This is a genomic window from Enterobacter sp. UPMP701 (assembly GCF_053709515.1).
In genome coordinates this window covers 1-56,673 of the sequence record NZ_JBSKJN010000019.1, presented here as the reverse complement: position 1 = coordinate 56,673, position 56,673 = coordinate 1, and the positions used below count along the sequence as shown (strand labels likewise).

The window sequence follows — 56,673 nt, the reverse complement described above, 5'->3', positions numbered from 1 at the left end:
CGTGGGGGAAGCCGGAATGCGTGACGAAGAGCGTAATAATAACCTGCTCAGGAGCATGCGGATGCATATTGCTTACTGGGAGGCTGGTCGGCCCACTCCGGCAGCAAGCAGGTGCATGTTCCTGGGGGTTGCCATCTTTCTCGGTGTTGGGGGGCCGGTTCTTTCGTACTACCTCTCACTGTGGGCGCTGGTTTTCCTGATTGTCTGGCTATTTCTGACTCAATGGATATGCAGGCGAATTGTCCCCCGCTACAACGAAAGCTGGGCGGAGGTGTTCGACAGGATGCTTTCTGAGTATGAACCCTTAAATCTTCCCGCCTGGGAACACCTTAAGCACCAGGCCGAAACGGAGGGGCTGACGGTCAGCATTGTCAGCAACTGGTATCAGGAAGAAGTGAGGACCGTCTGGCCAGAAAAGAAACCTGACCTGAAGTTCCTCCATAGAGTCACTGACGGTAACGAGAAAATCGGAGAGGAATGAAGCGTACCAGAGCCATTGCACTACTTGTAATAACAGCCGGAGCGACCGGTGTTTCTGTTTACAACCATACTGGAGGGCTCATTGTGTTACTCACCCTGGTGACCATAGGCGCACTTGCTCATGTCATCAGCGTCTTCCTGTAATTCATTTCACTGGAGTGTTTATGTCTGCCAACATGGCACGCTATCCATTACTCAAAATCCTGCACAACTATCGCTATATCCTGATTCCAGCACTGGTATTCACTATCGAACTGACTGTGTGGGCAGTGCTCAATCTTAAAGGCGTGGGTGATATGGGTTGGGTCTCCTGGCGAGTGCCCCTGCTCTTAAGCGTGTTCCTCGTATACTTTAGCGGCTCTGCCTTTAACAAACGCGATGAAGGGGTCTTTATGTATGGCTCAGTCGTTCCGTGGTGCGGAATGCTGATACTGGCGAGTATTTTTGGTTTTATCCAGATGAACCTGAACTTTCTGACGCTGGACATGTTTTATGCCGGCGTGTTTGGAAGCCTTGCTGTGCAGCTGGTTTTCACTGTGATTCAGTGCAACTGCAAATAATCGAAATTGAGTATTACCCCTCCCTGAATACCCCTTAAATTACAACCGGAGTTACCCCATGAAAAAACTACTGGGCGCTGCACTGCTGTGCAGCGCACTGACCGGCTGCGCCGGTCTCAATTCTGATTTCGACTGCAACAAGACCGCGACCGACCAGTGCCTGACCACTGGTGAGGCCAACAAGCTGGCCGCTCAGGGTAAAAGTCTGGATGACCTGACGGCTGAAAAAACCGCAAAAAAGCCTGCGGGTGAAACCCTGCCGGCACTGCGCAATTCGGCACCGGTCGTGAATCCGTTCCGTCCTGTCTCCGTCACAGCAACCGGAACCACCGCCGCCAGGCCTCTGACCACTGCGCCCGCGAAAACATCCGGCTCACTGGTCACGCCGCTGGTCACGCCGAGTCATGCGACCCCCGTGCCGGTTAACACGGCGGGCCGCGTTCCGGTTCAGCGTATTCCTGACGCCACGCAGCGCCTGTGGATTGCCCCCTGGGTGGACACGGACGACAACTTTCATCAGCCGGCTGTGGTTGAGTTCGTGAAAAACAAATCCCACTGGGATGAGAGCTACCGCGTTATCGGGGAGGGCGGGGAATGAGCAGCCATTACGTTACCGGCAAGAACGGCATCGATCACCTGGCGAAATCGTTAGTCCATTCACGGAAAGGAACGACGCAAATCACCGCCACACAGTCAGTCGATACCGACGATGAAACGCTGGCCGTTCTGAGCGTGAGCTGTGACTGGCAGATTAAAACTGCCGGTGATGCACCGCACACCGGGCAAATGAACGAAGAGAAGCTGCGTCGCCTGGAGTTAATCCGGGCCGCTGCGGAGGGTCGAAAATGAGTTTTGTCGACAACCTGATGGATATGCTGAAAAACGGGAAAGAGGAAGACGGTGCCGCCACGGCCCGCGAGAATCTTTCCCAGACGTGGGGCTACCCGTCCCTGGTTGCGGCACTGCCGTACCGGTATTACGACGACATCAATGAGATTTTCGTCAACGCCGGCTCTGCAGGCTTCATCATGGAAGCCGCCCCGCTGCCTGGCGCGAACGAACAGGTGATGGCCGCGCTTGATGACATGCTGCGCAAAAAACTGCCCCGCCAGACTCCCGTCACCGTCATCATGCTCGCCAGCAAGTGTGTCGGGGAACGTATCGATCGCGGTGTGAGTAACGACATGTGGAAAGGAGGGATGGCCGATCACCTCAATAAAATTACCCGCGCGTTCTGGCAGCGCTCTGCGCTGCACGGTCTGGCCAACGAACGCGATTACCCGCTTTACCTGCGTAACTACCGTATCTTTCTTTTCTATGGTCAGCCGCTGAAGCGCGCTTCCCAGACACAACGGGTGATTGATGACCTGATTCAGATCCGCAACACCATCCGCGTCTCCCTGGGCGCTGCGCGCATCGACAGCGTGAACGTCGATGTGAACGGCTTCCTGTCTGCGGTACGCGAACAGATGAACTACCGCCAGGAACAGGTGCTGACGTCCTCCGGCGACTACAACGAGGATGAAAAGCTGAACCGCCAGGTGGTTGATCAGGGGATAGGGCTTGATGTCTATCCGTCGCATCTCCGGATGACGTTGCCCGAGACCATCGACGCGCGCGGGACACGGCTGCCGGCATCGGCATGCCGCATCATCAACATGCAGCTTGCTAAAACGCCTAAACGCTTCGCCCTGTGGCAGGGGGCTGACAATCTGCAGAACCTGCGCTTTCCTGACCTCGGAATACCCTGTCCCTTTATGCTGACCTGGACGACGGAGCTGGAGGAGCAGACCAAAAGCCAGAGTGAGGCATTTCGTAAAGATACCGATTTGTCCAAAAAGGCCAACTCAGCCTACGCCGCACTTTTTCCCGGCACCAAAAGGGCCGCAGAAGAATGGCGACGTACCCGTGAGCAACTGAACAATAACGAAATTGCACTCTGCAACACGTACTTTAACCTGACCCTGTTCGCGCCGGACAACAATACAGATGCGCAGGCCTGTGAGCTGGCCGCCGTGAACGTGTTCCGCAAGAACGAGCTGGAGATGGTAACGATACAGTACCAGCAGATGCGTAACTGGCTGGCCGGCTTCCCGTTCGTCATGCAGGAAGGGATGTGGGAAGACCTGAAAACAACAGGCGCGACGCTGCGCGCCAAGTCATGGAACGCAGTGAGCCTGATGCCGGTCGTGGCCGAACGCCAGCTGTCGAATGTAGGTATGCCGTTGCCGACTTACCGTAACCAGGTCGCATTCTACGACATGTTTGGCGAGGAGAACGGCAGTACCAACTTCAACATCGCGGTTACCGGGACGTCCGGGGCAGGGAAATCGTTTCTGATACAGGGGGTGCTGCGCGATGTACTAAACGCCGGTGGTTACGGCTGGGTTATCGACATGGGTGACAGTTATAAGAACTACTGTCATCAGGCCGGTGGGGTGTATCTCGATGGCTCTAAACTGCGATTTAACCCGTTCGCCAACGTCAAAGACATCAAGCACTCTGCTGAAGGGATTGTGCGCCTGCTGACGGTACTCGCCAGCCCGACGCAGCCGCTTGATGGCGTCTGCGAGGCGATCCTGCAAAAAGCGGTAATGGATGCGTGGGAGAAGAAGGCAAACAAAGCCCGTATCGACGACGTCCATAATTACCTGACTAACGAGGATGTGAATCAGGCGTTTGCAGACAAGCCAACCATCATCTCGCGCCTTGCTGAGCTGGCCATGCTGCTCGATACCTACTGCACCTGGGGGCCGGACGGAGAATACTTCAACGCCGACACCCCGACACTCGATGGTGAAACCCGCTTCGCGGTGCTGGAGCTGCTGAGTCTGGAAGACAAGCCGAAGCTGCTTTCATCTATCCTGTTCTCGCTCATTCTGGCGATTCAGGAAAAGATGTACCACAGCCCGCGCGACCTCAAAAAGGTCTGCATCATCGACGAGGCCTGGCGTCTTCTTGGCGGCTCCAACCCGCACGCGGCACGGTTTATCGAAACCGGCTACCGAACCGTGCGTCGTCACCGTGGCGCGTTTATCACTATCACCCAGGGCATCAAGGACTTCAGCGCCAGTAAGGAAGCGGAAGCCGCCTGGAACAACAGCTCCACCAAAATCACCCTGCTGCAGGATGCTAAGGCGTTTAAACAGTACCTTGCCGATAACCCGGATCAGTTCTCGGACATGGAAAAAGAAGTTATCCGTGGCTTCCAGCCAGCCCTGCAGACCGGCTACAGCTCCCTGCTGATAAACGCCGGCGAATACAGCTCCTTCCACCGTCTGTTCGTCGATCCCGTCACACGCGCCATGTTCAGCTCGCGTGGTGAGGACTTTGCCTTCATGCAGAAATTGCAGAGAGAAGCCGGTGCCACTGCGGAAGAAGCTGCATATCTGCTGGCGGAGAAGAAATTCGGCAATGAACTTCGTGAACTTGAAGAATGGGTGAAAGCAGCATGAGTGAACAACAGGACAAGCCGTATGACGGCGATACCTTCAACGATGGTGCAACGATCGCCAGCAAAACATCCCGCTGGGTTAAAGCCAGCATGCTGTGGCTGGCAGGATTGCTGGCCATGACAGGCGTGGCATATGTGACGGCGAAAGCCGTCACCCCGGAGGTGGTGGTCTTCGATATGAAGGGAACAGTTGATCTGTTTATGCAGCAGTCCGCGCAGCTGCAGCTTGATGAGGACAAAGCCCGGGTTCTGACAACGCGTTTCAATACCGCGCTGTCAGCCAGTCTCGGTGAATGGCAGGCCTCACATAACGCCATCATTCTGGTTAAACCAGCGGTGATGAGTCCGCAGCGGGATATCACGAACGAGATCCGTGCCGACATTGCGCGCCGCACTCAGGGGGGCCAGTGAAAAGACCACTAAAGCTGATGGGTATGATGCTGCTGATGCTCTCCGCCGGCAGCGGGGCGAAAGATCTCGGAACCTGGGGCAACGTCTTCGAGCCTGCAGAGCAGGACATGCTGGCGTTTATCCAGAATCGCCTGAAGGGAATGGAGCAGACGGGCGAACTTGACCGCCTGCGCAAAGAGGCAACGGAAAGAGTGAAGGAGCATGCGGTACGTCCGACGCCGGTGGAAGGGCTCACGAAAGCGAAGGAATACCGCAGCTTTGCCTGGGACCCGACATTTACCGTGAAGGAAACGATCACTGACATGCAGGGCAACGTGATCGCCCGCAAGGGCGATACGGTCAATCCTCTGGATAAGGTGCCTTTCAACCAGGTGCTCTTTTTTATCGACGGCGATGATAAGGAGCAGGTGAACTGGACCCGACAGCAGCTCGCCGGTCAGACCAGCGTAAAGGTCATCCTGGTGAACGGCAACATCAAAGAAACCAGTGATGCGCTTAATGAACGTATCTACTTCGACCAGTCTGGCGTACTGACCCGTAAATTCGGTTTTGAACACATCCCCGTGCGGATATCGCGCGATGGCCGCGTGATGAAAGTGGAAGAAATTCCGGTATCAGGAGCGAAAAAATGAGTGCAACAACGTTAGGTGACCTGTTTCCCGAAATGCGTCAGGCGGTCACATCCCATCACCGTTACGCCAGAAAACCGCGTAAACCCGCTGAGATAACGCCGCGCATGGGAACAGCAGAACGGCTGAAGACGCTCTACCCCGAAATTGACTCCTGGCATCCGGTACTGGTGACCAAAGCCTGGCTCCACTGGTGTGAGCAGAACCAGCAGGACAGCCGGGAGCCGTCGAAGCGTGATGAACGTTTCCCGGACTACATCATTCACCTCTTACTGGAGAACATGCGGGCCGAGGACAGCGCGAAACGTAAAAAGGGCCAGACGCTGTCACTTTCCGGGCGTCTCGACAGGTTGTTTGCAGGCGAAGGGCAGGAGAACGCCGAATGTCACTGAGACACAATCCCGCTGTGCCGTCTGTGTCTCAGCACATGACAGGTCACAATGCTGATACCAAAGGCAGTGAAGAGGAAGTGAATCGCCTCTGTCAGCTGTACCCTGAAATCGCATCATGGCAACCGGCGCTGATCGCCGGTGCCTGGCATCAATGGTGCGCCAGGAACCCGCATCTTCCCGCGATGCCGGAAAAACGTGACGAGGCATTTCCCCTGTACCTCGTCAGGCTTATTCGCAACAGAATGGAGGAGATGAACGCATGGCGTTAATCAGCTGCTTCACCGGCCCTCAGGGACTGCAGGGAATGCTCACCTGTTTACGCGATACTGAGGGCATGATCGGTATTCTGGTCGTGGTTGCGCTACTCGCTGGCTGGATTGTGGTTCAGTACCTTGCAGATGCACGCCGTGAAAGACGGGCGCGGGAGAGCAGGCCGGGAATACCCGTCCCCCTCGCACAATTTGGCGGTGCCCGACATGCCGATGCGGTTCACGCCTTTGCTAACCGGGAATACTACCAGGTATTACTCGCAGAGCTGGAAAAAGGCCTGACTGAGGCGGGCTATGCACTAACACGCGATGAATCACTGCGCGTGACGATCCCAGAGGCCGACCGGCAACAAATCAGCCGCCGGATTTTCCGGGCGCGCCAGAGCTATACGTCGCCGAGAGTCTCTGAAGAGGCGATGCAGGACAACGAAGATGCAGCAGTGAACGATGGGTATGCCGGCTCGTGGCTCAGCTTACTCATACGTGGCAGTGAGCGCATTGGCTGGTACATCACCAGACCGGAAAACAGCCAGTAATCAACCGCGCTGCCCTTCAGGATGTTCGGTGCTCACTACGTTGCGCTCCGCCTCAGCCTGAATGTCATCCCGGTTTCCGATTAACCCCCCGACCAGGTAACGCCATGAAAAAAGACCCTGATACTGAAAAGGGCCGGAATGTCACCATCTCGTCAGTACGTCACGATGAGGGTTCGGCCCGACAGCTGGATGAAATCCTCAACGATAATCCGCTGTACAAACCCTCGCACGTGCTGCGCGGAGCCATTCTTGCCCTGTACGAAATGAGCCAGGAACAACGTCTGGCCATCATCATGAAAGCGGCTGATAAAGCCAAAAACCACTAACCATTTCTTAAGCCCTCCCGCCGTCCGGTGGCTGCGGCACTCCCGGAGATACCCCATGACTCACCCTGAATCTGTCAGGCCGGTGACGGTTACCCGTGACCGCAATGGCTTCTGGACGCACCCTCATTATTTTTCACCTGCCAGTGATGAGGCCACGCAGACTGAATTTGGCGACTGGATGCGCCTGCACAACCTGACCTGTGCCACCCGCTGGATGGAAAACGACGCGCCTCCCCAGGTGATCGCCGACTGGGAAAAGGGCGTACAGAACATCAGTGACTGGCTCCCTTCCGCGCCTGAGGGCGAGGGCTGGTTCATTGGCTCTATTCATGACACTGAGGACGGCCCGGTCTGTGTATGGCTGCGGGAGGTGAAATGAAGCACTTTTCATGGCTGGCCGGCGTGTTGCTGGTTCTTATTTCCTGGATGCCTGCTCAGGCAACGGCCGCAGCCAGCAACGCGGGTGATGGTCGCTGGGTTAACCCGATAAGCGATGTCTGCTGGAAGTGCCTGTTTCCTATGACGCTCGGGAATATTCAGCTGGCTGCCGGACCGCAAAAGGATACCAACAACCCGGCTTCGCCGATCCAGATTTGCCCATATGGTGTGTTTTACCGCCTCGGTCTTGCGATCGGGTTCTGGGAGCCAATGGCGATGGTGGATGTAACCCGTGAGCCGGGCGTCATGGTCAACATGGGCGGCTTCAAGATCGATCTCGGGCGAACGGGAACGGGCACCGCAGGGCAGAGTGACAGGCCTGCTGCCGGCACGTTCTACCATGTCCACTGGTACAAATACCCGCTGATTTACTGGCTCAACATCATCGCCACAATGGGGTGTATGCAGACCGGGGATATGGATATCGCCTATCTCTCTGAGGTCGATCCCCTCTGGAATGACAGTACGCTCTCTATGCTGATTAATCCCGAAGCGGCGCTGTTCGGCAACCTGATAGCCCAGGGCGCCTGTGCCGCTGACGCCGTCGCGTCTTCTGCAGGTCTGCCGCTATCCCCGCTGTTCTGGTGTGCGGGCAGTCAGGGGTCGATATACCCTCTGACGGGCTTTACCAGCGGTGAGTTTTCTCCGCTGGAGGCGTCACTGCTTGTTGGGGAGCGAATGGCCTTCAAGCTGCACCGAGAGGGGCTGGTCTGGAACTCCGTGGGCGTGGATGTCGCAGTCTGTAACCAGTACCCGTCGCCCATCATTCCTAAGGAGCGATGGCGGTATCAGATGGTGAACATGTACCCCGAGACCAGTAACTGCCATCCGTTCGGGGCGAGCACGCAGCTCTGGGGCACAACACACAATTCACCCTCGTCGAAAAAGAACTTCGGCTATCTCTTCTGGCGCAAACGTAACTGCGTCTATCTGTAAGGAAATGACGATGAAAACTGCATTGTTTCGGGCGCTGATCTTCAGCGTTCTCGCAGGTTTATTGCCTCAGGCGCTGGCCAGCGCACAGACCGGCATTTCTGTCAGCGACCGGGACTGGATGAAGGGGCAACAGGACTCGCTGGAAGCTCTGAAAGGGAGCCTGAATAACCCGTCAGACGGTATGTCCGTATTACCGCCAGCACAGCAGGAATTGATTAACCGCCTGCAGGGTAATATTGCGGCACAAACTACCACTATGGGGGAAAAAGACACGTTCCCGGCCATCTATTTTGTGAGTCTCGGTATCCCGCGTGAAGGTCTGCTGCCCATGCTGAAGGATGCCCGGCGCTTTAATATCCCACCGACACTGCGGGGGCTGCTTAACAATGATATGCGCCAGACCGCTTCCGCCATGTTTGAGCTGAGCAAGGAAGACAAGGATGCCGGTGTACAAATCGATCCAACCCTGTTCACTCAGTACAACATCAGTGTGGTTCCGGCCCTGGTAGTGACCTGTCCGGGGCACTTTGATGTTATCCGGGGAAGCCTGCCGCTGCAGCAGGCGCTGGAGAAAGTGGCTCAGGGCGGTGACTGTGCAGCAACGGCGCGCCATATACTGGAGGCTGCCAAATGAAAAAATTACTTTCAACGGTGCTGATGCTTTTCCCGCTTCTGGCTGGCGCAGCCGATCCTGCCTTTGAGGCGGGAGCGAGCTTTGGTAAAGGCAATGCTTCCGCCGGGACGGGAGCCCTGAAAAACCCGGATACCGTCACAGGAGCAATACCAGGCTATACCGCTAATCCACCGGAGAAAGGGTATTACGGCGGTGTGGATGGCGGAGACGGCGGGCTGGCCAACAAAGGGCAGGCCGCGCTGCAGGGTAATGACGCAGCACAGTCGGTTATCAACTCCGGAAAAACGAACCCGACTCCCGCCATTGACCCGCAGGCCCCTTTCATCACTATCGGTAAAAATGCGGAAGCCGGCGCAGACGGTGTGCTTAACGGAACCGCGAACCAGTGTAAGGAGGTGACAGTATCGAAAACCACCTTTGAAAATTACACCTGCGACAAGGATGTGGCCTCAGTGGAAGCCTGCTCACGAACTGCAACACCTGGCGGACATACTTCCACCACGAGAGTGCAGAAAACGTTCACACTGACGGCGGCCAATGGCGATGTTGTATTTACGAATAACGGTACCTCCTTCAGTTTTAGTTTTATAGCGCCGGCATCAGGACCGGTGATCAGCGCCCATTTTTACTGGGCAGACCGTGTAGTTAATGCAGGGAAAATCTCCTGGTGGGGTGTCAGTCAGTCAATGGTCGGGAAAGCCTTTAACTGGGAGATGCCAGGCGCACCCGCGACCCCCTTGTCTAAAGGTGGCTCCTTACCCGCTGGCTCTTATACCAGTACAGGGTGTACCAGCGGGAACAAGGACCGTTGCGAAAAGCATATACGGGAACAGATTGCTGATTTTCAGTCCGGCGTGTCAGGCTTCACGCTGGTCCTCGTCATGAATGCAGTTGAGACAACCTTTACCCCCGCAGTGAACTGGTCTTCATCCTGCGGCCTGGATATGTCGAAGGCGCAGAAAACCACGTCAACCTGCACCTCTCCTGGCGGTAACAAAACCATTGTTAACAATGGTCAGAGCTATGACGTCTACAGCGACTGCTGGGAGTACACCGATAACTATGTCGTTCCGTCAGACTCCACGGGAACCTGCGGAACGCTGATGACGAACCCCTCCTGTACGGCGGCAGGCAACACCTGCACTGAATCGACCGACGGGCAGTGTACCCATATGAGCTACACCTACCAGTGTCAGACCACGCATCAGTCTGGCGGCCTGGTCTGCGGTGGCAATTACATCTGTAAGTCAGGTGAGTGTGATGAGACCAATGGTGCGGGAAGCAACGGTTTTGATACGGCGGTGGCCAAACTGGCAGGTCTTGCCTCGGCAGCTGAAGATGCAAAAGGTGCCAGCAGCGCCATTGATGTAAAAGTCTTCACGGGTAAAGCCATGCGGTGCCGTAAGGCCTTTGCAGGGTTCTCTAACTGCTGCAAAGACTCTGGCTGGGGACAAAGCGCCGGACTGGCCGCATGTGATGATGAAGAACAGGCTATAGGGAAGGCGAAGGCGAAGAAAATCACCGTCAGCGTCGGCGAGCGGTGTGACCGCCAGGTGCTGGGCGCCTGTATCCAGAAAAGTCAGGTCTACTGCGTCTTTGACGGCAAGCTTGCCCGCATCATTCAGGAGCAGGGGCGTCGCGACCAGCTGGGTGTGAAGTTCGGCAGCGGAGACAGTCCGAACTGCCGGGGTATGACAGAAAAGGAATTGGAGAAAATCGACTTCGACAAAATCAACTTCTCTGACTTTTATGAGGATTTAATAAAAAACCAGAAAGTGCCGGACACAAGTACCCAGATTCAGCTTATAAAAGATCGTATCGCCGCGCAGGTGAACCAGCAGGGAGGTGGTAAATGAAGCGTGTCCTCTGTGGCCTGCTTATAGCGCTGGCGGGCCATACGGTGCTGGCCGAGGAAATTGTGACGCCGGCAGAACCGTTCACAGGCTGGTCCTGGTACAACGAACCGAAAAAGCCGCCGGAGCAGTCAAGAAAGCCACAACAGCCTGCACCGCAGGCCATTCCGGATCTCAGCAAAATGTCCCCGATGGAGCAGGCCCGCGTTCTGAAAGGGTACACACAGGAGGCGCTTAACCGCGCCATCCTCTTCCCCTCACGGGAAAATACGGCGACGTTCCTGCGCTGGCAGAAGTTCTGGACCGATCGGGCATCGATGTTCAGCCAGTCCTTTGCAGCGGCGCAGCTGAGCCATCCGGACCTCGATTACAACCTGGAGTATCCGCACTACAACAGCATGGCGCCGTTTATGCAGACACGCGACCAGCAGACGCGGCAGAGCGCCGTGGAGCAGCTGGCACAGCAGTACGGTCTGTTCTACTTCTACCGGGGCAGTGACCCGATTGATGTGCAGATGGCGGGCGTGGTGGCGGACTTTGCGAAAACCAACGGTATTTCGCTTATTCCGGTATCGGTTGATGGTCAGGTGGCTGCCTCCCTGCCACAGAGCCGTCCGGATATGGGGCAGTCCCGGTCGATGAATATTACGCACTTTCCGGCGCTCTTCCTGGTTGACCCGCGCAGTAAGAATTACCGCGCCCTGTCCTATGGCTTCATGACCCAGGATGACTTGTCAAAACGATTCCTGAACGTGGCCACCGGCTTTAAACCCAATTCCTGAGAGCCTTTTATGACAAAAACACTGTTTACCCTCATCCGCGATGCAGGGCGGGCTGCCCTGTATTCCTTTGTCCTCGGTCCGGCACTGATGCTGTATGTGTTTGTGATGCTTGCAGCATCTGACGGCTCACTTTCCCGGCAATTCCTGACGACTTTTCATCAACTGACTGAGGGTGCGCCTGCCGGCAAGGTGATGGGGTGCGTTAATGAACATGAGCTGGCAGGTCGCTTCTCGCCACCTGAACCCGGAGAGTCATTAAAGCCTGTGCCTCCTGCCTTAGCGAAAGCCCCGCCTGAAGTGTTATGTCAGCGCGGACCCGTTGACAGCGATTCATGGGTGCGTTCGGTCGATGCAACGTTGCGCTACGTCTGGATGATGGCCGCTATGTTGGGCTTTGGATTGTGGTTTGTTTTATATGGCCTGTCCCGGGCCGCTCAGCGTCGAATTTCACCAGACACACATTCGGTTCTGGTACAGCAGAACAAGGAGACACAGGAATGAAACCAACTCTTCTCGCAGGACTGATTTTCTGGGGCACGATGGCACGCGTACTGAGCGAGCTGATGACCTGGTCCGTGGAGCATACGCAGCAAGGGCTCTTATGGCTGTGCAATGGGATGTGGGCCGGTGCGGCTGGCATGGTGGTGTATGCCGTGTATCGCTGGTTCCGTTACGAAAGAGGGCAGACGCATAAGGAAGCCGATCATGAACATTAAAACCGGACTGGCGGCTCTGCTGATGTGCCTTCCCATGCTGGCGAACGCCGGGGCGCGTGAGGAGTTAATGGCGCTTGAAGCGACAAAAACGGCCCCATCCGCGGACGCTACAGCCATCACCGCCTCCACCATTCCGGTACCCGCGCCAGCCAGCCTGATGGCGCTGCCGGACGGACGTCGGGCAAACATGAAAGATTATGCCGTGGTGCTCTTTATGCAGGCTCACTGCCAGTACAGCGCGAAGTTTGACCCGTTGCTGAAGGGCTGGGCCGATGAGCATGCCATCAGGGTGTACCCGTACACCCTTGATGGCGGCGGGGACGTATCTTACCCGACCCCGATGATCCCACGTAAGACGGACCCTAACTCTCCGATCGCAGACGAGATTGTCACCTTCTTCGGAAACGGGTTGCCGATAGCGACACCGACGGCCTTTATGGTCAACGTCAACACCCTGAAAGCTTATCCACTCACCCAAGGCGTGATGGACATCCCCGCACTTGAGAGCCGGATGGCCAGCCTGATTCAGGCTGATATGGATAACGTCGATCCAAAAATGCTGCCGCCAATGCCGGCAAGCGCGCAGGTCACTCCTCAGTAATACAAACGGACTACAAAATGACGACAAATACGTATGCGTTATCGCGTACCGAGCGCGTGTGGCTGTTATTCAGCGTGACGCTGCTTGTGTCCGCAGCTTTCTATGGGGTACTGGCCCACCGGGTGGTCAGCGTCATGGATCGCCCTGAACTGACAACCTGTCTGCAGGATTTTCCGGTGCTCCTGCTTATCTCGCTGAGCATCGGATTCTTTTTCACCGTCACCGGGCTGTACGTCTGCCGGCAGACCCTGGTCAGGAAATCCCGGGAGGAAATTGCATGAGGCTCATCAGACTAAAGACTCTTATCCGAAACCAGGCTATCGGGATACTGAAAGACAGTAGTGAGGATACGGAAACCCAAAAATGGACTGACCTGTTAACGCTGAAACTGTTTTATGCCTTAATTTTTACCGCCGTAGTCGAAAGGGTATACGTGACGTGCGCCATCACAACGCTCAGTGAGATGTCCGTTGACCGCTCCGAACAGTTTACGCTCTCGCTTCTCATCCACTATCCGCAGTATCTGTTGTGGGGCGTTATGGCCGCGATTTGCGTGCTCATTGCGGTGAATTTACTCATCTGCGGCTGGCTCCATCTGGCCACATATCTTTACTGCAAACTGAACCGTGCTGATATCCCGGCAGGCAAGGATACGCAAGCTGTGGAGGTGTCAAATGATTAAGGCGCTTATTACGGCAGGTGTGGTGTTCTTCTCAGGCCTGGCAGCTCAGCCAGCTCAGGCGGACGTCAATGGCGATCTGAACGGCTTCTTCAATAATCTGGGCTACAGCGGCAACGTCACTCAGGCACAGGCCTGGCAGGGGCAGGCGGCCGGGTACTTCTCCGGCGGTTCTGTCTACCTCCGGAACCCCGTCAAAAATGTCCAACTGGTCTCGATGCAACTGCCATCCTTGAACGCCGGCTGCGGCGGTATCGACGCCTATCTCGGGGCGTTCAGTATGATTAGCGGCGAGGAAATTCAGCGATTCGTGAAGCAAATCATGAGCAACGCCGCAGGTTATGCATTCGACCTGGCCCTGCAGACGATGGTCCCGGAGCTGAAGCAGGCTAAAGACTTCCTGCAGAAGCTGGCCAGCGATGTTAACTCCATGAACATGAGTTCGTGCCAGGCCGCTCAGGGCATTATCGGCGGGTTGTGGCCAGTGACGCAGGTTTCCCAGCAGAAAATCTGCCAGGACATTGCTGGCGAAACCAACATGTTTTCCGACTGGGCGGCTTCCCGGCAGGGCTGCACTGTTGGAGGACAGGGCGACAAAGTCACGGCTAAAGCAGGGGATGCTGAGAAGGATCAGGTGCTGAAGAACAAAAACCTTATCTGGGACACTCTCAGTAAGAATGGTCTTCTCGGCAACGACCGCGCGCTGAAGGAGCTGGTAATGAGTACCGTCGGCTCCATCATTTTCAACAAGAATGGCGATGTGACAATTCTGACGCCACTGGTTGATAACCGCGACCTGATTAAAGTCCTGATGCGCGGGGGAACGGCGAAGGTCTACGGATGTGATGAATCCACTCTGTGTCTGGGACCTGTCGTCACTAACCTGACGATTTCTGAGTCCAACGCTCTGGTCACACTGGTCAAAAACCTGATGCTCTCAATGCAGAACAAGCTGGTTGACGATACTGCGCTGACCGATCAGGAAAAAGGCTTTGTGAACACCACCTCTGTGCCGGTACTGAAGTACCTGACTAACGCTCAGAGTATGGGGATGAGCGCTACCTACCTGCTGCAGGTTTCCGACTTCATTGCCCAGGACCTGATGATCCAGTACCTCCAGGAGCTGGTAAAACAGGCAAGCCTGTCGCTGGCTGGCAAGAACTTCCCGGAAGAGGCTGCCGCCAAACTACGTGACAACATCATTCATGCGCAGGGACTTCTCGCTGACATGAAGCTGCAGTCAGCTGCTGATCAGAACGCGCTGGACGGTATCGACCGCAACATGCAGTACCTGCAGCAGCAGGTATCCACCATTGTTTCAGGCTCCTACCAAAGCAACTATCACTGGGGTGATCGCTGATGCTTGAGATATACACCATTTATGGCGGGGGAATGTGGAAAACGGCGCTGGACGCCGTTGTCACCCTTGTCGGTCAGAATACCTTCCACACCTTAATGCGTATTGCCGGTACCTTCGGGGTGCTGGCCGTATTGCTCACTTTCATCAAACAACGTAACCCGATGGTCTTCGTCCAGTGGCTGGCGGTCTTCATGATCCTGACCTCCATCCTTCTGGTACCGAAACGCTCAGTGCAGGTCATTGACCTGTCCGATCCCGGTGCGGTCTGGGTAACCGATAACGTACCGGTTGGCCTGGCGGCTATCGCGTCGCTGACGACCAGTATCGGGTACAAGATGGCGTCAGTTTACGACATGCTGATGGCCAGACCCGACTCGGTGACCTACAGCAAAACCGGGATGCTGTTTGGCTCGCAGATTGTGGCAGAAACCAGTGACTTCACCACGCAAAACCCGGAGCTGGCTCAGATGCTGCCGGATTACGTGGAGAACTGTGTTATCGGCGATATTCTTCTGAATGGTAAATACACCATCAATCAGCTACTCAATTCTACTGACCCGCTGACGCTGATAACCAGTAACCCAAGCCCGCTGAGGGGCATCTTTAAGATGACCTCCACCTCACGCCAGTTCCTGACCTGTCAGCAGGCCGCAACGGAGATCCAGAAGCTGGCCAATACCGACGTCAACCCGGGCAGTGCGACGTTCACCTGGCTGACGAGAAAGGTCTTCGGCAACAAGCTGAATGGCGCGGCGCTTCTGGCCAACGCTATGGGGGAAAGTTACGGGTACTTCTATGCCGGTGGTATGACTGCTGCGCAGATCATGAAGAATAACATCACGAACAGTGCAGTACGGCAGGGGATCAAGGGGTTTGCCGCTCGCTCATCCGACACGGCTAACCTGCTTAATCTGGCCACCGAGAACGCTGCAACCAAACAGCGTCTCGCATGGGCTGCAGGCAACGAGCTGGCGACCCGAACGCTGCCATTTGCACAGTCTCTGCTGATGCTTATCCTGGTATGCCTGTTCCCGCTAATGATTGCGCTGGCCGCATCAAATCACACTATGTTTGGCCTGAACACACTGAAAATATACGTTTCAGGGTTTATCTACTTCCAGATGTGGCCGGTTATGTTCGCCATTCTTAACTATGCCGCTAACTACTGGCTGCAGAGTCAGTCCGGGGGCACGCCCCTGGTGCTGGCCAACAAGGATGTGGTGGCATTGCAGCATTCGGACGTGGCGAATCTGGCAGGTTATCTGTCCCTTTCCATTCCGGTGCTGTCGTTTTATCTGACCAAAGGCGCTGCGGCGATGGGCTCTCAGGTAGCGGGGAGTGTACTCAGCTCGGGCGCCTTCACGTCAGCAGGTGTGGCAGCGACCACAGCAGACGGAAACTGGTCGTTTAACAACATGTCGATGGACAATGTCAGCCAGAACAAGATGGATACCAACCTGATGCAGCGTCAGGGTCAGCAGACGTGGCAGGCAGATAACGGCTCCACGCAGACGCAGACGGCCGGTGGCCATACGGTTATCGACGGCTCGGGTGCAATGTCGAATCTGCCGGTGAACATGAAGCTTAGCCAGCTGGCCAGCAGTGGTTTCCAGGAGTCAGCCCGCCAGTCGCAGATCCAGGCGCGGACTGCACTCGATGGCTACAACCACAGCGTTACCAGTGGCTGGTCACAGCTGTCCCAGCTTTCTAATCAGACCGGTACCAGCGACAGCCTGATCAAAGGTAGCGAAAACAGCCAGGCCACTAATGCAACACGCGGTGCTGGCATGATGTTGTCTGCCGCTGAAAGTTATGCGAAAGCGAACAACATCTCGACGCAGGAAGCCTATAACAAACTGATGGATATCAGTAATCAGGGGTCTATATCTGCCGGCATTAAAGGAACGGCCGGAGGGGGGCTTAATCTGGGCGTTGTTAAGTTAGGGGCTGAAGGAAGTATTTCAGGCGATTTGCGGCATTCGACGGGCAGCTCAAGAGGAATCCAGAATTCAGATTCCCATTCGCAAGATATGCGGCATGATCAGAACAGCCAGGCAGTTAATGACTTCCGCCAGGGTATGGATATGGTTAAAAGTAGCCGTATCACCGATGGCGCGAATCATTCCGAGAATGCTGCAAGCAGCAATGTTCAGCAGCTGGCCGCAACGCTTAATGATGCTGAGAGCCAGTACCATCAGTACACCACCAGTTCTACACAGAGTAACGAATTCAGCCGGATGGCCACCGTTGCGCAAAACCAGAGCGCAAGCCTCGATACGAACTATACGCAGGAGTTTGTGGACTGGGCGGCTAATAAATACGGCGATAAGGCACAATCTATGCTGACAAGTGCGCCGTCGGCGCGCGAAGCGGCGATGGAGTTCGTAAATGAACGTCTTAAACCTGAAATCATGGGGGACTATCAGCAGGGACGTGCAGATCTTACCAGCGGTCAGGAACATGCAGCATTCAGTGGGGAACATATTGTTCAGCCAGCGCATGGCGGTCAGCAGGTATCAGGTACATCTGGTCATGATGGAGGAGTCAGTTACAGCTCTCAGGATGGCGGTGCTCATAGCTCGGGAGGTGTTGACAGTGCCCAGACTTACGGAACGACTCAGGGCGCTGAATATGGAGTCCGGCAGGGTGGGCAGGTAACTTCCGCAGGTGGAAATAATCCTATCAGAACAGACGACTCTGTTACTCGGGGGATAGAACAACCAACAATTCATCAGGGGCAAACTGCCGGACAGAGAAGCAGCTCGGGTAACACCACCTCGTCGGCAGGCATGATTGTTGCCGGGGGACGCACCACCACAGATGAAAGGACCGGTCATATTGCAGAATCGCATCCGGAGTTCCATCACTCAGGAGCCGTCAGGGAGCAAGGAAGCACTCATGGCCACGAGAGTGAAGTGACTCATAGCCGTTCAGGAATGAATGTTGGCGGTGAAAAAGTACGTGGTGATGCGATGCAGGAGTCCTACAAAGATAATCAGGCTAAGTTGCATGAACACTCCGAGCAGGGTTTTGGCCCCCAGAATGAGTTACAGCGCCGAGTGGCGGAACAAAGATCTGAAAATGAGCATAAAATCAACGAATCTGCTGGAGAAATTGATAAAAAACAATCCACTGTTCAGGCATCCAGTGATATCCTGAAAGGAGAAAACTTAATCGGTCAAGGGCGATTCAAGCTTGGTCGTGCCGAAGCTGAACTGGATCAATCAAGTAAACTCAATCCGTTTAATGATCTCCAACCAGATGAACTGCAACAGAGAGTGGCAGAATTAAGGAAGAAAACTGGAGGATAAAATGAACAAAAAAGTAAGTGCTTATTGTTGTTTCATTCCAATCGGCATTTATGCAGCTTATTCTTTAAGCATGCAGTTACTTTTTGAGGTGCCATTTATGGCTAAGAGCATGCTCTTATCAGTTATCCCCAGCGCTATCTATATGCTCTGCTTTTGGAAGTTACGAAGCAGCAAAAAAGGGATGGGCTTAAAAGCAACTTTCCTGAGTAACGGGGTGCTTGCAGTCTTGCTAACCTTCCTGGTGGCATTTGTAGGCAATGATACAGAAAGTGCTTTAATAGCAGGCATAGCTGTTCACTCGTTGATAGCTTTTATCCTTATGGGAGCAGTATTGCGGCCTATTACTTACAAGGATAATACTCTTCTTAAGGATGAAGATAATGGGCGGATATATGTTATCCGGGATGGGAGAGCCCATATGTTGCCAGATAATGAGGCTCAACGCCTTAGCGCTTGTGACAACAAAATTATTAGCTTTTCCGGCAGCCAAATGGGTATCCAGGATGCCGGTATAACCCCCGTTCCTTTAAATACTTCCTTCAACGATTCGTTCAGTAATGGAATAACTGTGAACCCTGCATCAGGAATGCCAATGGTTGGTGGCATCTCTGGCTTGGACATACACGGAAACAGTTGGGGAACAAACTTCAACGAACCTTCAAATACGTATGACCCTAACCGGGGATACTGAAATAAGGGGGCAATGGCCTCCTTAATTATTGTAGTAATCTAAGTAAGACCACCTGCTTAACCTAAATTTCCTTTCAAATCAGCCGATAACGTCTCTGTTAGCTATATCTCGCTAACGGGGACGTTTTTCTATGCACAGGATGAATTCATGAAATTAAAACAATTAGCCGTTGTAGGTCTGATCGCTTCAACTCTCGCTCTGTCTGGTTGTGGTGCCATGTCCACTGCGGTGAAGAAACGTAATCTCGATGTCAAAACTCAGATGAGTGAAACCATCTGGCTGGAGCCATCATCAGAGAAGACAGTGTATTTGCAGATCCGCAATACATCAGACAAGGACATGTCAGGCCTGCAGGCACAAATTACAAATGAACTGGCCGCGAAAGGCTACCGCGTCTCCAGCTCTCCGGACACGGCCTACTACTGGATTCAGGCAAACGTACTGAAAGCTGAAAAAATGGATCTGCGCGATGCCCAGGGGTTCCTTAAGACCGGGTATGAAGGTGCGGCAATGGGTGCGGCACTGGGCGCGGGTATTACGGCATATAACTCGTCGTCAGCTGGCGCAACGCTGGGTGTAGGGCTGGCCACTGGGCTGATTGGTATGGCTGCAGATGCAATGGTTGAAGACGTGAACTACACGATGGTGACCGATCTGCAAATCTCCGAGCGCAGCAAAGCGGCCGTCACTACCGACAATATTGCCGCCCTGAAACAGGGCACGTCAGGTATTAAGCTGCAGACCAGCACGGAGCAGGGCAACCGTGCTAAATACCAGACTCGCGTGGTATCCAACGCCAACAAGGTGAACCTCAAGTTTGAAGAGGCGAAACCTGTACTGGAAGCGCAGCTGGCCAAGTCCATCGCTGGCATCATGTAATACCCGTCGGCTGCGGCGATCGTCGCAGCCGTTCCCCCTCACAGCTGATTTTTAACCGTGCTCATTCCGGGCAGGGTGCGTCAGTGCTTTCTGTCAGTTACCAGTAATTACGCTTCCTCGCATGACTGCGCCAGGCGCAGCCCTGTCTGCGGCGAGCGTTGCGTCCTTAATTTCAAAGGAATTCGTCCATCATGATGCATCAGATAAATGAACGTACAGCTTACTCAGCTGAATTCTGGTCACTTATCCATCTGGAAAGCGAGCTGATGGCAGCAAGGGCCTGGATGAATGTATTCGGTTCACTTCCTGAGGGGCAGGGTATGACCATTGTTGCTTTCTGGGCTGGCTATGAATTTACCCTTTATGATCTGGAGCCCCGGGAGTGGCATTCTCCGGTTTATAAGGATGTGGCCTCGTCAGTCCGTTCTGTGGCTGCATACATTAATAAACAGGACTGGGAGGATGGATGTCAGCAGGCCAGGTATGAACTGAGTCAGATGGAATAACCTGACGGTTAACCCCCACTCGGTACCACATTTTTTCATCCCCCTTTTCAACGTTTCTTCTCTGATAACAAACATCACCGCACAGGTGATGCGATAACGGCCGGACAACACTCTATGAGCTTCGCAGGAAAAAACCTCACCCAGGGCGGTCAGATGACCGCCTACCGCTGGCGCATGTTCATTCAGGTGAACAACTGGATAGGATTCTGGATCTTCATCCTGTTCGCCGTACTGACTACCGCCATCTTTCTCTGGCGAATCCCTCAGGAAGCCCTGGATAACGGTTCCCTGTGGTGGTTCGCCAGTATCAACAGCAGCTTTATTGACCTTATGCCGGCATCGGGAACGCCAAAAATCTACGACGTTCACTACTGGTATGCGCCGACCGCGACGGCAATGGTGCTGAAAATGACTTTGCCGCAGATTTATACCGACCCGTACATGCAGGCGATGGGCGAACAGTGTCTGCGCGAGCTGCAATGGGCGGCTGGCGCCAGCGGGCTGTTCAGTATGGTGGTGTTTATCGCCGTGACCTGGTTTATCGCGAATATCGGCCGAAAGGAGAGCGAGGACGAATATCTCTCCGGCATGCAGCTGACCGACAAGCCAGCGGAAGTGAATAAATTACTGCGCAAAAACGGTGAGATCTCTGATCTGCGCGTAGGCGACCTGCATATGGTCAGGATGGCGGAGGTACTCAATTTCCTGATGCATGGCACTATCGGGGTGGGGAAGTCGACGCTGATACGCTGGTTACTCGACTACATCCGCAAACGCGGTGACCGGGCCATCATTTACGACTCAGGTTGTACCTTCACAGAAACCCACTATAACCCGTCTACCGATATCATCCTTAACGCCCACGACGAGCGATGTGCCAACTGGCAGATGTGGGGAGAGTGCGTTGACGCGGTCGATTACGACAACCTGGCCGCCAGCCTCATTCCGGTGGAAGGGGAATCCGATCCGTTCTGGGTATCCAGCTCGCGAACCATTTATGCCGATCTCGCAATTCGTATGTCGACGGACCCGGAACGGAGCATTGAGAAGTTCCTCAAAACCCTGTTGTCCCTCAGCATGAAAAATCTGCGTGACTATCTGGCCAACACGCCCTCAGCCAACCTGGTTGAGGAGAAGATCGAGAAAACGGCCATTTCCATTCGCTCGGTGGTAACCAACTATGCCAAAGCCCTTCGCTATCTGCAGGGGCTGGATGACGGCACCAAGCCGCCGTTCACCATCCGGGAGTGGATGACGCAGGAGCGCTATGACAGCAGCTGGCTGTTTATTTCAACCCAGGCCCGTCACCGCAAGAGCGTACGCCCGCTGATCTCGCTGTGGGTGTCGCTGGCCACACTGATGCTGCAGAGCATGGGGGAGAACAGCGACCGCCGCGTATGGTTCATTATCGATGAAGCACCCAGCCTGCAGCGCATACCCGAGCTGGCCGAGACACTTGCCGAGGCGCGTAAATTTGGTGGCTGTTTCGTGCTGGGCATGCAGAACATGGCGCAGCTGGTTCACGTCTACGGCCGCGAGCTGGCCAAAAGCATCTTTGACCTGATGAACACCCGTATGTACGGACGTTCGCCGAGCGCCGAGATGGCCAAAGTGGTGGAAGAGGAGCTGGGCAACCAGCGTAAGCGCAAAATCCGTGAGCAGAACAGCTACGGTCTGGACCAGGTGCGTGACGGTGTGTCCCTCGGTAAGGACGAGGTCAATAACCCGATTGTCGACTACGAGCAGATCATGCGTCTGCCAAACCTCAACTTTTATGTTCGCCTCCCGGGTGAGTATCCGGTCGTCCGTCTGAAGCTGAAATATCGCGCGCTGAAGAAACGGCAGGCAGGCCTCATTGAGCGCAATATCCGCGATGCGCTCAGTCCGGAGCTTGAGAGGGTTATTCAGGAGAACGAGCGCGCAGCGGCTGCTGCAGGTCTGGCGTTCCCGACCGGTGAAGAAGTGCTGGAGAAGGGAAGCGAAATGTCAGCCGCAGCTGACGGTACGGCTCATGTTGCTTCTGCCGGTACGCCGGCATCATCGCCCGTCGAAAAAAAGACAGCAACACCAGAGACAGCACCGAAGCCTCCTCAGGGCACAGTGCCTGAACGGAAACAGGTTGCTGTCATGGAGCCTGTTATCTCCGGTTCTGCGACAGTCGTACCGGAAGAGGGGGGCGGAAAACACAACACGGTGACACCTCCTGTCACTGCAGGGAAAAAAGATAACGTTGTTTCTCTCCGTTCTGTTGGCGCAATGAAAAAACCGACTGAAGCACCGGGCAAATTACCGGTCTCCCCTGGAGTGACCGGTCACCCGGGTACCGCTGACTCTGTACAAACAATGCCCGATGCCCTCAAGGCCCTGCGAAACCGACATCATGTACCGGAACCACCTGTCGCCTCACCTCTGAGCATGCTGCACAGGGCACGCCAGCGGCCGGCCTCTTCGGAAAGCGATCCGCAGACAGAGGAAAACGGAGGTGAGTCCATGAACCTCGACATGAAAGTGACGACACTGCCTGACGGCGGCCTGAGTGTGACGACGGCAGGGAAGTCAGTGACACCGAAAACCCCGGATGAAGCCCACGGTACTCACCGGCAGCTGGCGCAGGAAGAAGAGAACATTTTACTTCACCGTCACGCGGACGACCCGGGTTACGACGAAAACGACCATTACTATTACGACAGAGAGCCTGAATTATGATGTCAGTCGCCCCAGTAGCGTCAGCCGGCGAGGCTGCAGGCTACTACAGCAATTCCGATAACTACTATTTTCTGGGCAGCCTGCAGAGCCTATGGATGGGAGAGGGCGCAAAAGCGCTGGGTCTGGAGGGCAACGTCCGTGGCGATGATCTGACGGCCGTGCTCGAGGGCCGTCTGCCGGACGGTTCACGCCTGGGCAAGGAGGTTAACGGACAGCACGTCCACCGCCCTGGTCATGACCTGACCTTTTCCGCCCCCAAGAGCGTGTCCATTCTGGCACTCATCGGCAACGATAAAGAAATGGTGGAGGCGCATAACCACGCCGTCCGCGTGGCGGCCGGCTATGTGGAGAAGCTCATCTCGGCCCGCGACACGAAAGACGGCGTCACGTCCATCGTACATACCGGCAAGATGGTGGCAGCTGCTTACACGCATGACACTTCACGTAACCTTGATCCGCAGCTGCACACCCACCTCCTGATTGCCAACATGACGGAGTATGCGGGCAAATGGAAAGCCCTGGCCACGGACTATATCCATAACGCCGGCTTTATCGAGACCGTCATGAAGCATCAGGTCACGCTCGGGAAAATCTATCGCAGCGCGCTGCGTGAACGGGTTGAAGCGCTCGGCCATGAAGTGGAAGAAGTAGGCAAGCATGGCATGTGGGAGATCAAGGGTGTTCCGGAAGACGTCAGGGACGAATATTCCTCACGGGGCCGGGAAATACAGGGGGCCGTGGGGGCTGAAGCCACGCTGCGCAGCCGGGATGTGGCCGCCAAAGACACCCGCAGGGCGAAAGTTGACCCTTCGCGTATGCGCCTGATGGAGCGCTGGCTGGGCCAGATGAAGGAGAAGGGATTTGACCTGAAGGCGTATCAGGAGAGCGTGGTGCCGCGTGATGCAGGTCTTCGTGAGACCGCGACTCATCCGGAGCGAGATCACCAGGCTAAGCCGGTTCCTGCCGGGCCTGAACTGGCTTCTCTGCAGACGTCGTCCACGGCAGAAAAGAGCGTCAATACACCTGCTCAACCCGCAGAACGGGAGAGCCAGTCCCGTCAGCCTGTGGCACAGATGGCTGACACACTGCGTCAGACGGTACAGACCGGCTCCGAAAAGACGCCAGCGGCCAGGAGTTTTTCTGCAGCGCAGCTGGACACTGAAATACACCGCCCGGAACTGACTGAGGCTGTCCGGCTGGCCATCTCGCAGCTCAGCGACAGTAAAACGCGCTTCACCTTTGGCGAGCTGATGATGACCACCGCTGAGCTGAGCGAGCAGCTGCCGGAGATTCAGGAAATTCGTGTGGCCATCGATGCGGCGCTGAAGGACGGTATGATTGTGCCGCTGGACAGTGAGAAAGGGGTCTTCACCTCCCGTATTCACCTGCTGGATGAACTCTCGATCCAGGCGCTGAGTCAGGAACATCTCAAATCCACAAAAGTCGTCAGTTTCACCCGCCCGGCGCAGTACGCGCCGGCGGCGCTGGAAGTTGTGGAGAAGGACGCCCTGGTTCTGATGAATGCCCCGTCAGGCGTGGCGGGCATCCGTGACCTGACCGCGCAGCTGGCCGGAATTGCCGGCGCGAACGGTCGTGACGTGCAGGTGCTGGCCAGCTCTGCCGAGCGCGCCATTTCGCTGGCGAAATCCGACGATTTGCGGGAACGGATTATCAGCCGGCAGCATGTTCTGAGCGGTGATTTCCACCTGAAACCCCAGAGCACGCTGATTATCGAAGGGGCAGAGCGTCTTGGATTAAAGGAGACGCTGGTTCTGCTGGGCGAAGCGCGCGCGCAGGATGCACAGCTGGTCTTTCTCGACAGTGCCGGGCGTCAGGCGAACGGTAACGCCATGTCCGTACTGGAGTCCGCGGGGGTTGCCCGCTCCCGCCGCACGGAGCCGGCACCCGGGCTGGAGGCCGAAGTGGTCAGTATTCCGAACAAACGCGACCGTTACGAGGCGCTGGCCAACCGGTTTGCTGAGCTGAGCGGAGGCACTGAAAACGTCACCGCCGTCGTGGTCGGCAGACGTGAACAGGCACAGCTGACGGGCCTGGTACGTGAGGCGCTGCAGAACGCAGGACAGCTGGGGCGTGACGGCGTGGAGATAGAGGCCCGGCAGCCGGTCTGGCTCGACAGCAAAACGCGCCGCATGCCAGGTTCGTACCGTCCCGGCATGGTGCTTGAGGATCGCACGGACGCAAAAGCGCGTAAGTCGTATGTGATTGACCGGGTGCATGAGGACACGCGAGTCCTCTCGCTCATCGACGGGGACGGCGTGCTGACCCGGATGAAAATCGGGGATATCAGCGCTGACTGGCGTCTCTTCAGCCGCGAAACCCTCAGCGTGGCCACCGGCGAAAAACTGCTGGCCGTGGCGGGGGATCGTGAGCACAGCCTGAAGGCAAAAGACCGTCTTGAGGTGACCGGGATAAGTGAAAAGGGGATTGAGGTGAAACGGGGGGAAGAGACCCTGACGCTGCCAAAAGACCAGCCGCTCTACCTGTCGCATGCCTACGTGACCGCGCCGGGCGGCCGGGATAACGACACCGGTGTGGTGCTGGCCGCGCTGAACAGTCGCGACATCTCATCCCAGACCATGAACTCGCTGGCGCAGAGTGGTCACCGGGCGGAAGTGTTCACCGTCGAAGTGCAGGATCGGGCAGAAGCCCGGCTGCAGCGCATGAAGACCAATGCCTCTCCCGTGCAGCTGGTCAGAAGTCTGAGTGGCCACGATGACGTCAGCCAGGCGGTTGACTCGCTGCATGACAGCGTCCGGACGGACGCCGGACTGGCCGTCTGGCGTGCCATCAATGACCAGCGCACTGTGGTGTTCAGCGAACTTAAGCTGGCGACGGAGGCGCAGAAATATCATCCCGACCTTGAAGCTATCGGGAATGAAATTGGCGCGATGATTAAAAATGGCGAGCTGTTGTCCGTATCCGCAGGGGGAGAGCCGGTACTGGTTTCCCGGTCCACATGGGAGATGGAGAAAGCCATTCTGCGTGTGGTGGAGGAAGGGAAAGGTACGCAGCAGCCTTTGCTGGAACAGGTACCGGAGGCCGTGCTGAACGGACTCACCGATGGCCAGAAAAAGGCGACCACCCTGGTGCTGGGCACCACGGATCAGTTTATCGGAATTCAGGGCTATGCCGGCGTGGGGAAAACCACGCAGCTGAAGGCGGTGATATCTGCACTGGAGACCCTGCCGGCAGACGTTCGTCCGGTGATGACGGGGCTTGCTCCAACGCACCAGGCGGTGAAAGAAATGAGCGACGTCGGTGTCCGGGCGCAGACCATCAAATCCTTTATCGTTGAACATGACCAGGCGACGGCCGCAGGTGGTAAACCCGACTATAAAGGACAGGTGTTTCTTATCGATGAGTCCTCAATGGCAGGCAACCAGGATACGGCGGCCCTGTTCCAGGCCATTGCCAGCGGCGGCGGTCGCGCGGTCTCGATGGGGGACATCGACCAGTTTGAATCGGTCGACGTGGGCGCGCCGTTTAAGCTGATGCAGGAGCGCAGCCCGATGGATGTGGCCATCATGAAGCAAATCGTCCGCCAGAAAGACCTGCAGCTGCGCGGTGCCGTTCACGACATCATTGATAACCGGATCGATGCGGCCCTGCAGCGCATTGAAACCCAGCCGGCTGACCGTGTGGCGCGTAGCGCTTCAGCCTCGCTCTCGGGAAGTGCCATTCAGGAAACGGAGACGCCTGTTAACGACATCGTGGCTGACTGGACGGACCGGACGCCGGAGGCGCGGTCCCGTACCCTCATTATCACCCAGCTGAACGCCGACCGTCGTGCGGTAAATGCCGGCATTCATGCTGTGCTGGCTGCCCGGGGAGAGCTGGGGGAGAAGGCCATTACGGTGCCGGTGCTCGATAAAATCACCCACACCCGTCATGAGTTCAATAAAACCGATGCCTGGGAAGCCGGGATGGTGGTTAAACGCGGCGATCGCTACCAGGACGTGCTGGCCGTTGACCGCAACGGCAGTACGGTCACGGTACGCGATGAGGAGGGGAAGATTGGACTGTATTCCCCGAAGGAACTCATCACCGGCGACGTGCAGCTGTTTCGCCGCAGCGAGAGGGAAGTCCGTGCCGGCGATCTGCTGAAGTTCACGGCGACAGACAAGGAGCAGGGACAGATGGCCAGCCAGCGCTATACGGTCGAGTCGGTCAGCGAAACGGGCAATATTCGCCTGAAGGGGGAAAACGGCCGCATTACCATCAATCCTCAGGCGGTCAGGGCGCAGCAGCATATTGACTACGGCTGGGCTGTCACCGGGTACGGTGCTCAGGGGGCCAGTAGCGATTATGTCATTGCGCTTGAGGGCACGGAAGGCGGGCGTAAGGCACTTGCCTCCCGTCGTGCCTTCTACATCTCGGCCTCGCGCGTGAAAGAGCACGTCCAGATTTATACCGACGGGAAAGCGGACTGGGTTAAGGCGGTAAAAACGCCGGAGCGGGATATCAAAACGGCGCACGATGCGCTGGCGCCAGAAACGCAGCGCAAACAGGCGAAAGCCATCTGGGCAATGGGACAGCCGGTGAATAAAACGGCCATTGGCCGCGCCTGGGTGCGCCATCAGGGCATGCAGGATGCGTCACTGACGGCAAAAATCATCCCGGCCACCCGGCGCTTTCCCGAACCGGCGCTGGCGCTGCTGGTGTATGACAACAACGGCCGGAGTGCGGGCCTGGCCCTGGTTTCCCTGGTTGCCAGCCCGGAAGGGCGGATGACACAGGGGGAGACCCGGATGGTCATGACAGAACGTGCCCGTGGTGCGGTACTGCAGCGAAGCCAGTCAGGCAACACGATTGTGGCCAGTGACCTGGCGGCCGCGCTTGATGCAGTACGACATCACCCGAAGGACGGCGTGGTCTGGCAGACCGGCGATGAGCCACCATCAGCACATCTGCTGAAAGTCAGCGGAGGTATCGTTACGGAGGCCGCATCAGAACACAAACTGATCCGTGACCAGGAGGAAACCACACGACAGACGGAACAAGACATGCTTAACAAAGCCGCTAAAGCGGAAAAAGAAAAGAGTGAGACTCGGGAGCGTATTGTTGTGCCGGTGGAGGACGCGGTGCGTATTACGCCCGGGATGCTCGAGGTTGACGACCGGAATGAGCCGATGATTCCTGACGGAAAAGTGCTCATTCAGGTTGCCAGCTCGGACAGCGTTAGCCACGATGAGATTGGCCGTCATATCAGGGCAGAAAAGGAACCATTGGCCAGCAAAGTCGCTTCGGAACGTGCGGGAGTCAGCCGCATTGTGAATGAGCTGGCCAATACCGAGCGGGATATTATCCGGCAACCCGAAAATAGCGAGCGCGGCCGCATGCCGGAGCGAGAAGAACAGACCCTCACCCGAACCATTCAGAAAGAACGTTAATCTCCCTTTTAACCATGAGACTCAGACGATGAAAGTACACAAATTAGCGGCATTAATAGTTACAACATACATGGGCTTTATTGCAACGGCACACGCTTCAGCCCCTCAGCCCTTATTCAGCCCGGAGCAGGAGGCTCGTATCGGTGAAATCGCTGCCGACTATCTGGTGTCCCACCCGGAGATTCTGGTGACGGTCAGTAATAAGCTGCAGGAACAGCAGGAGGTACGTAAGCAGAAAATGTTTGCGCTCAGCGTGATGGAGAATCAGGCGAACCTTCTGCATGATCCGGACACACCGGCTTACGGGCCTGAAAATGGAAAAGTCGCGGTAATTGAATTCTTTGATTACCAGTGCGTGTTCTGCAGCCGCTTTGCGCCGGAGCTGGAGAAGGTCATGAAAGCACAGCCGGACGTCCGCTACCTCTTTAAGGAATGGCCAATTTTTGGTGGTCGCTGGGAAGCCTCACTTCAGGCAGCGCAGCAGGGGCTGACGGTCTGGCAAAAGAAAGGAGCGCAGGCCTATGTCACCTATCACAATGCTATCTACGCCACCGGCCATAATGAAGGCAAACTGACGGTGGAGGATATTCACGGGGCAGCGTCAAAGGCGGGACTGGCCGCCCCAGCTCCTGGCGACCATACCGCGTCCCTTGAGAAAAACAGTAACCTGGCTGAGGCGCTGGGACTCACCGGAACGCCGGGGATCATCGTCATGCCCGTTAGCGGGGCGACTCCCGACACCATTACTGTTTTCCCGGAAGCCGTAACCGCTGAAAGACTCCAGGCAGCAATCCGGAAAGCCACCAGGGTGAAATGATCCTCAGTCCGAAGAACGTCTCCCGCCAGAGACTGTTTTTCATGTTCCGCGCGTAATTGCCATCTTCACGTTCCGTTCTCCTGCGCTTCCTCGATCAGGCCTGCTGGCCTGATACTGCGGCGAGCGCTGCCGGTTATAGTCCCTTAAGGACAATTAGCATGCAAACTACGGATGGTTATCTGGTCGAACATCTGGAAAAATTACTGACGAGAAGGTAGTATTCGGATCGTCAGCGATCGTCTTGTGGTGGGACAGATTGTTGATTCAGATTACTTTTGTGACCTAACTCAAACTGACGGTTTGACTGCTTTGTGGTGAGGCAGGCGGGTGACAGAAGATGGTTTTACGGAAGAAATGCGGACTTCCGGAAACAAACAGGGACAGGACGTGTCCGTTAAAACGTTCAGGAGCAGGTGACGGGATATTTCCCGGAGCCTGAATGCACAAACCCCCCGATAACTGTCATCAACTTGGCGGAAGAAGCAGGTATCAGGGGGTCCAAAAGCAGGCGCGTTGCCTGTGAAGGATTATAACGCATGCACCATAGAAAACAACACCCGGCCGCCATAAGAACAGGCCGCCGTGAATGACAATCAGATTTCTGTTCACTGGTCAGATCTACCGAAAGATGAGCTAACCCGCTTCTGGCAGGATGTCGATGCCGGCACTCAGGGTAATTTCCTCATTGCACCGGTCAAAAAACTGACCCGCCGCAAACGCGGTGAGCATTCCACAAAAGCCAAATGTGAGAACCCGGCCTGGTATCGCCCGGAGCATTATAAAAAGCTCTCCGGACAGCTCGGTCATGCCTACAATCGCCTGGTGAAAAAAGACAAAGAAACCGGGCAGGTCAGCCTGCGCATGCATGTTTCTCGTCACCCTCTCTATGTCGCCGGCCGCCGTAAAGCGGGACGTAAATATGGCTTCCGTCCGGAACGTCAGCGCCTGCTCGATGCGCTCTGGCCAGTGCTTATCAGCTTCTGTGATGCCGGCAAGCATACCGTTGGCATGTGTATCTCCCGTCTTGCAAAAGAGCTGAGTGCAAAGGACGCAAAAGGCAATGTCATTCCTGAAACGGAGGTGACGGTGTCACGCCTATCACGGCTTATTGAGGAACAGGTACGGTTTGGCGTTCTGGGCCTTGCGGAAGAACGCACCTGGGATCGTGAATCCCGCTCCTGGCTGCCAACGTATGTTTATATCACCCCCATTGGATTCCAGATGCTGGGCGTCGATATGGGCAAGCTGTTTAAAGAGCAGGAGAAGAAGCTCCGCCAGAGCGCCGAGCGTGAGCAGCTGATCCGGGAAGGGGTGATGAGCGAACATGATGATGTTCAGCCCCACTCTGCGCGGAAATGCTGGTCTGGCCGTAAGCGCCGGGAGGCACTCGTTTACCGCCGCAAAAAAGGCGCGGAGCGTAAACGTGCCAACAACCTGATTAAGCTGCCGGCAGATGAACGACTCCATGCAATGTCTGAATGGATTTACCGCACCCTGCCGCCTGACGAAGCGTACTGGTGCACATCTGAGCGCCTGAAGGCTCTGGCCATCCAGCATCTTTACCAGCTGGATCTGGCGCTTTCTCCACCGGACTAGTCACAAACGTCACAACAGTCTTGCTGTTTACAGGCCCCTCACCGGGGCTTTTCGTGCTGGTTTTTTTCGGCCATTCTGCTCATTTTTCACTCTTCACTCCTTTCTCTTTCCGTTCACCATGGCGTTCTGCGTGTCGTGATGGCCCGCAGTGGCCACTGTCTCTTTTTTTTACACAGAAATCCGCAAACGAATAAGTGAAGTAACCCGGAAATGAATAAAAGACATTCCGCAAAACAGTCTTACTTCACCTTTTTTATCTCTCTGTTCATTCCATTCCAGAGTAGATCTTTGTCTTCGGCCACTCTGTGGATAACGAAAAATGCCTTCGCATGCAGCGGCCTCACGGCCGCGCGCTCAGAATAAAATCAAAAGTACCTCCCGTCGCAAGCGCCGGGCCCCTTTCTGGCCAGAACCCGGCACCGCATACTTACCTGACCCCTGCTAAACCGACGCCGCCCCGGCCCGAAGGGCCGGAACACCCTCGCTTTAAGAGGGATGTTGTAACTAGAAATCAGAGCCGCTGCAGTTTGAGTCGCGGTAAGCTCACTGTACACGCTCGTAAGCGCCTCACGGCGCTAACGCGGAGATACAGCCCGTCAGCGGCCTCTGGCCTCGACGGGCTCACTCCGACCGCGCACATCACAATCATGCGTGGCGGTTAACGGATATGGCTTTGCAGGGTAAGGGATGGGATTGGCAGAACCTTTCAAACCGCAGCGGCTTACGCCGGTCACGGCGCCCATCAACATTCTCGCCCTGTCTGGCCTCAGCTGGCGCCTCCATGCCGCGATGCGGCATCAGGGAGTTCTGCAGGACTGCGTGCCCATTTTTTGTTGTCAAAAATCGTTTCGGGAATATGCTTTCAGAAACAGATAAGCGAGGCGATAAAATGGACACGTTGCTTTTACCCGGCCAGAACCCCCGTGCCTGGGCGGAAACCATGATCAACCTGGAGGCCAGGAAACTGGTTAACACGGCCAACACGGTGGCGGCTATGCATCTCCAGGATGGTTTTATCCGGATTCAGTTTGTTGATGAGATCAGAGCATTCATCATGGCCCAGTTTGAGGCCGCACGCCGGGCAAAAACGGATGATGACTGTATGGCCTGCCTGCAGGCATTGCGCGCAGAGAACACCAGTCTGCTTGAACAGTCCCGTTCGCTCAAAACCGGCTATGCAAAACTCTATGCCGAGGTGAAGGTTGTCCGGGACGAGAACAAAATTGTGGGCTACATCATTTCAGTGGTCGACGTCGTGGTGGCCGGTGCGGCTATCTTCGGTGGGATCGTCATGATGTCTTCGATGACGCCGGTGGGCGTGGTGGCCGGCGCGGTGATTGTCGTAAATGGATTCAACACGATTTCACGGGAAGCCGCGCACAACCTCCTCGGCGATAAGCAGACGGAAGGTATTTTCGCTGACGGCTCGATGGAGATCGCTGAATTTCTGGGCTTCAGCCGACAGCAGGGTCTGGGGACCTATAAGGCGGTCACACTCTTCAGTGAGGTCTACGGCGCGTATGGTCTGCGGCTGAAACCCGAAGCACAACGGCTGTGGTACTGGACCAGGCCCGATTTCTTCAGGAAAGTATCAGGTACACCACGTCCCGCAATGGCGCTTAAAATTGCGGGATGGGGGGTTAAAGCCAAAGTGGCGCTTGATTTACTGACTATTGAGCCTTCCGGGAAATAGTCTTCTGCAGGCGGAATGCTTTCCAGCCCAGCGCAGGTGGGAAGGTCACCCAGGCGATGATCAGGACAACAAGGGAGCTCATGCCCCCGGAAAGAATGTGTGTCCGGCTACCGGCAATAAGGGTGACCAGCATTACCAGAATCAGCGCGACCGTGATCCATACCGACACACGGAAGCGCCGTGAGAGCGCATCGATGAGATGCTGCATGGTACCTCCGCCTGCTGCAAGCCGGCCCTGTAAATTGTCCACTTCGCTCTTGCTGAAACCTGCCTCAAGCAGCTCTTTCTCACTGATATCCATCTCGTCCTCCCTAATCAGGCGAAAGTATACTGTATCAGACCAATAATCCCCAGGTGACCGGCGTAAGCATAGTAAAAGAAATTACGCGGCATGAAACGCTGGCGGCCTTCCGGACAGATTTCCCTGCAGAAAGAAACCACCACCAGGGGGAATACCAGAGTAGGCAGCGTGGCCAGTAATAATGTTTCTGCGGGCAGGTTCAGGATATGCGACAACCCGTTTAAACAAATCAGTGACAGCACGACGCCAGCGACCGCCATTCGCTTCACTCCGGGCATGCCATTGCCTGATAAGGTTGCCATACTGATGGCCAGCGTAATTCCTGCCAGCCCGTAGCTTGCCGGCTCCAGTGGCCAAATCATTAGGGCCAGGATCAGATATCCCGCAAGCATTCCTTTCCGGCCGTGCCGGTACTGCAGGGCAAGCAGCTGCGTGACGCCGGCAAACACGAACAGAATGTTCAGGGCCCACCAGGGCTGGTGATGCAGGAAGGCCTGGCTGAACACCGGCTGCGTAATGATTGCCCAGATCCACAACCGATTGGCTCTCTTCTGAAGTCGTTCCGGTGTGCGCTGTACGTTCATCGCCCATATAAGCGTGAACAGGGGGAAGGCCATCCGGCCAAGCGCATACATCATCGGCCAGGCTGGCGACAGAAACACCGTATTGGTGTGGTCGATAATCATGGCCAGAAGTGCGAGGAGCTTGACCGTATCGAGAGCAGCGGGACTGAGCTGGCACGCGTTCCGGATACTGGGAAGAACGTTGGGTACTGAATGATTCATGTTGTATATTCCCCTGGCGACACGCGGTTAACAGCCAGCCCTGAACATAATGCCAGAATGCCCTGCCGGTTTGCGTTGTGACCCTGACCTTAAGTTTCTCCAGAATCTTGCGCACCGCAAATTCTGATTTATCACGCAGCACACGCATTGCGCCCGCCACATCCTTATTATGAATACAAATACTTTAAATATGAAAATCGTTCACACCGCCCCCTTTCTTACTTTCTTATTATCGGCCGTGTGAATATTATATTTAGTGCAGTGGGTAAATTCCTATTAAATTTTTATATTAGCACCATAAACCATGTCACATTATTGACAATTTTAAATGACTGACGATAGTTTATTAATTATTTGCATTACTTGCTGATGCCTTTGCCCTGACCAGAGCAAAATCTTCACGAATAGATTTTGCGGCGGGCTTCCACCCTTTAGCCCATTCCTCGTTCATACGGCCTTCACTGACAATCTTCAGGGTGATGGCATAAGGGGTGCGCTGAAGTTTCTTCGACAGCCAGAGTATATGATCATCGATTCTGTCATCCGGAATATCTGAAATAATCGAATGAATAAGGTCCAGGTCCTCCGGTGCCCACGGTTTTCCGGAACGCGGAAACACTTCATCCGGAAGGCGTGGTTTTTTTTCCTTTTCTTCTTCTACCTGCTTTCTGGCTTCTTTTTCAGCTGTGATGAGGCGCTGCCGTTCTGTTAACCCACCCAGGGTTGCAACCGTCCTGACCATATTTTCGCGCTGCTCACGCGTAATATTTACTTCACCGCATATAATGGCATTTAACGTATCGACAAGAATTTCCAGTTTGCTTTCGGTTAATTTGAAAGTCATACAATAATCTCCTTAATTTTTATTCGTTTTTTGCTCATCCTGATGCAGACTACGCCAGCGCCAGGGCTCTGTCTGACCCGGTTTTGACCAGAGTCCAGCTGACTGACGGCGGGCTTCGGCCTCCAGAACAGCGTAGTCTGGCCGGACGGGTTTTCCGTGGTAACGGTATGCCCAGGCCAGACCTTTACGTACCTGTTCGGCATTCACATCCGTCATACCAAGCCATATGGTACCCAGCAGGCGTCCATAGCGATCCGTTTCACTTCCCGTGACGGTTACGGGCCGCTGAGCCACCATCGATGACAGTTCCTGACGGGAACGCTGGCCAAAGGGCTGACTCTTTTCCGGCGCATCGATGCCAGCCAGGCGAACGCGCGTCAGTCGGTTTCCTGGCTCAAGTATCTCAACGGTATCCCCGTCCAGCACGCGCACAATCCGGCCGCTGATATCTGCACTGGTCGAAAACGCCACAACGAACAGGACCAGCGAGCAGAACTTCCGTTTCATTATTCATTATCCCAGGTTGTATACATTGCGGTTATTAAGCATGTAAATTTCAACTCGGCTTATCCTCCAACGAGGCTTTTTAAAGGAATGCCAAACATTGAATGTAATTTCCGGATCATGGGCAGTGTCAGATTACGTTTGCGGTTAAGCACTTCATAGACCCGGTTAGATTTTCCAATTGCCGGCTCAAGATCTTTTACCGTCAGCCCCTGCTGTTCCATCCTGAACTTAATAGCTTCAATCGGGTCCGGGGCTTCGATAGGAAAGTGTTTGTTTTCGTATTCATTAATCAACACGCACATGATTTCAAAAAAGTCTCCCTCCGGGGTATCGGCAGGAGGTTCATTATCAAACATAGGCTCCACGGCGCGTAACGCTGCTTCATAGTCCTGTTCAGTTTTAATAGGTTTAATCTGCATAGGGTTTACTCCAGGCTGACAGTTTCAGCATCTATTTTGTCATATTCTTTATGCGTACCAATGAATTTGATAAACATCCATCCTCGCTGGTATGCAATCGCAACAATTAACCGGTAGTCATTTCCCTTAATATTAAAAACCACTCGCCTGTTTTTCAGAATACTGGCACTGCGGTATTGTTCTTTGATTTCTGCCGGGGTTTTCCATTCAGCTTTACTGGCTTCATCTACCCAGGCTTTTAGCGGCTGCTCTGCATCGGGATTCGCCGTCCAGAAATCCCTCAGTGTCTTGATAGCGATTATCTTCATGTCGTGATGATAGTCCCATTTTAGGACTGCTTCAAGTTTTTTGTCCCATTACGGGACTTAAATTTATCTGAAGATACATACCAGAGTGTCTGGGCCAGCGTATGTCTGTACTGAGACATTTCATCTTTCTTGTTGCCAGTCTGGCGTCGTGACTCAAGCATCGGGTACACAAGGTTCAGGACGCCCCTGGGCCACTGGAGGTTTCTATGATGAATTATCAGATAACGCTGAACGAACTCGTTACCGCCACAGAACTGGCCAGAGAGAACTACCGCCGGCGTGGTACGTTAATAACCAGAATGCTTTATGAATTCTGGTATGTACTGCTGGGAACGGAGGCTTTCGATCAACAGACGCTGACGCTCCGGTGTCCGCTTGCACTGGAAGAAATGTACCGCCTGGCAATTGACGCGCCGTAGAACTGTTCAGTTACAGGTAGAGCCGCGAAAGCGGCTTTGCTTACGAGCATTAAGCAAAAAATCCAAAATTTCCGATGGGGCTTCAACCAGGCTGCGGCCCAGGGGCTATGGAGTGGATTTGAAGCACTAATAGCCTGGGAAAATAACGGAAAAAGCGTTATTTTCTCGCCATCGATATTGTCATTATCCAACCGAAACGGAGTTTAAAATGGCTGATCACGTATCAGAGAGGGAAATTGCAGAAGCGGTAAAAGTTTATGAGGGTGAATGTAACCGAGGAGCGGCGCAGGGAAAGGAAGCGCAGGCTGCCTTGGTTAAAATCAATAGAGCGCTGGCGTATCGCGGGCGCGAATATTGCACTTTAACAATGGCCAGATACGGGCACGCCCGATCGCTTGACTACATCAGGCGCGGTTTGGTTGATGATGTAAAACTCAACGAACATGGACAAATTGTTGGCAAACGCGGGGAAATAATTCCGTTTTATACAGATCACCCATGACGGGTATCTGGAGTTTCGGCGTAAAACCCAGTAACAGGCAGAGCCGCGAAAGCGGCTTTTGAAGAAACTTCCCTGAACTGCTTTTCTGGTGTGCAGATCCACTCAACCAATGAGCTGCAGGGCATAACTGATATTGAGGCCTGTCATATTGGTATTGAGGGCCTTCATCATGTCTGCACTCGAATACCTGACATTGTCCTTCAGGCTTCCCTGATAGCCTTTTGACGTGACCACTGCCAGTTGTTCCGGATTGCAGAGGGCTTTCCTGCCGGCGAGCAGGTCTGACTCAACGGCACGCAGATAAAGCGGGGAGGCCGCGACCACAAACCGATCGTCAGGCCTTGCCTGCATCAGCGTCTTCAGGGAGGTACACCGTCGTTCCGAAGGTGGACGCGTTGTCAGCCGTTCCCAGTGAGTGCGATGGCAGAACGGCATCGTGGAGAACGTCGCTTCATACGGGACCACGGGATCAGAGGCATGTAGTAGCCCCAGGCCTGCGGATAAAATCCACATTTCGGCACCGTTTCGCGCCGCAGCTGCAGCTGCCCTGCACCAGTGCTGGCCCGTATACAGCTCGCCGGCGGTCATGGGGGCGATCCGCGACGGGCCTGCGCCAGTCTTTCCAGCCAGAGCCCGTAAGCTCTCTCCACATCACGTTCATCCGGAAAGATCGAATCACCTGCAGGCACGGTTTTGCGGCGCGTGCAGGTCACAATCAAATGGACGTTGCCCGTGCTCATGACGGCGTCCCCGCGCTGTCGTCGTTCCAGATGATCACCGTGGCCAGATGTTCCGCCGCCTCCTGTCCCGTATAGCCGCCCAGGAGCGTCAGCGCCCGGGAGCCTGCGTCACGGGACAGCGGACTCCGGAACCCGAATCCGTCCATCATCAGGAGCCACTGCAGACGGTCAGTCCAGCGCTCGCCGGGTTTGCGGACCGGTGAAAACACAATCTCCGTCAGCTGCTCGCGGTTGCAGTACAGTTGTCGCTGTTCAAGTTCATCCAGCAGGCTATTCAGCTCGCGCCGGTCAGCGTCTTCCTGACTCATCAGCGGCCAGCTGATGCGGTGCCACTGCAGCTCCTGCGCCTGGTCGCCCGTGTACCCCGCGCGGGTCAGCAGGTCAGCCAGCGCGGCTTCAGTGTCATCCTCATAGCCGGCAGCCGTGAGCGGGAACGCCTCCGGACTGTCGCGCAGAACGTGCAGCAGGCGCGCCGGTGCCGGCAGCGCCCGCAGGGACGCTTCAGGACTGACCACGGCAAGGCGAATATCCTCAGTCAGCCCGGTGATACCCAGCGCCTGCAGCGCGGTGTCCAGCTGGCGGTACCAGGTGCCGGTCATGTCCGCCGGCGCGGTAGCGTCCGGTGCACCCTCCTCCGGGGCGGCGCTCTCATTGACCTGCACCCGCACCGCAATCCCCGCATCGTGGCAGGCCTGCAGCCAGGCGGCGACCTCCAGGGGATCGCCCGCCAGGCGCGTCAGCTGCCCGGCCGTGTTCCACAGCTGCAGGCAGGTGGTGCCGTCGAGGCGGATAACATAGTCCCCCCGGCATGCCAGGTGCCAGCGATCGTCCAGTTCCACCGGCCGGTCGTCAGCCTCACCGGCCTGGCTGTGCGGGACCAGGGGCAGAACCCGCACTTCCGTGGCACGCTGTTCGGCCAGATGGCTGGCCTGTTCTTCTGCAAGGATGGGAGTGGCCACCTTCCGGCCAGCATCCGTCAGCTCCACGGCCAGCTGCATGTTTTGTGCGCGCAGGGTGCGCAGCCAGCCCGCGGCTTCCATGCGCCGGCAGGAGGCGCGCAGGTTCGGCCCGTATACCGGACCATGCCCCCCGTCGATCAGCAGACGTTCAATGAGGCGGGTCGGTACGGGTGTTCCGGGATGGCGTGCCTCGAGGGCGGCCAGCACAATCAGCACCCGGCGCTGCAGCGGTGACGGACGACGTGCGTTGGCTGTGGTCATGCTGCGTTGTTCCCGTTCCGGATAAGCGCGTCCAGGCGTTCCCAGTCGGCATCTATGCGGTCATAGAAACGGGCATCTGGTGTTCCTGTTTGCCCTTTCAGCGCCAGCCGGTGCCAGAAAGCCAGGAAGTCCCGGGCTTTGTTCAGCTCCTGGAGGTAGTAAGGGCCAGCCTCGCGGAGATCGCATTTTTTAATCTGCGCTTCCGCTTCCTGAAAAAGCTGCTCATAGCTGAGTGAAAAATTCACTTCTTTCTCATCCATCCTGCACGCTCCGTCTGGTTATGTGATTTAAGAAGGTAAATCATACTTCGAATGATTTTATGCTGAGTAAGAAACATCATATCAGGTGTGATTTTATTATTTATGATAAATATCACATCTAGTATGATTTTATGTGTTTCTATTGGTTATCATATTCTTTATAGGGTTTCCCGCCGCGCAGATCCGATTTCTGGCTAAGTTGGATCTTCAGCCAACAGCGGGGTTATTTTGCAAAAATCCCGGAGATGGAAGCAGGGGAGTAAGCTGATATAATGATGTAAGAACAAATCTTACATTAAGAAACGGAGGGGTTATGGCCCGTACGATGACGGTGGACGTGGGTGATGAGCTGCGTGAATTTATTGATTCCCTGGTTAAGGCCGGTGATTACCGTACCCAGAGCGAGGTCATGCGTGACGCGCTGCGTCTGCTGCGTGAGAAGCAGGCTGAGTCGCGCCTTCAGGAACTGCGCGATCTGCTGGCCGAAGGGATCAGCAGCGGCGAGGCGAAACCATGGAACAAGGATGCATTCCTGAATAATGTCAGGGCCAGGGTGGCAAATGAAAGAGATTGAGCTGACACCGAAAGCAGAAGAAGATCTGGAAGCAATCTGGGACTACAGCTTGCGACAGTTCGGGATTGTTCAGGCGGATGCGTATATCGGGCGTATCTCCGCGGTGTTTGATGTGCTGGCCATGCATGACATCGGCACGCATTGCGCGGAGCTGGGAGACAATATCTGCTCGCTGCCGGTGGAACAGCACATGATCTATTTTGTGCCATCGCATTCGGTGGTTACGGTCATACGTATTCTAAGCCAGTCTCAGGATACGGCGCGGCATGAACCCTGGAGATAACCAGTTTGGAAATAAATCATAATATAATCAATTAGTTAGTGCGTGCAATCTATCTTATGTTAAATACAACCCTCTTGTTATCGAATATTACCGTTCTGATAGTAAAGAAGATTATGAAAATTAAGAGAATTTTCCCCTTCGCGAACCAACCGAATGAAGACCGTCAGGTCAAAACTCATTTTCAGTTATCGTGAGCCGAGCGTAGTGGATTGTCGGCTGGAAAAGGTAATACGGCATCAACATCACTTAATGTGAGCTTGAAATTGCGACAATTACGTGGCATTCCCCGTACGATCCCCAGCCCCTCCGGACGGGGGTGACAATGACACGCTTCGTCGATTCAGGCGTAACCACCACGAAGAGTGTTTTTCCTCAAGTCATTTACGCAGTCCGCCAACCGGTTGCGCCTCTGTAAATACATGCTTCTTATGATGAGCATCAACTGATGCGCAGTTAGCACTTACCTGTAACGGCTCGCAATCAGCGCCATTTTCGGCCCACGTTAACTGCAAATGGAATTTATATGCATGCGGTCTTTCTCTATCCCGTCCTTAAAATACTCATCCACGCGAAACCACCTTGATCGGTGTATGATTTTCTTTGCAGCCTGACCGGCTGCATAACATAAAAGGAGAACACCATGGACACATTACTGTACAGCAAAACCCCGATGGTCACGGTCCTCGACAACCGCGGCCTGACCGTGCGCGATATCGCGTATCACTGTCACCCGGATACCCCGGAGTTAACCACTGAGCGCATTACCCGCCACCGGTACGATGCCCGCGGCTTTCTGACGCAGAGCGCTGACCCGCGCCTGCACGACGCCGGACTAGCGAACTTCAGCTACCGGACCGACCTGGCCGGCAGTGTCCTGCGTTCACAGGGCGTGGATAACGGCACCATTGTCAACCTGAACGATGCCGCAGGCCGCCCCTATATCGCGGTCAGCAACATCCGCACTGCCGGTGAGGGTACGGAGGACAAAAGCCAAGCGGTGACCCGCACCTGGCAGTATGAAGACGCAACCCTGCCCGGCCGTCCGTTATGTATTACGGAACAGGTGAACGATGAGCCTGCCCGCATCAGGGAGCGTTTCGTGTATGCCGGCAGTTCGGCTGCAGAGCAGGGCCTGAACCTGACCGGTGCCTGCGTCAGCCACTACGACACGGCCGGGCTAGTATGGACGGACAGCATCGCGCTGACCAGCGTGCCGCTCTCCGTTACCCGCCGCCTGTTGAAGGACAAGGACGCGGACAACCCTGACGTCGTGGCCGACTGGCAGGGCGGGAATGCCACCGCCTGGAACGCGCTGCTGGGTGACGAGGTGTTTACCACCCTGACTACCGCCGACGCCACCGGGGAGGTGCTGACCACCACCGACGCGAAGGGTAATATGCAGCGGATGGCGTACGACGTGGCTGGTCTGCTGTCGGGCAGTTGGCTGAACCTGAAGGGCGGCACGGAACAAGTTATCGTCAGGTCCCTGACGTATTCTGCCGCTGGACAGACGCTGCGCGAGGTGCACGGCAACGGCGTGGTGACCACGTACACGTATGAAGTCGGGACGCAGCGCCTGACCGGAATTAAAACGGAACGTCCGGCCAGACACGCCTCAGGAGCCAGGGCGCTGCAGGACCTGCGCTATGAGTACGACCCGGTGGGCAACGTGCTCAGCGTCCGTAACGACGCGGAAGAGACCCGCTTCTGGCGCAACCAGAAAGTGGTGCCGGAGAACACGTACGTCTACGACAGCCTGTACCAGCTGGTCCGCGCCACCGGGCGCGAGATGGCAAACGCCGGGCAACAGGGCTGCAATCTCCCCTCAGCCACCGTCCCCCTTCCCGCAGACGATTCCGCATACATAAACTACACCCGCACCTACAGCTACGATGGCGCGGGTAACCTGACGCAAATTCGCCACAGCGCGCCTGCCACAGGTAATAATTACACCACGAACATCACGGTGAGCAACCGGAGCAACCGGGGCGTGCTGAGCACCCTGACGGAAACCCCGGCAGAAGTGGACGCGCTGTTCACGGCGGGCGGGCAGCAGAAACAGCTGCAGCCGGGGCTGGCGCTGGCCTGGACGCAGCGTAACGAGCTGCTGAAGGTGACGCCGTTGGTACGTGACAGCGGTCAGGATGACGGCGAAAACTACCGCTACGACGGCGGCAGCCAGCGCATTCTGAAGGCCAGCGTCCAAAAAATCGGGAGCATCGTGCAGACGCAGCGTCTGGTGTACCTGCCGGGGCTGGAGCTGCGCAGCACGAAAAAAGGGAATACAGAAACGGAGAGCCTTCAGGTGATTACGGTGGGTGAGGCGGGACGGGCGCAGGTACGGGTGCTGCACTGGTCAGCGGGAAAGCCCGCTGACCTCAGCAATGACCAGCTGCGTTACAGTTACGATGACCTCACTGGCAGCAGCGGTCTGGAACTGGACAGGGACGGCAATACGATCAGCATGGAGGAATATTATCCGTACGGCGGGACAGCCGTTCTGACAGCGCGAAATCAGACCGAAGTGAATTATAAAACCATCCGCTACTCGGGCAAGGAGCGTGACGCAACGGGGCTGTACTACTACGGGTACCGGTATTACCAGCCCTGGACGGGACGCTGGCTCTCCGCCGACCCGGCGGGTACGGTAGACGGGCTGAACCTGTTCAGGATGTGCAGGAATAATCCCATGACAATGCGGGATATAGATGGGTGCGCTCCAGAGTCTGATTCACTAAAAGGTTTCGGGAAGTTGGAAGAGCAAATGAAAAATAAGTCTCCCCAAATACAGCATAAAGCAATACTAGGTATGGCATTAACCAATTATCTTCGCGATTTTGGGATAAATGCCAAGCTAGGTGGAAGCTTAGTTGCCAAGTTGTACGGAGCAGATCGCGAACCCAAAGATATTGATATTGACATTGGAAATAGTGATGGCACAGCCATCAGTACAAGTAAATATAAAACCAAAATAAAACTATTGGAAAATAAGCACATAAGCGTAGGCACCAGTTTGATAAGAATAGAGTCTGTTGCTGAGCAATCTGGGGTTCTACATATTAAACATAAGATGATAGTTACCGAAACTTCACATAATATCGACCCTTTTGATGAAGACGAGCAGGATGAGGTCGATACAAAATTATTCTCTAATTCACCTGTACATGAAGAAGTTGTCGACATTGGAACTTTTAACATATTTGAAGTCGCAGGTTTAGTTCTCGATTCGGATTCCACTCCGCATGTGAAGCCAGAGTTGTTAATTGCGAGTTTTCTCTCGAGAATGGATGTAGATAAAAATGATCCTGAACAATCTCTCGCTCTGATCAGGCATCTTTCTTCAGAAGGAAGGAGCAACGCTGATATTGAAGCTATGGTGCTATCACATGTTGACCAGAAACATTCAAATTTCACTAAGTTGCTTGGGCGATTGAAAAATACTCTGTCACATCAAGGTTAATGAGCTAAATCAAGTCTGACAGATACCTGTTATTTATAAATGTCTCTGTCTGATTCACTTGGCCTCAATTATTATTTCCAAATGGGTAGACCCAAACAAGTCAATCCGGTGAGACAGTTTTTCTGTCTCATTTGGGTTGTTTTTACCTCATACCCGCACCTGCGCCCGCCCCGCCTCACCCGCCGTCATCACCTGAAGGCGCTCCGTTTCCGCGCTACCGCTTCGTGTACTGCGCAGCTCCAGCCCCGGCAGGTACACCACACGCCACGTCGTACGCCATGCGCTGGCGGTTGCCCTTCGCATCGGTGGTGCCCGTCACCGCCCCGGCGGCGTCCGCGGTGGTCAGGGTGGTGTGTGCCCCGTCAGCCAGCAGGCCGTTCCAGGCCGGTATATCCTCTCCCTGCCAGCCGGCCACGACATCCGGGCTGTCCGCCTCCTTCAGCAGGCGGCGTCGTTCAGGGCGACGGCGGTGCCGTTATCCACGCCCCGGGTGTGCAGGACGGTGCCGGAGAGGCCGTGGCTGTCGGTCACCGTCAGGGCCGGGGGGGCTGAAAGCAGAAAGGAGGCCGGCATGGTCGGCCGGCCTCCGGGCGGGGAGACGTATCAGTTCAGGTACGCCAGGTCGTTCTCATCCTCGCTGATCCGGAGGCTTTTCCTTGCGCAACAAGCCGCACAGCATCCCTGGACAAGATTACGAGCCTGCTTTTGATAAAATGAAGAACAGGAAAGGATATGTCCGGAGGGCTGAACTAATATTCAGTATGCTTATTGCAAGATTGAGTGCAAATCAAAGTCCACGCGCGAGGTGAGTGATACTCTTTAAATCATTCAGCAGTATCATATGCACGATTAAATAAAATACCAGCCGCCTCCCCTTTATTCCGTGCTAACCAGGGCGCAATCGATGGAGAGGATAAAAATGCTCTTCTCTCCATATTACACTTCTTCATCGCCGCACGCATAAGTTCTACATACCGAGGATAGTCCCCCCAGTATGATACGGTGAAAGGAGGTAATACGCAGGGCTGCAGTAAAAACAGAGGTGGTGGTGACGCCACCATTTGCTCAGTCGGTACTGGCATCCTGCTGCATCCTGATAACAGCATCAGGCACAGGCTGATTAGCGCAGATATTGTCACGTTGCGCTTCACGTAACGCCTTAAGGACAGTTTCACTGCGATTATCCTCTTCACGCTTTTGTATATTGACATTCCAGAGATCCTCCATTAATTGCCAGGACTGAGAATGAAGACGGCGAGAATTTTCGCGCAAAGCTGAAAGTTCATTTTCCAGTCGACGATTTTCTGCAGTTAAACTCACAAGAGCGTGGCTAGTTTTATAACCCCAAAGCATGGCACCCAGTAACAGGGAAATTAAACCTGTATATAAAACATTTTTTATCATACCGGATACGCCTCCCTGCTCAGTTCAAAATGCGGGCCATCACGCATTTTCCAGTCCCCACCCCACACCAGAGGAACCTGAAACTCTTTTGCCGCAGCTTTCATTGCTTCCGCAACGGTTTCAAAATAATGCCATTCATTCCAGGGTATAGTGTGATGTACCCAGGGTGCCAGATCGACTGCATGTCCGGTCAGATGTCTGCTGTTAAGGGTCTTGCTACTTCCATTGCGCACCAGCTGTCGCTGTCGCTCGGCTGAGCGAACACCTTCGATGACTCTGAAGTCGATGGCGGAAAGTTGTAAAGCACGATAAACAACACGGCTCAGTTCGGGATGGATCCCCCGCAAATTTTGCTCGCTGATACGACTAAATGTAAATTTATTCATGTGAATGGTCATGGTAAATTTCTCCCCGGGAAAATACGTTGCCATAAATAACTAAGTGCTGTACTACCCATCGTGCCAAATAACCCTGCAACAATGAATGTCATATAAGAGCTTGCTCCGGTTTCAAAGCTTAGCAGGCCACCAGTCAGACCGGTAAAACCTGAGACGATCAGCTGGCAAATAATCCCCATCCAGCTCCATTTTGTCTGTTTGTTTTGCGTGTCCATAATATATCTGACTAATCCCCCCCATGTTGAAAAGGCACCTATAATTAGCCATGTTATAATGTTTGCCTCGCCAGGTTCTCTGAATGGCATTTTGAATCCTTATTTGTTGGTGTTAGTTACATGGGTTTTATTCCCGCAAATGTAAAACATAATGAGATGACGAACGAAAGGTAATTGAACTTACCATTCGATAGTGTGTTTTCATAATGTGTAACATCAGGATGTATGTTTACATCATCCTTCCATTAGGAAATAACGATTCCTGCAGAATCAGTATGATTTATATCATAGCTGAGGTGATGTTATGGAAAAGAAATGAGAAGGATAAACTCTGAACCTCACAAATGGATTGAAAGGCCGTGATATAGACTATTAAACGGCAATGATCAGCACCGCATAAATCATAACGGTGTCAGTCACTACCGTTCTCGGTGAAAAGCATCGGTGGCATGTTTGATCAAGTGATGAGAGAAGAAACTATCTGAAAATCACATGGAATGGGATATTCGAAATTTTGCTTACGAATATCTGCCCTGACCTCCTACGTGCAGCGGTTACTGACGGGCAGCTTTATTATTACTAAGCTTTTTTCTTAAATCATTCAGAATGATTTTAAGATTTGGTAAGGACTTTGAATGTTCTGCTTGCTCGCACAGTGCGGTTTGTTCCGATGTCCCGAAAAGTTGACACAACCCCAGCATTTTATGCGCAATTTCACGAGCAGCAGACAGATTGCCGTTTCTCACTTCTGTTTCTGCCTGTTGCAGATAAGCTTCCAGGGCAACATAAAAACGTTGAAAAAAAGAGGTATCAGACAATTTTACGGTCCTTATCAGAGAAATAATCATGAATCAGCTGCTGCCATTGTTCACGTGCAATGGGTTTCTGCAGCAGAAAATCCATGCCTACCTCCCGGGCTAACCGGGTATCATCGTCTCTTAGTGCTGCAGACTGACCAATAATCAACACATCAGAAGAGGTATTTTGCATCAGCTTTCTTAAATGGCGAACCAGTTCGAATCCATCGCTCTCATCTAGCCGACAGTCTGTGATGATAATCTCATGTCGATGCTGTAGCCAGCATTGATATGCCTGTTGAGCTTCACAAACTGCATCAACGGCATAGCCCATACCAGTAAAGAGTTCTTGCTGGACCTCAAGCAGCAGTGGCTCATCATCGATCAGAAGAACGCGACGAGAAATGACCGGGAAAGCGCAGATACCATCAACTGAAGGTCCGGCATCACTACAGCTACCGGCCTCACTACGGTGGCAACATAATTCAACCACGGCGCTAAAGACGTCTGATGCATACAGAGGGCAATTTAATGCGATGCACTCCTTATTGTTATTATACAGTAGCCACTGTTTCTTCTGTCGTTCAAAGCTAATTAACAATGTGGGGTCATATTCCGGTTTCGTTGTAGAAGGACATTCTGCAATATGGTATGAGATATGACAGTTTTCCAATACGGATATTAGTTCACTGACAGAAACTGACTCAGTGCAGTTCAGCTTGAGCTGGATATGTGCTGGAAGAAATTTCTCATTCTGTAAATGTCCTGGAATGACAGGAAAAACAAGCTTAACGCGTGAACCAATACCCGGTTTGCTGTTAAGGACAAGATGCCCTCCTAATAACCGCATATTCTGTTTTGAGACAAACAGGCCAAGCCCGGACCCCTTAGGGCGCTCATGAGGCCCAGGTGCATCCTCATCGAACTGGACAAAAGGTTCCGCCAGACGCCGGAGCGCCTTCTCGGGAATGCCGGTTCCTGTATCGATGATTTCAATGCAAAACATACACTTGCCATCCACCTGAACCTGAGAACACTCCATTAAAACAAGCCCTCCACTGGTGTGCTTAATCGCATTGCTGACGACATTGTTAATCGCCTGAGAGAGCAATACTCCATCGACAAGATGTGGCTGAAAAGCTTTGTCTGAAAGATACCGCACCTGGAGCGTTGTTCCGTGATTTTCTGCAAAATCGACGAATAATTTAATACTGGTATCGCAGAGATATGACAGTAAATGAGGCTGAGGATTGAGTCTGACCGCCCCGGAACTGATTCTGGCATAATCCAGAGACAGATCAAGGTTTTCTAACATTGCCCGCGTGACATTAATAATATTTAATAATCTGTCTTTATGATTAAGAGATAAAGGGCTGCTGAGCAGTCCCTCGGTTGCAGTCAAAATCCCGATCAGTGGCGTTCTGAGTTCATGAGATATGACTGAAAGCTCCAGATTTCTTTGTGTGTGTTGCCTTAGTGATTTTTCCCTGGTTTTCCAGTGAAAACAGAGAGTAAGAATTAAAAGAAGCAATAAAAAACCTGACAGTAATATGTATATATCAGCATTGAACCGCGTGTTTTCCGGTTTGTTGTCACCGGATACAATCCATTTTTCTATAAGATTCCCATGCTGTGTTGGCGTCAAAGAATTCAATACTTTATTAATAATCTCAATCAAAACCCTGTCTTCTGGATTAGCACTCATGACCAGAGGTATTTTTTCGGTATTGGGACGGGAGATTTTTAGCTGATCAGGATAAACCATGTTCATATAATAAAAAGCTGTTGGAGAAAGTACCACTGCAGCTACAGAATTCCCGCGGATAAGGTTATCTATTGTTTTCTCCGGGGAAGAGCTTATTGTGAAATCTACCTGAGGGTATTTTTCAGTGAACCATTGAATGAGAGAAAGATAATCCGTAATTGAAACCGTACCCTCCTGAATATCATCGGGGGTTGTGACATGTCGAGTAGCTTTACGGGTGACAGTAACGGGCCATGTCGAATAAACGGGAACACTGCGGGCAAGACCATTCTGTTCGGCAAATGATGCAGAGGTGGAAGTAAGAAGAGAAACTTTCCCTTCTTTGAGGTTTTTGAACGATTCATTGCCGCTGATGCTGGGGACCAGTTCGAAACGCATTCCTGTCGCATCACATATAAGGCTGATATAATCCCTTGTTAATCCAATATGTTCACCAAGTTCGTTTATGGTTTCTATTGGATAGAACTTGGGGAATATCCCATATTTTATAACCGGGTGTTTTTTTATGTAAGCCATTTCTTCGGGCGTGAACTGGATTTTTTGTGCTGAAAGCGAGTCTGAAGCAGATCCAAAAAAGAATACGATCATCATAATAACGCTAAATGATAATTTCATTTGCATACCGAAAAAACTCCGCATTCGACTTAAGTCCTAGTTTCCTGAAAGCCCTGATCTTAGCATTCGATACTGTTTTAAAACTGATATTTAAATGAGCGGCAATCGCATTCTGATTAAGCCCGTTAAGAAGAAGCCTCAGAACCTCAGTCTCTCTTGATGATAGTCTATATTGTGTGCTTTGTTCGGGCAGTTCAGCTACTTCAATCGGGAAAAATTTTTTCCCTTTACTTACACGATCGATTGCAAAGAAGAGTTCCTGCATGTCTCCGCATTTTTGAACAAATCCCCAGGCACCGCATTTCCACGCATTCCTGGCAATGATCAGACTTTTATGTGCTGTATGAACAAGTATTTTCAGTTCCGGACGTATGTGAAGTATGCGTTTTATAAGAGTCACACCATCATATTCCTGAATCAGGTCTTCACCTTCATCTTCATTGGTATTCATAACGACAAGTGAATAATCCAGCAGCAGAACGTCGATATTAGTATCGCTCCTGATTAATGACAGAAGCTCCGACGATTTACTGACACTTCCGGTAATGTTGAGGGTCAACTCGCTGCAGAAAAGCAACCGCCCCGGCTCTGTAGGGTGGTATGGAAAGCGGCTCAAAATGCTCTGTATTGCCTGACGACTGAAAGGTTCATCTTCTATAATAGCAATGTTTATAGTTGTCCGGGTCATAAAAGCACCTGAGAATTAAAGTCGATTGTATTCTAAGTTAGCACCAGTTCACAATATTGCAGATAGCTCATGTCGGAAAGGTAGTAGTCAGCGGCATGAACTGTATCGCCAGGTCCCGTTATGCGGAGCGAAATCGGGGGCGTTTAGCCGATTGGAGCTATCCCATTAAGTTGAAGTCAACAGCCACTATATCTGTTCAGAGTGATGATAGTGACGGTTTCGTACCCCGCCCGACTTTACTTATCAGTATTAAGGATTTACGCGGCTAGTTTTCCGCCATCATGATCACGTTCGGATTCAGGTTAATCAACCGGATTTCCTGCAAAATTGATGCATTAACAATCGGAACCCCTTCAATTGGATCGCAAGGCACTCCCAATGACGCTGTAGTGCAAGGATGTTGTAGCGTACTTCCTCCTTTTGCAGGAGCCTTTCTGTTTTCAGCATCGGAGTTGACGACTGGGCCGGGATATATTTTCTCGTCAATGAGGCACTCCAGGGGTTCCGTCCGGGCTAGTATTCTGGCAATACGAAAGCATTTTACCATACGCTGCATATTATGTTTGTGACGTTATTCTTCAACTTATCGAGCGGAGAATTATCACTTATCCATCTGAATAGCGTGACAACAGGGGGGAGGTAATATCCGGCGAATAAATGAGATGCTTTAGTATCAGTCTCTTGTAATGGAAGAGACCATTCATCATTTTGCATACCATTTTTATAATTAAAGCTGGACATTATAGTCCAGTTTGTACAAGCAATGGATATCATAACCAGCAGGCTGCAACCCAACACAACCATTCGACCGGATATATGCTTAAGCTTACTCGTGAGCATATCTGAGGAGAAGACTGACCAGTTAAACCTGTCCCTGCCAACTACTATTGATGCCATTGAAGTCGCTGATTCCATTGATGCCGTAACTTTATCGGTATTTTTTCCTGTACCAGGCAAGAGTCCTGGTTGTAGTGTATTATTTACCAGTAGTTTATATCCGCTGCGAGGAACGGTTAACAGGATGATATCGCGCTGCATGCCGAGAGAAGTGATCGCTTTACGTATCTTGTTAATCATAACTCGTATACTGTTTTCTGTGACTGTAACGCCGGTCTGCCCCCAACCAATCTCCATGAGTTCTGTAAGAGAAAGAGTGTTGCCACTACGTTCAGCTAAAGCCTGCAAACAAAAGCAACCAGAGGTAGGTAAGGAAGCTTTATTTTTGTTACCACGGTGAATCAGTGCCTTCGATTGATGATTAATTTCCAGTAAGGAACCGATCAGATAAGTAGTATGCATAAGTTTCTTTCCGATTATATCCATCATTTCGTGATACTGTTGAGTTCCGGGATAGCATTCTTACATGCCAGAAGAGTCAGAGGTCCAGACCCCACAGAAACAATCCGGCCATTTGACGATGATCCGGAAAATCATGTCTTGTACACAATTAACGTTTTCCTGAACTGATCCTTTCTGGTGTTTATGTAGAATTCGTCAGATACAGGATTTATTTTTTGAGCATCATTATTACCCTCTTATATATCCTGCTCATTTGATAATTATTTCCTACCCAGCAGCACAAAACAAATTTATGATAATTTCTGATGTATCCAGCTTATGCTATCCCTTGCCAGGTGATAATGGGTCAAGCTCTCCATTGATGTGGAGAGTAATCCTGATTGCTGATCTCTGTCGTCAGGCCAGTAACACTTTGACATTTGATAATCAAGCGATGTCATTTTGGTCAGAATCTGCACGAAAGAAGGAATTACGTATTACACAAACGCCATGCCGTTCTTGTGGCATGGTCGACACATTATCCGACGCAGGCTAAGGGCTAATGAGAAGGCCAACAGGGAAAGTTCATCTACCCCCCCTGACCCTGTATCAACGTCATCTCGTGGCTCGCCGGGATTTTTTAAAAAAGCTCTCCTGAAACATTTTGACTGCCGGAATCTCCCTGAATTAGAAAATTTTAAGGTTTTTGAACAGGGGCGAAGTTCATGCCTTCCTCATCTTATAACCTTGTGAATCATTACATTTACTGCAGACATCACCGCGGCCTTTTGTGATGATGACTCAGCGATAGGCTTTAGCGTCTAAACCCTCGTTATTATTACCCCCGCAATACCTATATCACACGGAGTTAATTTTATTTAGGCTAAATTCACACACCATGCCCGCTTACAATTCATGAATCATTATTAATATCGCTGTGGTTATTACAAAACTTAGTTTATGATGAAAAATATCTATTTTCACAGACTAAGGAGATTCCTAGTAAAATGTTAAATATCACCAGTGAAATCCAATTAAATACTGAGGCGAATATACTTTTTTGTAACGCCACACCATACAACATCACTGAGAAGGAGAAGAGGCTACTTGTACTGCTGGTTGAAAAATCAGTCACCGAAGATGTCGTTACCCGCGAGGAAATCATTCCCCGGGTCTGGCCTGAACGACATCATAGTGTGACAGATACCAATATATTACAACTGGTTAGCAAGCTACGGCGTACGCTGAGATTTTGCGGTCTGGATGCGGCCATACATACCGTTCTGCGGCAGGGTTACCGGTTTATTCCAGATGAGCGTCATTCAGTACAGACTACCAGTGATGCAGGATCACCATCCTTATCCCCTTCGCAGGCTGGACCTGCTGCTTTCTTTACCTCTTTTCTGAAGCCGGGGTTCCTGAAAATTATGATAATCGTACCTGTCATTTTGTCCTGTGTTCTTTATTATTGTTCTATACCTGCAGCAAACCGTGCCATCATAAAAGAGCTAATTCATAAGAAAAGCCGGGTTATCAATGCCGTTGAGGTATCCAGCTCAGAAGAAGGTACCCATGTTCTCTTACGTTTTGATAACACACCGGCTGTTACAAAATTAATACCGCAATCCGGGAATAACCAGGCATAAACAGAAGTGCTTTGCAGATACTCCTGATGTTTGTCAGAACAATGAATATGTGTTCGTCATGGATAACAGGTTCATTCAGCCCCGTTCACAGCAGACGAAGTTTTTTGCCATCGCGGGCATGTCTCAAGGGGGGGGAACCGTAAACAGGAGCAATATTTAATAGTTTTAATCTGACGAAGGTGCGCTATTGAAGTACACTGCTCAAAATAGCATCACCTTTAAAGATTGCATTAACACACTGATTTATATGAAAAATTAAGATTTAAGACATTTTAATTTGATTCTCAATCGTTAATAATGATTGTATATGGAGGAAACAGGTAAAGCATAGATATATGATTGATGAAACCCGCTATTCTACTCTTTTCACTGATGTCTTTCATGTTGCAATAACTTGTTACGCTGTTGAAGCACATATTATTTAATACGGAAACTGTTGTGGTAAGTACTCCATCTGTTCTCCTGCATAAAGAAGCCTGAATATGATCGAATCTGGAGTTGCTAATAACTTTTCGCCAATGAAAATTCTTATCATCTCGCCCTGTAACTATACCAGGGCAGGATTAGTGGAGTTGCTGAATTTACAGTTCCCGCTTACCTGTATCGAACAGGCGCAAGATTTTTACGTACACCAGGATTACAGCCACGTGCAGTGGGTGATCATCAGCCCTCCGGGTGGTTACCAGTCCATACCCTCTTTATGGAAATTTATTCGTTCTGTTTTCCTCAGACGATCCTGTGATGTCAGGGTGTCGGTATTTCTGGATGGAGCCGGTTCGCTACTGCTGCAAGCACTGATAGATCTTGGAGATATTAATCTGGAAATCATGCCCGCTGATGCGCCATTAACTGAAATCGAGGAGTACCTCGCTAAAGGGAAATATGGGGCTGTACCATACTCGCCAAAGTTGCTACAGCGGGAAAAGCAGGTGCTGGGTCATTTACTTAATGGTGACACAGTCAATGTTATCGCTGAAACGCTTATGCTAAGTACCAACACGGTGAGTGGCTATAAGAATACGGCCTTGAGAAAATTAAAGGCAAGTAGTTTCAACTCACTCACTAACAGACATACTAACCGATGTTATCTAAAAATTATTTTACAGGGGAGGTTTTTTTAAGACGAAAACGAGCGTTAATGCGCTGTAATATCACATGACTTCCTTTCATACGTGCATAAACCCAGATCACCCCGCGGGAAGGGGGCAACTATTATGGATGACAATAAATGAATGCAAAAACAAAAAACTTAATTTTCGGGTTGACAATATTCTTATTACAGCTTCCTGCAGTGAAAGCGGCTCCAGAAATTGTTGCCCATCGCGCCGGTACCGCGGATGCCCCTGAAAATACGCTGACCGCAATATCCCTGGCTACTAATGTCACCAATACTATCTGGATCTCAGTCCAGCTCTCTAAAGATATGATCCCTGTATTGTACCGACCGTCAGATTTGCAGGCCTTGACCGATGGTAAAGGGCGCATTTCACAATACACGCACAAGGAACTGACCCGCCTGGATGCCGGATATCAGTTTGCTGGTCCAAAGGGTGATTTTCCTTATCGCAACAAGGGGCTAACCATTCCGACCCTTTCTCAGGCATTGCGTCTCTTCCCGGGACAAACATTTTTTATTGATATTAAATCACCGGATGCAGATCCCCGGGATATGGCCACGGCACTGAAACAGGTCATTCTTGACGCAAACGACCAGAAACGCGTGGTATTTTATTCAACCGAAAAAAAGTTTCTCGAGGCACTACCACCTGAGCTTGCCCGATTCAACAGCCGGGATACTACCCGGGGAGCGCTGGCCCTGGTGACAATGACACATACCTGCCAGATCGAGAGCGAAGAACGTCGTTTACAACCTCAGCCTGTTTTGCACGCATTTGAGCTTCGCCGAAATGTTGAAGTCATCGAAAAGTTCACGCTCGGTGAAGGGCGTTCACATTCACAACTGGTCTGGGACCAGGAAGCGATGGACTGTATTAAACAGGGCGGTGACGCCAGGGTCATGCTTATTGGAATAAATACCCGTGAGGACTATGAGGAAGCTGTTCGTCTGGGAGCTGACTACGTCATGGTGGACTCGCCAGCCGTCTCCCAGTCCTGGATTACCGCAAAATAACTGCGTGTCCTGCTGAAATGGCGCCGTCATTAGCAGAGCAGGATCCGGATAGCCTGCGCTGCTATACTGACCCGCAGTAAAGATAAATCATGTCATTGCCTCTCACAGGCTATTCAGGGTATCTATGTCTTTAAGAACAGGACGCCAGTATTTCTTTTCCATCCTTGTTGGTGCCGGTATTTTCTTTGCTGGCGCCGGAACGATGTACTACGATTTCGTCTTATCCCTTAATAACAGAATCCTGTCGACCACAAAGCAGGCTATGGGAACACTGGAAGAAATTCTGCACTCTGCCAGTACGGTCGCACTCCAGTCCCTGCAGATCCAGCCGCTGCATTGTGCCAGTAACGTCAACACGCTTCGCCAGTTCGTAGCCCTGGGACTCTATGTTCGTTCGGTAAGCCTGGTGCGTAACGGAACGATTTTCTGTTCTACTCTGTATGGCGACGTGAACTTCCCCGATATATCCTCTGAGTATGTCTCACAGCGGTTATTGCTTATGGAGGGCAACACTCTCAATACCCATCGCCCGCTTCTGGTGTTGCGCCAAAACGGGAATACGACAAGTGCACTTGTCGGTGTTGATGCACAATATCTGGTTCGGGCGATGACCTTACAGGATAAAGATATTGACCTTCTGTTGATTGTCGGTGGGACGGCTCTCAGCAGAGAAGGAAAATTGCTGACTCATTTCGTTCCTCGTTCTGAACGTTTCTCCCTGATATGGCCTTCCGGGCACTACCCGGTTTCCGTCCAGAGCAGCTATCCCACAGAAAAATTCTGGCATGAATTCTTGCGTCTGAACATAAGAATGCTGATTTGTCTTTTTCTGTTGTCATGCGGTGTGGCATTACTGACGAAGTGGTTATCGACTCGCCCGCATTCTTTACGGGATGAGATACAACGAGCACTGGAAAGGCATGAGTTTATCCCTTATTTTCAACCAATTTTTGAATCTGATACTGAACGATGCATCGGTGCTGAGGTACTGATTCGCTGGCATCACCCCCGGGACGGTATCATTTTCCCCGACTGCTTTATCCCCCAGGCCGAGTCCTCAGGAATGATTGTTCCTGTTACGACGGGTCTGATGCAGGATGTGGCGAGGACACTTCAGTCGGCTGGAGTCTTATTGCCAGAAGGGTTTCATATCGGGATCAATGTCAGCCCTCAGCACATTACCGATCCTGCATTTTCAGCCCATTGCCGGTCATTCCTTCAGTCATTGTCCCATCGTGCCATTACGCTGGTTCTGGAATTAACGGAGAGAGAGCCCCTGCAGCTGAATACCCAGACCCTGGCTCAGATTGCTGATTTACAGATGGCAGGTGTCATTATAGCCATTGATGATTTTGGAACCGGACATTCCAGCCTGAGTTATCTGCAGGCGTTCCGGGTTGATACGCTCAAAATTGATCGCTCTTTCATTTCCAGAATGGTTCAGCATGCGCCTTCGGACAATGTGATAGACAACATTGTGGATCTGAGCCAGCGCCTCAGCCTTCAGCTGGTTGCTGAAGGTGTTGAAACGGAGGAGCAGGCGCGTCTTCTGCGTAAAAAAGGCGTTCATTTGCTGCAGGGATATTATTACGGGCGGCCTCAGCCATGGCAGCGATTTGTTTCGGATTACCTGCTGACCGCTGAACGATCCCGTGAACAGTCTGATTCTGAAGCGGCCACACTGCCACCTGCTCCGAAAACAGGCTGTCCATGACATCGGTATCCATATCACTATTAATAGAGTGCTGCTTTCCTGAATAGCATATGCGTTGTAGTTAGTACGGCATCTACTGCTGTACTTTCTCCTGTTATGGGATCAAGCTCTCCCTCAGAAGTATGCAAGCGGACGCTGCGGATATCGTACGTCTCCCGTAAGCTTAATAAACTTCTCTCTGCAATCAGGCTGCCGTTATCTTCCCCGCCGGGCGCTATGTTTCCGCCAACCATAATATATCCAGTATGTTCTGCCCCCGCTTCTCTCATCGCATCATCAAGGGCACTCATGACGACATCGGGTTCCTCAAGGCCTGTAAAGTGCATTAACCCCAGTATTATCTGCTTATCCTGAGTATGCCCTATTCCACCAATTGCAATACACGGACCTAACCCCATCGTACCGAGGTACATTCCTGTCTGAGAGGCATTAATGACCCGCATTTCATCCAGGTCAACGTCAATGACGTTTTTCAGCGTCAAATCCTCCGAATCTGGCACATTAATAATGTAATTGTCGTTAAATAAATCATTATGCTCCACCTCCAGATCCAGATAAGGCTGCCTGTCAGCGTCGGTGACGGGGCCATCTTCATCATATTCATTCCCGGCAGAACCAGTTTCTGACAGAGCATCAGACGAGGCTTCAGGTGCGCCTATACTGGATGGATTGACTCCCAGTATTGCACCTGCCAGTTCGAGCTGGAAGTCTACATACTCCTCTATATCTGTCAT

At 53.0% G+C, this 56,673-nt stretch carries 61 protein-coding genes and 1 pseudogene (1 of these 62 only partly in view); 41 read left to right on the top strand and 21 right to left on the bottom strand.

What is annotated here, in order from left to right:
- From ACWKXT_RS22925 to ACWKXT_RS22770, 32 genes are all read left to right on the top strand, one after another.
- A protein-coding gene (locus tag ACWKXT_RS22925) for a hypothetical protein (RefSeq protein WP_454533234.1) crosses the window boundary here: on the top strand, positions 1-24 show its 3' portion. 399 nt of this gene lie to the left of the window's left edge; 24 of the gene's 423 nt are visible here — the last part of the coding sequence; its start codon lies beyond the left edge, outside the window; it ends in the stop codon at positions 22-24.
- Positions 17-481 carry a hypothetical protein gene (locus ACWKXT_RS22920; RefSeq protein WP_454533233.1) on the top strand — a complete coding sequence of 155 codons (465 nt, stop codon included), beginning with the start codon at positions 17-19 and terminating at the stop codon, positions 479-481. Before ACWKXT_RS22925 ends, ACWKXT_RS22920 begins: the two co-directional genes overlap by 8 nt.
- Positions 482-644: 163 nt before the next feature.
- Entirely contained in the window at positions 645-1,040 is a 396-nt protein-coding gene (locus tag ACWKXT_RS22915; protein ID WP_454533232.1) for a hypothetical protein, read from the top strand.
- 58 nt (positions 1,041-1,098) lie between these two features.
- Complete coding sequence (traV, locus tag ACWKXT_RS22910; RefSeq protein WP_454533231.1) at positions 1,099-1,638, top strand: type IV conjugative transfer system lipoprotein TraV; 540 nt, start codon at positions 1,099-1,101, stop codon at positions 1,636-1,638.
- Positions 1,635-1,889 (top strand): hypothetical protein, encoded by a 255-nt coding sequence (locus tag ACWKXT_RS22905; protein ID WP_454533230.1) that lies wholly within the window; start codon positions 1,635-1,637, stop codon positions 1,887-1,889. The genes traV and ACWKXT_RS22905 overlap by 4 nt, the downstream gene beginning before the upstream one ends.
- Positions 1,886-4,495 (top strand): type IV secretion system protein TraC, encoded by a 2,610-nt coding sequence (gene traC / locus ACWKXT_RS22900; protein WP_454533229.1) that lies wholly within the window; start codon positions 1,886-1,888, stop codon positions 4,493-4,495. The genes ACWKXT_RS22905 and traC overlap by 4 nt, the downstream gene beginning before the upstream one ends.
- Positions 4,492-4,905, top strand: coding sequence for a type-F conjugative transfer system protein TrbI (gene trbI, locus ACWKXT_RS22895; RefSeq protein WP_454533228.1), 414 nt, complete (start codon positions 4,492-4,494; stop codon positions 4,903-4,905). Before traC ends, trbI begins: the two co-directional genes overlap by 4 nt.
- Positions 4,906-4,922: 17 nt before the next feature.
- The gene (traW, locus tag ACWKXT_RS22890) at positions 4,923-5,537 is read left to right on the top strand and encodes a type-F conjugative transfer system protein TraW (protein ID WP_276590667.1); all 615 of its coding nucleotides are present in this window, start codon (positions 4,923-4,925) and stop codon (positions 5,535-5,537) included.
- Positions 5,534-5,926 (top strand): hypothetical protein, encoded by a 393-nt coding sequence (locus tag ACWKXT_RS22885; RefSeq protein ID WP_454533227.1) that lies wholly within the window; start codon positions 5,534-5,536, stop codon positions 5,924-5,926. The genes traW and ACWKXT_RS22885 overlap by 4 nt, the downstream gene beginning before the upstream one ends.
- Entirely contained in the window at positions 5,917-6,195 is a 279-nt protein-coding gene (locus ACWKXT_RS22880; RefSeq protein ID WP_454533226.1) for a hypothetical protein, read from the top strand. Before ACWKXT_RS22885 ends, ACWKXT_RS22880 begins: the two co-directional genes overlap by 10 nt.
- A complete protein-coding gene (locus ACWKXT_RS22875) occupies positions 6,186-6,731 on the top strand; it encodes a hypothetical protein (protein ID WP_454533225.1) in 546 nt (181 codons plus the stop codon). Before ACWKXT_RS22880 ends, ACWKXT_RS22875 begins: the two co-directional genes overlap by 10 nt.
- 104 nt (positions 6,732-6,835) lie before the next feature.
- On the top strand, positions 6,836-7,057 hold the full coding sequence (locus tag ACWKXT_RS22870) for a hypothetical protein (RefSeq protein ID WP_015572104.1): 222 nt from the start codon (positions 6,836-6,838) through the stop codon (positions 7,055-7,057).
- 55 nt (positions 7,058-7,112) lie between these two features.
- Positions 7,113-7,436, top strand: coding sequence for a hypothetical protein (locus tag ACWKXT_RS22865; RefSeq protein WP_454533224.1), 324 nt, complete (start codon positions 7,113-7,115; stop codon positions 7,434-7,436).
- On the top strand, positions 7,433-8,431 hold the full coding sequence (traU, locus tag ACWKXT_RS22860; RefSeq protein ID WP_454533223.1) for a conjugal transfer pilus assembly protein TraU: 999 nt from the start codon (positions 7,433-7,435) through the stop codon (positions 8,429-8,431). Before ACWKXT_RS22865 ends, traU begins: the two co-directional genes overlap by 4 nt.
- A gap of 10 nt (positions 8,432-8,441) precedes the next feature.
- The gene (trbC, locus tag ACWKXT_RS22855) at positions 8,442-9,065 is read left to right on the top strand and encodes a type-F conjugative transfer system pilin assembly protein TrbC (RefSeq protein ID WP_454533222.1); all 624 of its coding nucleotides are present in this window, start codon (positions 8,442-8,444) and stop codon (positions 9,063-9,065) included.
- Positions 9,062-10,921: a type-F conjugative transfer system mating-pair stabilization protein TraN gene (traN, locus tag ACWKXT_RS22850; RefSeq protein WP_454533221.1), complete on the top strand. Its 1,860-nt coding sequence runs from the start codon at positions 9,062-9,064 to the stop codon at positions 10,919-10,921. The genes trbC and traN overlap by 4 nt, the downstream gene beginning before the upstream one ends.
- Positions 10,918-11,700, top strand: a complete 783-nt coding sequence (traF, locus tag ACWKXT_RS22845; RefSeq protein ID WP_454533220.1) for a type-F conjugative transfer system pilin assembly protein TraF — start codon at positions 10,918-10,920, stop codon at positions 11,698-11,700. Before traN ends, traF begins: the two co-directional genes overlap by 4 nt.
- 9 nt (positions 11,701-11,709) lie before the next feature.
- Complete coding sequence (locus ACWKXT_RS22840; RefSeq protein WP_454533219.1) at positions 11,710-12,201, top strand: hypothetical protein; 492 nt, start codon at positions 11,710-11,712, stop codon at positions 12,199-12,201.
- Positions 12,198-12,416, top strand: coding sequence for a hypothetical protein (locus ACWKXT_RS22835; RefSeq protein ID WP_127849915.1), 219 nt, complete (start codon positions 12,198-12,200; stop codon positions 12,414-12,416). The genes ACWKXT_RS22840 and ACWKXT_RS22835 overlap by 4 nt, the downstream gene beginning before the upstream one ends.
- Positions 12,406-13,017, top strand: coding sequence for a type-F conjugative transfer system pilin assembly thiol-disulfide isomerase TrbB (locus ACWKXT_RS22830; RefSeq protein ID WP_454533218.1), 612 nt, complete (start codon positions 12,406-12,408; stop codon positions 13,015-13,017). Before ACWKXT_RS22835 ends, ACWKXT_RS22830 begins: the two co-directional genes overlap by 11 nt.
- Before the next feature lie 17 nt (positions 13,018-13,034).
- A complete protein-coding gene (locus ACWKXT_RS22825) occupies positions 13,035-13,298 on the top strand; it encodes a hypothetical protein (RefSeq protein ID WP_454533217.1) in 264 nt (87 codons plus the stop codon).
- Positions 13,295-13,699, top strand: a complete 405-nt coding sequence (locus ACWKXT_RS22820) for a hypothetical protein (RefSeq protein WP_454533216.1) — start codon at positions 13,295-13,297, stop codon at positions 13,697-13,699. Before ACWKXT_RS22825 ends, ACWKXT_RS22820 begins: the two co-directional genes overlap by 4 nt.
- Positions 13,692-15,056: a conjugal transfer pilus assembly protein TraH gene (traH, locus tag ACWKXT_RS22815; RefSeq protein ID WP_454533215.1), complete on the top strand. Its 1,365-nt coding sequence runs from the start codon at positions 13,692-13,694 to the stop codon at positions 15,054-15,056. Before ACWKXT_RS22820 ends, traH begins: the two co-directional genes overlap by 8 nt.
- The gene (traG, locus tag ACWKXT_RS22810; RefSeq protein ID WP_454533214.1) at positions 15,056-18,367 is read left to right on the top strand and encodes a conjugal transfer mating-pair stabilization protein TraG; all 3,312 of its coding nucleotides are present in this window, start codon (positions 15,056-15,058) and stop codon (positions 18,365-18,367) included. Before traH ends, traG begins: the two co-directional genes overlap by 1 nt.
- Position 18,368: 1 nt before the next feature.
- Complete coding sequence (locus ACWKXT_RS22805) at positions 18,369-19,058, top strand: hypothetical protein (protein ID WP_454533213.1); 690 nt, start codon at positions 18,369-18,371, stop codon at positions 19,056-19,058.
- 147 nt (positions 19,059-19,205) lie between these two features.
- Positions 19,206-19,937 carry a conjugal transfer complement resistance protein TraT gene (gene traT, locus ACWKXT_RS22800; RefSeq protein WP_032641144.1) on the top strand — a complete coding sequence of 244 codons (732 nt, stop codon included), beginning with the start codon at positions 19,206-19,208 and terminating at the stop codon, positions 19,935-19,937.
- Between the two features lie 191 nt (positions 19,938-20,128).
- Positions 20,129-20,443, top strand: a complete 315-nt coding sequence (locus ACWKXT_RS22795; RefSeq protein WP_454533212.1) for a hypothetical protein — start codon at positions 20,129-20,131, stop codon at positions 20,441-20,443.
- Between the two features lie 114 nt (positions 20,444-20,557).
- Positions 20,558-23,149 (top strand): type IV conjugative transfer system coupling protein TraD, encoded by a 2,592-nt coding sequence (traD, locus tag ACWKXT_RS22790; RefSeq protein ID WP_454533211.1) that lies wholly within the window; start codon positions 20,558-20,560, stop codon positions 23,147-23,149.
- The gene (gene traI / locus ACWKXT_RS22785; protein ID WP_454533210.1) at positions 23,146-28,560 is read left to right on the top strand and encodes a conjugative transfer relaxase/helicase TraI; all 5,415 of its coding nucleotides are present in this window, start codon (positions 23,146-23,148) and stop codon (positions 28,558-28,560) included. Before traD ends, traI begins: the two co-directional genes overlap by 4 nt.
- A gap of 28 nt (positions 28,561-28,588) precedes the next feature.
- On the top strand, positions 28,589-29,377 hold the full coding sequence (locus ACWKXT_RS22780) for a DsbA family protein (RefSeq protein WP_454533209.1): 789 nt from the start codon (positions 28,589-28,591) through the stop codon (positions 29,375-29,377).
- Between the two features lie 582 nt (positions 29,378-29,959).
- A complete protein-coding gene (gene repA / locus ACWKXT_RS22775; RefSeq protein ID WP_454533208.1) occupies positions 29,960-30,973 on the top strand; it encodes a plasmid replication initiator RepA in 1,014 nt (337 codons plus the stop codon).
- 889 nt (positions 30,974-31,862) lie between these two features.
- A complete protein-coding gene (locus ACWKXT_RS22770; RefSeq protein ID WP_454533207.1) occupies positions 31,863-32,666 on the top strand; it encodes a DUF4225 domain-containing protein in 804 nt (267 codons plus the stop codon).
- Here ACWKXT_RS22770 and ACWKXT_RS22765 read toward each other — a convergent pair.
- The 6 genes from ACWKXT_RS22765 to ACWKXT_RS22740 all read right to left on the bottom strand — a co-directional run bounded on the left by ACWKXT_RS22765 (position 32,644) and on the right by ACWKXT_RS22740 (position 35,830).
- Entirely contained in the window at positions 32,644-32,967 is a 324-nt protein-coding gene (locus ACWKXT_RS22765) for a hypothetical protein (protein ID WP_454533206.1), read from the bottom strand. The genes ACWKXT_RS22770 and ACWKXT_RS22765 overlap by 23 nt on opposite strands.
- Before the next feature lie 14 nt (positions 32,968-32,981).
- On the bottom strand, positions 32,982-33,752 hold the full coding sequence (locus tag ACWKXT_RS22760; RefSeq protein WP_454533205.1) for a TraX family protein: 771 nt from the start codon (positions 33,750-33,752) through the stop codon (positions 32,982-32,984).
- A gap of 346 nt (positions 33,753-34,098) precedes the next feature.
- Positions 34,099-34,596, bottom strand: a complete 498-nt coding sequence (locus ACWKXT_RS22755) for a hypothetical protein (protein WP_454533204.1) — start codon at positions 34,594-34,596, stop codon at positions 34,099-34,101.
- A 12-nt stretch (positions 34,597-34,608) separates the two neighbouring features.
- Entirely contained in the window at positions 34,609-35,103 is a 495-nt protein-coding gene (locus ACWKXT_RS22750) for a thermonuclease family protein (protein WP_454533203.1), read from the bottom strand.
- A 59-nt stretch (positions 35,104-35,162) separates the two neighbouring features.
- Positions 35,163-35,522, bottom strand: coding sequence for a helix-turn-helix domain-containing protein (locus tag ACWKXT_RS22745; protein ID WP_029403836.1), 360 nt, complete (start codon positions 35,520-35,522; stop codon positions 35,163-35,165).
- A gap of 5 nt (positions 35,523-35,527) precedes the next feature.
- Positions 35,528-35,830: a type II toxin-antitoxin system HigB family toxin gene (locus ACWKXT_RS22740; RefSeq protein WP_029403837.1), complete on the bottom strand. Its 303-nt coding sequence runs from the start codon at positions 35,828-35,830 to the stop codon at positions 35,528-35,530.
- A 206-nt stretch (positions 35,831-36,036) separates the two neighbouring features.
- Between ACWKXT_RS22740 and ACWKXT_RS22735 the strand changes: the two genes are divergently transcribed.
- Together ACWKXT_RS22735 and ACWKXT_RS22730 are read left to right on the top strand one after the other, a co-directional pair.
- Positions 36,037-36,249, top strand: a complete 213-nt coding sequence (locus ACWKXT_RS22735; protein WP_454533202.1) for a hypothetical protein — start codon at positions 36,037-36,039, stop codon at positions 36,247-36,249.
- A gap of 208 nt (positions 36,250-36,457) precedes the next feature.
- The gene (locus ACWKXT_RS22730; protein WP_454533201.1) at positions 36,458-36,751 is read left to right on the top strand and encodes a hypothetical protein; all 294 of its coding nucleotides are present in this window, start codon (positions 36,458-36,460) and stop codon (positions 36,749-36,751) included.
- 102 nt (positions 36,752-36,853) lie between these two features.
- Here the strand turns inward: ACWKXT_RS22730 and ACWKXT_RS22725 are convergent, their stop codons facing one another.
- The 3 genes from ACWKXT_RS22725 to ACWKXT_RS22715 all read right to left on the bottom strand — a co-directional run bounded on the left by ACWKXT_RS22725 (position 36,854) and on the right by ACWKXT_RS22715 (position 38,971).
- A complete protein-coding gene (locus tag ACWKXT_RS22725; RefSeq protein WP_454533200.1) occupies positions 36,854-37,339 on the bottom strand; it encodes a DUF6884 domain-containing protein in 486 nt (161 codons plus the stop codon).
- 148 nt (positions 37,340-37,487) lie between these two features.
- Positions 37,488-38,450 carry a hypothetical protein gene (locus ACWKXT_RS22720; protein ID WP_454533199.1) on the bottom strand — a complete coding sequence of 321 codons (963 nt, stop codon included), beginning with the start codon at positions 38,448-38,450 and terminating at the stop codon, positions 37,488-37,490.
- Positions 38,451-38,707: 257 nt separating this feature from the next.
- The gene (locus ACWKXT_RS22715; protein WP_454533198.1) at positions 38,708-38,971 is read right to left on the bottom strand and encodes a hypothetical protein; all 264 of its coding nucleotides are present in this window, start codon (positions 38,969-38,971) and stop codon (positions 38,708-38,710) included.
- 313 nt (positions 38,972-39,284) lie between these two features.
- Between ACWKXT_RS22715 and ACWKXT_RS22710 the strand changes: the two genes are divergently transcribed.
- From ACWKXT_RS22710 to ACWKXT_RS22700, 3 genes are all read left to right on the top strand, one after another.
- Positions 39,285-39,545: a type II toxin-antitoxin system ParD family antitoxin gene (locus tag ACWKXT_RS22710; RefSeq protein ID WP_015572037.1), complete on the top strand. Its 261-nt coding sequence runs from the start codon at positions 39,285-39,287 to the stop codon at positions 39,543-39,545.
- Positions 39,532-39,828: a type II toxin-antitoxin system RelE/ParE family toxin gene (locus ACWKXT_RS22705; protein ID WP_454533197.1), complete on the top strand. Its 297-nt coding sequence runs from the start codon at positions 39,532-39,534 to the stop codon at positions 39,826-39,828. The genes ACWKXT_RS22710 and ACWKXT_RS22705 overlap by 14 nt, the downstream gene beginning before the upstream one ends.
- Positions 39,829-40,468: 640 nt before the next feature.
- The gene (locus ACWKXT_RS22700; protein ID WP_454533196.1) at positions 40,469-43,288 is read left to right on the top strand and encodes an RHS repeat-associated core domain-containing protein; all 2,820 of its coding nucleotides are present in this window, start codon (positions 40,469-40,471) and stop codon (positions 43,286-43,288) included.
- 147 nt (positions 43,289-43,435) lie between these two features.
- Here the strand turns inward: ACWKXT_RS22700 and ACWKXT_RS22695 are convergent, their stop codons facing one another.
- The 11 genes and pseudogenes from ACWKXT_RS22695 to ACWKXT_RS22645 all read right to left on the bottom strand — a co-directional run bounded on the left by ACWKXT_RS22695 (position 43,436) and on the right by ACWKXT_RS22645 (position 50,496).
- On the bottom strand, positions 43,436-43,591 hold the full coding sequence (locus tag ACWKXT_RS22695) for a hypothetical protein (protein ID WP_454533195.1): 156 nt from the start codon (positions 43,589-43,591) through the stop codon (positions 43,436-43,438).
- Positions 43,551-43,733 (bottom strand): annotated as a pseudogene (locus ACWKXT_RS22690) (hypothetical protein); the annotation flags it as partial. The gene ACWKXT_RS22695 and the pseudogene ACWKXT_RS22690, both read right to left, overlap by 41 nt.
- Positions 43,727-43,861: a hypothetical protein gene (locus tag ACWKXT_RS22685; RefSeq protein WP_454533194.1), complete on the bottom strand. Its 135-nt coding sequence runs from the start codon at positions 43,859-43,861 to the stop codon at positions 43,727-43,729. The pseudogene ACWKXT_RS22690 and the gene ACWKXT_RS22685, both read right to left, overlap by 7 nt.
- 251 nt (positions 43,862-44,112) lie before the next feature.
- Positions 44,113-44,349 carry a hypothetical protein gene (locus ACWKXT_RS22680; protein WP_454533265.1) on the bottom strand — a complete coding sequence of 79 codons (237 nt, stop codon included), beginning with the start codon at positions 44,347-44,349 and terminating at the stop codon, positions 44,113-44,115.
- A gap of 4 nt (positions 44,350-44,353) precedes the next feature.
- Positions 44,354-44,692, bottom strand: coding sequence for a hypothetical protein (locus tag ACWKXT_RS22675; RefSeq protein WP_454533193.1), 339 nt, complete (start codon positions 44,690-44,692; stop codon positions 44,354-44,356).
- Positions 44,689-45,078: a M15 family metallopeptidase gene (locus tag ACWKXT_RS22670; RefSeq protein ID WP_454533264.1), complete on the bottom strand. Its 390-nt coding sequence runs from the start codon at positions 45,076-45,078 to the stop codon at positions 44,689-44,691. The genes ACWKXT_RS22675 and ACWKXT_RS22670 overlap by 4 nt, the downstream gene beginning before the upstream one ends.
- A gap of 8 nt (positions 45,079-45,086) precedes the next feature.
- Complete coding sequence (locus ACWKXT_RS22665) at positions 45,087-45,395, bottom strand: phage holin family protein (RefSeq protein ID WP_047345313.1); 309 nt, start codon at positions 45,393-45,395, stop codon at positions 45,087-45,089.
- A gap of 464 nt (positions 45,396-45,859) precedes the next feature.
- Positions 45,860-46,123, bottom strand: coding sequence for an Hpt domain-containing protein (locus ACWKXT_RS22660; protein WP_454533192.1), 264 nt, complete (start codon positions 46,121-46,123; stop codon positions 45,860-45,862).
- Positions 46,116-48,488 (bottom strand): ATP-binding protein, encoded by a 2,373-nt coding sequence (locus tag ACWKXT_RS22655; RefSeq protein WP_454533191.1) that lies wholly within the window; start codon positions 48,486-48,488, stop codon positions 46,116-46,118. Before ACWKXT_RS22655 ends, ACWKXT_RS22660 begins: the two co-directional genes overlap by 8 nt.
- A complete protein-coding gene (locus ACWKXT_RS22650; protein WP_454533190.1) occupies positions 48,466-49,170 on the bottom strand; it encodes a LuxR C-terminal-related transcriptional regulator in 705 nt (234 codons plus the stop codon). Before ACWKXT_RS22650 ends, ACWKXT_RS22655 begins: the two co-directional genes overlap by 23 nt.
- A 540-nt stretch (positions 49,171-49,710) precedes the next feature.
- Positions 49,711-50,496, bottom strand: coding sequence for a winged helix-turn-helix domain-containing protein (locus ACWKXT_RS22645; RefSeq protein ID WP_454533189.1), 786 nt, complete (start codon positions 50,494-50,496; stop codon positions 49,711-49,713).
- 959 nt (positions 50,497-51,455) lie between these two features.
- Between ACWKXT_RS22645 and ACWKXT_RS22640 the strand changes: the two genes are divergently transcribed.
- The 4 genes from ACWKXT_RS22640 (at position 51,456) to ACWKXT_RS22625 (ending at position 55,939) form a co-directional block, all read left to right on the top strand.
- Entirely contained in the window at positions 51,456-52,094 is a 639-nt protein-coding gene (locus ACWKXT_RS22640) for a winged helix-turn-helix domain-containing protein (protein ID WP_454533188.1), read from the top strand.
- 482 nt (positions 52,095-52,576) lie between these two features.
- Complete coding sequence (locus ACWKXT_RS22635) at positions 52,577-53,215, top strand: LuxR C-terminal-related transcriptional regulator (protein ID WP_454533187.1); 639 nt, start codon at positions 52,577-52,579, stop codon at positions 53,213-53,215.
- Positions 53,216-53,322: 107 nt separating this feature from the next.
- Complete coding sequence (locus ACWKXT_RS22630; RefSeq protein ID WP_454533186.1) at positions 53,323-54,225, top strand: glycerophosphodiester phosphodiesterase family protein; 903 nt, start codon at positions 53,323-53,325, stop codon at positions 54,223-54,225.
- Between the two features lie 124 nt (positions 54,226-54,349).
- On the top strand, positions 54,350-55,939 hold the full coding sequence (locus ACWKXT_RS22625; RefSeq protein WP_454533185.1) for an EAL domain-containing protein: 1,590 nt from the start codon (positions 54,350-54,352) through the stop codon (positions 55,937-55,939).
- Positions 55,940-55,959: 20 nt separating this feature from the next.
- Here the strand turns inward: ACWKXT_RS22625 and xopAK are convergent.
- Positions 55,960-56,673 (bottom strand): XopAK family type III secretion system effector (gene xopAK / locus ACWKXT_RS22620; protein WP_454533184.1); only part of this gene is annotated, 714 nt, incomplete at its 5' end.

Coding starts and splice junctions, on each gene's coding strand:
- ACWKXT_RS22830 (WP_454533218.1), top strand. CDS start 12,406: ATGAACATTAAAACCGGACTGGCGGCTCTGCTGATGTGCCTTCCCATG.
- ACWKXT_RS22730 (WP_454533201.1), top strand. CDS start 36,458: ATGGCTGATCACGTATCAGAGAGGGAAATTGCAGAAGCGGTAAAAGTT.
- ACWKXT_RS22835 (WP_127849915.1), top strand. CDS start 12,198: ATGAAACCAACTCTTCTCGCAGGACTGATTTTCTGGGGCACGATGGCA.
- ACWKXT_RS22695 (WP_454533195.1), bottom strand. CDS start 43,591: ATGCGAAGGGCAACCGCCAGCGCATGGCGTACGACGTGGCGTGTGGTG.
- ACWKXT_RS22820 (WP_454533216.1), top strand. CDS start 13,295: ATGAGGCTCATCAGACTAAAGACTCTTATCCGAAACCAGGCTATCGGG.
- traU (WP_454533223.1), top strand. CDS start 7,433: ATGAAGCACTTTTCATGGCTGGCCGGCGTGTTGCTGGTTCTTATTTCC.
- ACWKXT_RS22770 (WP_454533207.1), top strand. CDS start 31,863: ATGGACACGTTGCTTTTACCCGGCCAGAACCCCCGTGCCTGGGCGGAA.
- ACWKXT_RS22865 (WP_454533224.1), top strand. CDS start 7,113: ATGACTCACCCTGAATCTGTCAGGCCGGTGACGGTTACCCGTGACCGC.
- ACWKXT_RS22715 (WP_454533198.1), bottom strand. CDS start 38,971: ATGGATGAGAAAGAAGTGAATTTTTCACTCAGCTATGAGCAGCTTTTT.
- trbC (WP_454533222.1), top strand. CDS start 8,442: ATGAAAACTGCATTGTTTCGGGCGCTGATCTTCAGCGTTCTCGCAGGT.
- ACWKXT_RS22625 (WP_454533185.1), top strand. CDS start 54,350: ATGTCTTTAAGAACAGGACGCCAGTATTTCTTTTCCATCCTTGTTGGT.
- traI (WP_454533210.1), top strand. CDS start 23,146: ATGATGTCAGTCGCCCCAGTAGCGTCAGCCGGCGAGGCTGCAGGCTAC.
- ACWKXT_RS22765 (WP_454533206.1), bottom strand. CDS start 32,967: ATGGATATCAGTGAGAAAGAGCTGCTTGAGGCAGGTTTCAGCAAGAGC.
- ACWKXT_RS22805 (WP_454533213.1), top strand. CDS start 18,369: ATGAACAAAAAAGTAAGTGCTTATTGTTGTTTCATTCCAATCGGCATT.
- ACWKXT_RS22680 (WP_454533265.1), bottom strand. CDS start 44,349: ATGGTGGCGTCACCACCACCTCTGTTTTTACTGCAGCCCTGCGTATTA.
- ACWKXT_RS22885 (WP_454533227.1), top strand. CDS start 5,534: ATGAGTGCAACAACGTTAGGTGACCTGTTTCCCGAAATGCGTCAGGCG.
- ACWKXT_RS22705 (WP_454533197.1), top strand. CDS start 39,532: ATGAAAGAGATTGAGCTGACACCGAAAGCAGAAGAAGATCTGGAAGCA.
- traT (WP_032641144.1), top strand. CDS start 19,206: ATGAAATTAAAACAATTAGCCGTTGTAGGTCTGATCGCTTCAACTCTC.
- ACWKXT_RS22905 (WP_454533230.1), top strand. CDS start 1,635: ATGAGCAGCCATTACGTTACCGGCAAGAACGGCATCGATCACCTGGCG.
- ACWKXT_RS22640 (WP_454533188.1), top strand. CDS start 51,456: ATGTTAAATATCACCAGTGAAATCCAATTAAATACTGAGGCGAATATA.
- traD (WP_454533211.1), top strand. CDS start 20,558: ATGAGCTTCGCAGGAAAAAACCTCACCCAGGGCGGTCAGATGACCGCC.
- trbI (WP_454533228.1), top strand. CDS start 4,492: ATGAGTGAACAACAGGACAAGCCGTATGACGGCGATACCTTCAACGAT.
- ACWKXT_RS22630 (WP_454533186.1), top strand. CDS start 53,323: ATGAATGCAAAAACAAAAAACTTAATTTTCGGGTTGACAATATTCTTA.
- ACWKXT_RS22840 (WP_454533219.1), top strand. CDS start 11,710: ATGACAAAAACACTGTTTACCCTCATCCGCGATGCAGGGCGGGCTGCC.
- ACWKXT_RS22880 (WP_454533226.1), top strand. CDS start 5,917: ATGTCACTGAGACACAATCCCGCTGTGCCGTCTGTGTCTCAGCACATG.
- ACWKXT_RS22920 (WP_454533233.1), top strand. CDS start 17: ATGCGTGACGAAGAGCGTAATAATAACCTGCTCAGGAGCATGCGGATG.
- ACWKXT_RS22675 (WP_454533193.1), bottom strand. CDS start 44,692: ATGATAAAAAATGTTTTATATACAGGTTTAATTTCCCTGTTACTGGGT.
- traC (WP_454533229.1), top strand. CDS start 1,886: ATGAGTTTTGTCGACAACCTGATGGATATGCTGAAAAACGGGAAAGAG.
- ACWKXT_RS22645 (WP_454533189.1), bottom strand. CDS start 50,496: ATGATGGATATAATCGGAAAGAAACTTATGCATACTACTTATCTGATC.
- ACWKXT_RS22750 (WP_454533203.1), bottom strand. CDS start 35,103: ATGAAACGGAAGTTCTGCTCGCTGGTCCTGTTCGTTGTGGCGTTTTCG.
- ACWKXT_RS22735 (WP_454533202.1), top strand. CDS start 36,037: ATGATGAATTATCAGATAACGCTGAACGAACTCGTTACCGCCACAGAA.
- ACWKXT_RS22870 (WP_015572104.1), top strand. CDS start 6,836: ATGAAAAAAGACCCTGATACTGAAAAGGGCCGGAATGTCACCATCTCG.
- ACWKXT_RS22760 (WP_454533205.1), bottom strand. CDS start 33,752: ATGAATCATTCAGTACCCAACGTTCTTCCCAGTATCCGGAACGCGTGC.
- ACWKXT_RS22650 (WP_454533190.1), bottom strand. CDS start 49,170: ATGACCCGGACAACTATAAACATTGCTATTATAGAAGATGAACCTTTC.
- ACWKXT_RS22825 (WP_454533217.1), top strand. CDS start 13,035: ATGACGACAAATACGTATGCGTTATCGCGTACCGAGCGCGTGTGGCTG.
- traV (WP_454533231.1), top strand. CDS start 1,099: ATGAAAAAACTACTGGGCGCTGCACTGCTGTGCAGCGCACTGACCGGC.
- ACWKXT_RS22795 (WP_454533212.1), top strand. CDS start 20,129: ATGATGCATCAGATAAATGAACGTACAGCTTACTCAGCTGAATTCTGG.
- ACWKXT_RS22710 (WP_015572037.1), top strand. CDS start 39,285: ATGGCCCGTACGATGACGGTGGACGTGGGTGATGAGCTGCGTGAATTT.
- ACWKXT_RS22655 (WP_454533191.1), bottom strand. CDS start 48,488: ATGCAAATGAAATTATCATTTAGCGTTATTATGATGATCGTATTCTTT.
- traF (WP_454533220.1), top strand. CDS start 10,918: ATGAAGCGTGTCCTCTGTGGCCTGCTTATAGCGCTGGCGGGCCATACG.
- traG (WP_454533214.1), top strand. CDS start 15,056: ATGCTTGAGATATACACCATTTATGGCGGGGGAATGTGGAAAACGGCG.
- ACWKXT_RS22745 (WP_029403836.1), bottom strand. CDS start 35,522: ATGCAGATTAAACCTATTAAAACTGAACAGGACTATGAAGCAGCGTTA.
- ACWKXT_RS22780 (WP_454533209.1), top strand. CDS start 28,589: ATGAAAGTACACAAATTAGCGGCATTAATAGTTACAACATACATGGGC.
- ACWKXT_RS22755 (WP_454533204.1), bottom strand. CDS start 34,596: ATGACTTTCAAATTAACCGAAAGCAAACTGGAAATTCTTGTCGATACG.
- ACWKXT_RS22670 (WP_454533264.1), bottom strand. CDS start 45,078: ATGAATAAATTTACATTTAGTCGTATCAGCGAGCAAAATTTGCGGGGG.
- traN (WP_454533221.1), top strand. CDS start 9,062: ATGAAAAAATTACTTTCAACGGTGCTGATGCTTTTCCCGCTTCTGGCT.
- ACWKXT_RS22685 (WP_454533194.1), bottom strand. CDS start 43,861: ATGCCGGCCTCCTTTCTGCTTTCAGCCCCCCCGGCCCTGACGGTGACC.
- ACWKXT_RS22725 (WP_454533200.1), bottom strand. CDS start 37,339: ATGACCGCCGGCGAGCTGTATACGGGCCAGCACTGGTGCAGGGCAGCT.
- traH (WP_454533215.1), top strand. CDS start 13,692: ATGATTAAGGCGCTTATTACGGCAGGTGTGGTGTTCTTCTCAGGCCTG.
- ACWKXT_RS22635 (WP_454533187.1), top strand. CDS start 52,577: ATGATCGAATCTGGAGTTGCTAATAACTTTTCGCCAATGAAAATTCTT.
- traW (WP_276590667.1), top strand. CDS start 4,923: ATGGGTATGATGCTGCTGATGCTCTCCGCCGGCAGCGGGGCGAAAGAT.
- ACWKXT_RS22700 (WP_454533196.1), top strand. CDS start 40,469: ATGGACACATTACTGTACAGCAAAACCCCGATGGTCACGGTCCTCGAC.
- ACWKXT_RS22875 (WP_454533225.1), top strand. CDS start 6,186: ATGGCGTTAATCAGCTGCTTCACCGGCCCTCAGGGACTGCAGGGAATG.
- ACWKXT_RS22740 (WP_029403837.1), bottom strand. CDS start 35,830: ATGAAGATAATCGCTATCAAGACACTGAGGGATTTCTGGACGGCGAAT.
- ACWKXT_RS22665 (WP_047345313.1), bottom strand. CDS start 45,395: ATGCCATTCAGAGAACCTGGCGAGGCAAACATTATAACATGGCTAATT.
- ACWKXT_RS22915 (WP_454533232.1), top strand. CDS start 645: ATGTCTGCCAACATGGCACGCTATCCATTACTCAAAATCCTGCACAAC.